This window comes from Phascolarctobacterium faecium DSM 14760, from assembly GCF_003269275.1.
Classification (GTDB): domain Bacteria; phylum Bacillota; class Negativicutes; order Acidaminococcales; family Acidaminococcaceae; genus Phascolarctobacterium; species Phascolarctobacterium faecium.
Genome location: NZ_QLTS01000001.1, coordinates 576,714 through 632,141, shown reverse-complemented (window position 1 = coordinate 632,141; position 55,428 = coordinate 576,714). Strand labels below are relative to the sequence as shown.

At 41.8% G+C, this 55,428-nt stretch carries 72 protein-coding genes and 1 other annotated feature (2 of these 73 running past the window's edge); of the genes, 68 read left to right on the top strand and 4 right to left on the bottom strand.

The genetic code is table 11. From position 1 onward, the window contains the following. The 4 genes from C8D73_RS03100 to C8D73_RS03085 all read left to right on the top strand — a co-directional run. Positions 1-657, top strand: partial view of a transporter substrate-binding domain-containing protein gene (locus C8D73_RS03100; protein ID WP_021717055.1) — the 3' portion only. It extends 183 nt beyond the left edge of the window; 657 of the gene's 840 nt are visible here — the last part of the coding sequence; the start codon falls outside the window, past its left edge; it ends in the stop codon at positions 655-657. Between the two features lie 156 nt (positions 658-813). Further along, the gene (locus C8D73_RS03095; RefSeq protein ID WP_044491505.1) at positions 814-1,617 is read left to right on the top strand and encodes an amino acid ABC transporter permease; all 804 of its coding nucleotides are present in this window, start codon (positions 814-816) and stop codon (positions 1,615-1,617) included. After that, positions 1,617-2,378: an amino acid ABC transporter ATP-binding protein gene (locus C8D73_RS03090; protein ID WP_021717053.1), complete on the top strand. Its 762-nt coding sequence runs from the start codon at positions 1,617-1,619 to the stop codon at positions 2,376-2,378. Before C8D73_RS03095 ends, C8D73_RS03090 begins: the two co-directional genes overlap by 1 nt. A gap of 75 nt (positions 2,379-2,453) precedes the next feature. Further along, positions 2,454-4,019: a DUF4127 family protein gene (locus tag C8D73_RS03085; protein WP_113077262.1), complete on the top strand. Its 1,566-nt coding sequence runs from the start codon at positions 2,454-2,456 to the stop codon at positions 4,017-4,019. 166 nt (positions 4,020-4,185) lie between these two features. On the opposite strand, the gene C8D73_RS11525 is transcribed toward C8D73_RS03085, so the two are convergent. Together C8D73_RS11525 and C8D73_RS03075 are read right to left on the bottom strand one after the other, a co-directional pair. After that, a complete protein-coding gene (locus C8D73_RS11525) occupies positions 4,186-4,278 on the bottom strand; it encodes an IS3 family transposase (RefSeq protein WP_113077261.1) in 93 nt (30 codons plus the stop codon). A gap of 74 nt (positions 4,279-4,352) precedes the next feature. Continuing rightward, on the bottom strand, positions 4,353-4,607 hold the full coding sequence (locus C8D73_RS03075) for a hypothetical protein (RefSeq protein ID WP_113077260.1): 255 nt from the start codon (positions 4,605-4,607) through the stop codon (positions 4,353-4,355). A 248-nt stretch (positions 4,608-4,855) separates the two neighbouring features. On the opposite strand from C8D73_RS03075, the gene C8D73_RS03070 reads away from it, so the two are divergent. The 51 genes from C8D73_RS03070 to C8D73_RS02820 all read left to right on the top strand — a co-directional run bounded on the left by C8D73_RS03070 (position 4,856) and on the right by C8D73_RS02820 (position 41,314). Continuing rightward, on the top strand, positions 4,856-5,638 hold the full coding sequence (locus C8D73_RS03070) for a hypothetical protein (protein WP_113077259.1): 783 nt from the start codon (positions 4,856-4,858) through the stop codon (positions 5,636-5,638). Then, positions 5,626-6,915 (top strand): glycosyltransferase family 2 protein, encoded by a 1,290-nt coding sequence (locus tag C8D73_RS03065; protein WP_211305770.1) that lies wholly within the window; start codon positions 5,626-5,628, stop codon positions 6,913-6,915. The genes C8D73_RS03070 and C8D73_RS03065 overlap by 13 nt, the downstream gene beginning before the upstream one ends. Then, complete coding sequence (locus tag C8D73_RS03060) at positions 6,912-7,934, top strand: LbetaH domain-containing protein (protein ID WP_021716913.1); 1,023 nt, start codon at positions 6,912-6,914, stop codon at positions 7,932-7,934. Before C8D73_RS03065 ends, C8D73_RS03060 begins: the two co-directional genes overlap by 4 nt. After that, positions 7,931-9,769 carry a polysaccharide deacetylase family protein gene (locus tag C8D73_RS03055; RefSeq protein WP_113077258.1) on the top strand — a complete coding sequence of 613 codons (1,839 nt, stop codon included), beginning with the start codon at positions 7,931-7,933 and terminating at the stop codon, positions 9,767-9,769. The genes C8D73_RS03060 and C8D73_RS03055 overlap by 4 nt, the downstream gene beginning before the upstream one ends. Further along, positions 9,729-10,634 carry a hypothetical protein gene (locus tag C8D73_RS03050; RefSeq protein ID WP_113077257.1) on the top strand — a complete coding sequence of 302 codons (906 nt, stop codon included), beginning with the start codon at positions 9,729-9,731 and terminating at the stop codon, positions 10,632-10,634. Before C8D73_RS03055 ends, C8D73_RS03050 begins: the two co-directional genes overlap by 41 nt. Continuing rightward, on the top strand, positions 10,631-12,358 hold the full coding sequence (locus tag C8D73_RS03045) for a hypothetical protein (RefSeq protein ID WP_113077256.1): 1,728 nt from the start codon (positions 10,631-10,633) through the stop codon (positions 12,356-12,358). Before C8D73_RS03050 ends, C8D73_RS03045 begins: the two co-directional genes overlap by 4 nt. 362 nt (positions 12,359-12,720) lie before the next feature. Then, positions 12,721-12,972, top strand: a complete 252-nt coding sequence (locus tag C8D73_RS03040; protein ID WP_021716909.1) for a ribosomal L7Ae/L30e/S12e/Gadd45 family protein — start codon at positions 12,721-12,723, stop codon at positions 12,970-12,972. A 72-nt stretch (positions 12,973-13,044) separates the two neighbouring features. Then, the gene (rpsL, locus tag C8D73_RS03035; protein ID WP_021716908.1) at positions 13,045-13,428 is read left to right on the top strand and encodes a 30S ribosomal protein S12; all 384 of its coding nucleotides are present in this window, start codon (positions 13,045-13,047) and stop codon (positions 13,426-13,428) included. A 44-nt stretch (positions 13,429-13,472) separates the two neighbouring features. Further along, complete coding sequence (gene rpsG, locus C8D73_RS03030; protein WP_021716907.1) at positions 13,473-13,943, top strand: 30S ribosomal protein S7; 471 nt, start codon at positions 13,473-13,475, stop codon at positions 13,941-13,943. Between the two features lie 33 nt (positions 13,944-13,976). Further along, positions 13,977-16,061 (top strand): elongation factor G, encoded by a 2,085-nt coding sequence (gene fusA, locus C8D73_RS03025; protein ID WP_021716906.1) that lies wholly within the window; start codon positions 13,977-13,979, stop codon positions 16,059-16,061. A gap of 36 nt (positions 16,062-16,097) precedes the next feature. After that, positions 16,098-17,285 carry an elongation factor Tu gene (gene tuf / locus C8D73_RS03020; protein WP_113077255.1) on the top strand — a complete coding sequence of 396 codons (1,188 nt, stop codon included), beginning with the start codon at positions 16,098-16,100 and terminating at the stop codon, positions 17,283-17,285. Positions 17,286-17,450: 165 nt separating this feature from the next. Beyond that, complete coding sequence (gene rpsJ, locus C8D73_RS03015) at positions 17,451-17,762, top strand: 30S ribosomal protein S10 (RefSeq protein WP_021718969.1); 312 nt, start codon at positions 17,451-17,453, stop codon at positions 17,760-17,762. Between the two features lie 15 nt (positions 17,763-17,777). After that, positions 17,778-18,419, top strand: a complete 642-nt coding sequence (rplC, locus tag C8D73_RS03010; protein WP_113077254.1) for a 50S ribosomal protein L3 — start codon at positions 17,778-17,780, stop codon at positions 18,417-18,419. 32 nt (positions 18,420-18,451) lie between these two features. Then, positions 18,452-19,081, top strand: coding sequence for a 50S ribosomal protein L4 (gene rplD, locus C8D73_RS03005; RefSeq protein ID WP_113077253.1), 630 nt, complete (start codon positions 18,452-18,454; stop codon positions 19,079-19,081). Continuing rightward, positions 19,081-19,371: a 50S ribosomal protein L23 gene (rplW, locus tag C8D73_RS03000; RefSeq protein ID WP_021718966.1), complete on the top strand. Its 291-nt coding sequence runs from the start codon at positions 19,081-19,083 to the stop codon at positions 19,369-19,371. The genes rplD and rplW overlap by 1 nt, the downstream gene beginning before the upstream one ends. 26 nt (positions 19,372-19,397) lie before the next feature. Further along, entirely contained in the window at positions 19,398-20,228 is an 831-nt protein-coding gene (gene rplB / locus C8D73_RS02995; protein WP_021718965.1) for a 50S ribosomal protein L2, read from the top strand. A 30-nt stretch (positions 20,229-20,258) separates the two neighbouring features. Beyond that, complete coding sequence (gene rpsS / locus C8D73_RS02990) at positions 20,259-20,534, top strand: 30S ribosomal protein S19 (RefSeq protein WP_021718964.1); 276 nt, start codon at positions 20,259-20,261, stop codon at positions 20,532-20,534. 21 nt (positions 20,535-20,555) lie between these two features. After that, a complete protein-coding gene (gene rplV, locus C8D73_RS02985; protein WP_021718963.1) occupies positions 20,556-20,888 on the top strand; it encodes a 50S ribosomal protein L22 in 333 nt (110 codons plus the stop codon). Between the two features lie 27 nt (positions 20,889-20,915). Then, on the top strand, positions 20,916-21,584 hold the full coding sequence (gene rpsC, locus C8D73_RS02980) for a 30S ribosomal protein S3 (protein WP_113077252.1): 669 nt from the start codon (positions 20,916-20,918) through the stop codon (positions 21,582-21,584). A gap of 4 nt (positions 21,585-21,588) precedes the next feature. Next, entirely contained in the window at positions 21,589-22,041 is a 453-nt protein-coding gene (gene rplP, locus C8D73_RS02975; RefSeq protein ID WP_021718961.1) for a 50S ribosomal protein L16, read from the top strand. Further along, the gene (gene rpmC, locus C8D73_RS02970; protein ID WP_021718960.1) at positions 22,041-22,235 is read left to right on the top strand and encodes a 50S ribosomal protein L29; all 195 of its coding nucleotides are present in this window, start codon (positions 22,041-22,043) and stop codon (positions 22,233-22,235) included. The genes rplP and rpmC overlap by 1 nt, the downstream gene beginning before the upstream one ends. 34 nt (positions 22,236-22,269) lie before the next feature. Further along, complete coding sequence (rpsQ, locus tag C8D73_RS02965) at positions 22,270-22,530, top strand: 30S ribosomal protein S17 (RefSeq protein WP_021718959.1); 261 nt, start codon at positions 22,270-22,272, stop codon at positions 22,528-22,530. A 40-nt stretch (positions 22,531-22,570) separates the two neighbouring features. Further along, positions 22,571-22,939, top strand: a complete 369-nt coding sequence (gene rplN / locus C8D73_RS02960) for a 50S ribosomal protein L14 (RefSeq protein WP_021718958.1) — start codon at positions 22,571-22,573, stop codon at positions 22,937-22,939. 36 nt (positions 22,940-22,975) lie between these two features. Beyond that, on the top strand, positions 22,976-23,305 hold the full coding sequence (gene rplX, locus C8D73_RS02955) for a 50S ribosomal protein L24 (RefSeq protein WP_021718957.1): 330 nt from the start codon (positions 22,976-22,978) through the stop codon (positions 23,303-23,305). 26 nt (positions 23,306-23,331) lie between these two features. Beyond that, positions 23,332-23,877: a 50S ribosomal protein L5 gene (gene rplE / locus C8D73_RS02950; RefSeq protein ID WP_021718956.1), complete on the top strand. Its 546-nt coding sequence runs from the start codon at positions 23,332-23,334 to the stop codon at positions 23,875-23,877. Positions 23,878-23,893: 16 nt separating this feature from the next. Then, on the top strand, positions 23,894-24,079 hold the full coding sequence (locus C8D73_RS02945; protein ID WP_044492131.1) for a type Z 30S ribosomal protein S14: 186 nt from the start codon (positions 23,894-23,896) through the stop codon (positions 24,077-24,079). A 31-nt stretch (positions 24,080-24,110) separates the two neighbouring features. Then, on the top strand, positions 24,111-24,509 hold the full coding sequence (gene rpsH, locus C8D73_RS02940; protein WP_021718955.1) for a 30S ribosomal protein S8: 399 nt from the start codon (positions 24,111-24,113) through the stop codon (positions 24,507-24,509). A gap of 27 nt (positions 24,510-24,536) precedes the next feature. After that, positions 24,537-25,085 carry a 50S ribosomal protein L6 gene (gene rplF / locus C8D73_RS02935; protein ID WP_021718954.1) on the top strand — a complete coding sequence of 183 codons (549 nt, stop codon included), beginning with the start codon at positions 24,537-24,539 and terminating at the stop codon, positions 25,083-25,085. Between the two features lie 25 nt (positions 25,086-25,110). Beyond that, entirely contained in the window at positions 25,111-25,473 is a 363-nt protein-coding gene (gene rplR / locus C8D73_RS02930) for a 50S ribosomal protein L18 (protein WP_021718953.1), read from the top strand. 17 nt (positions 25,474-25,490) lie between these two features. Further along, positions 25,491-25,991 carry a 30S ribosomal protein S5 gene (gene rpsE, locus C8D73_RS02925; protein ID WP_021718952.1) on the top strand — a complete coding sequence of 167 codons (501 nt, stop codon included), beginning with the start codon at positions 25,491-25,493 and terminating at the stop codon, positions 25,989-25,991. 12 nt (positions 25,992-26,003) lie between these two features. Next, the gene (gene rpmD, locus C8D73_RS02920; protein ID WP_021718951.1) at positions 26,004-26,189 is read left to right on the top strand and encodes a 50S ribosomal protein L30; all 186 of its coding nucleotides are present in this window, start codon (positions 26,004-26,006) and stop codon (positions 26,187-26,189) included. A gap of 20 nt (positions 26,190-26,209) precedes the next feature. Then, positions 26,210-26,650, top strand: a complete 441-nt coding sequence (gene rplO / locus C8D73_RS02915; protein ID WP_021718950.1) for a 50S ribosomal protein L15 — start codon at positions 26,210-26,212, stop codon at positions 26,648-26,650. Then, on the top strand, positions 26,651-27,907 hold the full coding sequence (gene secY / locus C8D73_RS02910; protein WP_113077251.1) for a preprotein translocase subunit SecY: 1,257 nt from the start codon (positions 26,651-26,653) through the stop codon (positions 27,905-27,907). Positions 27,908-27,920: 13 nt separating this feature from the next. Continuing rightward, entirely contained in the window at positions 27,921-28,571 is a 651-nt protein-coding gene (locus tag C8D73_RS02905) for an adenylate kinase (protein WP_021718948.1), read from the top strand. 14 nt (positions 28,572-28,585) lie between these two features. Next, the gene (gene infA / locus C8D73_RS02900; RefSeq protein WP_021718947.1) at positions 28,586-28,804 is read left to right on the top strand and encodes a translation initiation factor IF-1; all 219 of its coding nucleotides are present in this window, start codon (positions 28,586-28,588) and stop codon (positions 28,802-28,804) included. A 29-nt stretch (positions 28,805-28,833) separates the two neighbouring features. Further along, positions 28,834-28,947 carry a 50S ribosomal protein L36 gene (rpmJ, locus tag C8D73_RS02895; RefSeq protein WP_004092858.1) on the top strand — a complete coding sequence of 38 codons (114 nt, stop codon included), beginning with the start codon at positions 28,834-28,836 and terminating at the stop codon, positions 28,945-28,947. An 18-nt stretch (positions 28,948-28,965) separates the two neighbouring features. After that, positions 28,966-29,334 carry a 30S ribosomal protein S13 gene (rpsM, locus tag C8D73_RS02890; protein ID WP_021718946.1) on the top strand — a complete coding sequence of 123 codons (369 nt, stop codon included), beginning with the start codon at positions 28,966-28,968 and terminating at the stop codon, positions 29,332-29,334. A gap of 22 nt (positions 29,335-29,356) precedes the next feature. Continuing rightward, positions 29,357-29,749: a 30S ribosomal protein S11 gene (gene rpsK / locus C8D73_RS02885; RefSeq protein ID WP_021718945.1), complete on the top strand. Its 393-nt coding sequence runs from the start codon at positions 29,357-29,359 to the stop codon at positions 29,747-29,749. Positions 29,750-29,772: 23 nt separating this feature from the next. Further along, the gene (rpsD, locus tag C8D73_RS02880; protein WP_021718944.1) at positions 29,773-30,399 is read left to right on the top strand and encodes a 30S ribosomal protein S4; all 627 of its coding nucleotides are present in this window, start codon (positions 29,773-29,775) and stop codon (positions 30,397-30,399) included. Between the two features lie 68 nt (positions 30,400-30,467). Beyond that, the gene (locus tag C8D73_RS02875) at positions 30,468-31,436 is read left to right on the top strand and encodes a DNA-directed RNA polymerase subunit alpha (protein WP_113077250.1); all 969 of its coding nucleotides are present in this window, start codon (positions 30,468-30,470) and stop codon (positions 31,434-31,436) included. A gap of 18 nt (positions 31,437-31,454) precedes the next feature. Next, a complete protein-coding gene (rplQ, locus tag C8D73_RS02870) occupies positions 31,455-31,793 on the top strand; it encodes a 50S ribosomal protein L17 (protein ID WP_021718942.1) in 339 nt (112 codons plus the stop codon). A gap of 166 nt (positions 31,794-31,959) precedes the next feature. Then, entirely contained in the window at positions 31,960-33,336 is a 1,377-nt protein-coding gene (locus C8D73_RS02865) for an MATE family efflux transporter (RefSeq protein ID WP_113077249.1), read from the top strand. Between the two features lie 33 nt (positions 33,337-33,369). Then, positions 33,370-33,795, top strand: coding sequence for a VOC family protein (locus C8D73_RS02860; RefSeq protein ID WP_113077248.1), 426 nt, complete (start codon positions 33,370-33,372; stop codon positions 33,793-33,795). 255 nt (positions 33,796-34,050) lie between these two features. Beyond that, positions 34,051-34,884 (top strand): energy-coupling factor transporter ATPase, encoded by an 834-nt coding sequence (locus tag C8D73_RS02855; protein WP_021718939.1) that lies wholly within the window; start codon positions 34,051-34,053, stop codon positions 34,882-34,884. After that, positions 34,875-35,732, top strand: a complete 858-nt coding sequence (locus C8D73_RS02850) for an energy-coupling factor transporter ATPase (RefSeq protein ID WP_021718938.1) — start codon at positions 34,875-34,877, stop codon at positions 35,730-35,732. Before C8D73_RS02855 ends, C8D73_RS02850 begins: the two co-directional genes overlap by 10 nt. After that, a complete protein-coding gene (locus C8D73_RS02845; RefSeq protein ID WP_021718937.1) occupies positions 35,733-36,551 on the top strand; it encodes an energy-coupling factor transporter transmembrane component T family protein in 819 nt (272 codons plus the stop codon). Next, a complete protein-coding gene (truA, locus tag C8D73_RS02840) occupies positions 36,539-37,315 on the top strand; it encodes a tRNA pseudouridine(38-40) synthase TruA (protein WP_113077247.1) in 777 nt (258 codons plus the stop codon). The genes C8D73_RS02845 and truA overlap by 13 nt, the downstream gene beginning before the upstream one ends. A 134-nt stretch (positions 37,316-37,449) precedes the next feature. After that, a complete protein-coding gene (gene rplM / locus C8D73_RS02835; RefSeq protein ID WP_021718935.1) occupies positions 37,450-37,887 on the top strand; it encodes a 50S ribosomal protein L13 in 438 nt (145 codons plus the stop codon). Between the two features lie 19 nt (positions 37,888-37,906). Further along, positions 37,907-38,299 (top strand): 30S ribosomal protein S9, encoded by a 393-nt coding sequence (rpsI, locus tag C8D73_RS02830; RefSeq protein WP_021718934.1) that lies wholly within the window; start codon positions 37,907-37,909, stop codon positions 38,297-38,299. A 255-nt stretch (positions 38,300-38,554) separates the two neighbouring features. Further along, positions 38,555-38,784: a binding site (T-box leader), on the top strand. A gap of 87 nt (positions 38,785-38,871) precedes the next feature. Next, positions 38,872-40,554 (top strand): 2-isopropylmalate synthase, encoded by a 1,683-nt coding sequence (gene leuA, locus C8D73_RS02825; RefSeq protein WP_113077246.1) that lies wholly within the window; start codon positions 38,872-38,874, stop codon positions 40,552-40,554. A gap of 277 nt (positions 40,555-40,831) precedes the next feature. Continuing rightward, on the top strand, positions 40,832-41,314 hold the full coding sequence (locus tag C8D73_RS02820; RefSeq protein ID WP_113077245.1) for a hypothetical protein: 483 nt from the start codon (positions 40,832-40,834) through the stop codon (positions 41,312-41,314). Between the two features lie 98 nt (positions 41,315-41,412). Here C8D73_RS02820 and C8D73_RS02815 read toward each other — a convergent pair whose 3' ends face one another. Then, positions 41,413-41,985 carry an ECF transporter S component gene (locus C8D73_RS02815; RefSeq protein ID WP_021718931.1) on the bottom strand — a complete coding sequence of 191 codons (573 nt, stop codon included), beginning with the start codon at positions 41,983-41,985 and terminating at the stop codon, positions 41,413-41,415. Between the two features lie 395 nt (positions 41,986-42,380). Here C8D73_RS02815 and C8D73_RS02810 point away from each other — a divergent pair, with 395 nt between their 5' ends. From C8D73_RS02810 to C8D73_RS02765, 10 genes are all read left to right on the top strand, one after another. After that, positions 42,381-42,587 carry a heavy-metal-associated domain-containing protein gene (locus C8D73_RS02810; protein ID WP_113077244.1) on the top strand — a complete coding sequence of 69 codons (207 nt, stop codon included), beginning with the start codon at positions 42,381-42,383 and terminating at the stop codon, positions 42,585-42,587. A 5-nt stretch (positions 42,588-42,592) separates the two neighbouring features. Further along, positions 42,593-44,821: a heavy metal translocating P-type ATPase gene (locus tag C8D73_RS02805; protein ID WP_113077243.1), complete on the top strand. Its 2,229-nt coding sequence runs from the start codon at positions 42,593-42,595 to the stop codon at positions 44,819-44,821. A gap of 300 nt (positions 44,822-45,121) precedes the next feature. Next, positions 45,122-45,361 carry a hypothetical protein gene (locus tag C8D73_RS02800; RefSeq protein ID WP_113077242.1) on the top strand — a complete coding sequence of 80 codons (240 nt, stop codon included), beginning with the start codon at positions 45,122-45,124 and terminating at the stop codon, positions 45,359-45,361. Positions 45,362-45,387: 26 nt separating this feature from the next. Then, positions 45,388-45,576, top strand: a complete 189-nt coding sequence (locus C8D73_RS02795) for a helix-turn-helix domain-containing protein (RefSeq protein WP_306541623.1) — start codon at positions 45,388-45,390, stop codon at positions 45,574-45,576. Between the two features lie 18 nt (positions 45,577-45,594). Beyond that, positions 45,595-46,038, top strand: coding sequence for a DUF2589 domain-containing protein (locus C8D73_RS02790; protein ID WP_021718926.1), 444 nt, complete (start codon positions 45,595-45,597; stop codon positions 46,036-46,038). Between the two features lie 28 nt (positions 46,039-46,066). Beyond that, the gene (locus C8D73_RS02785) at positions 46,067-46,708 is read left to right on the top strand and encodes a DUF2589 domain-containing protein (protein WP_113077241.1); all 642 of its coding nucleotides are present in this window, start codon (positions 46,067-46,069) and stop codon (positions 46,706-46,708) included. Positions 46,709-46,733: 25 nt separating this feature from the next. Next, entirely contained in the window at positions 46,734-47,000 is a 267-nt protein-coding gene (locus tag C8D73_RS02780) for a hypothetical protein (RefSeq protein ID WP_021718924.1), read from the top strand. Then, on the top strand, positions 46,985-48,286 hold the full coding sequence (locus tag C8D73_RS02775; protein ID WP_113077240.1) for a patatin-like phospholipase family protein: 1,302 nt from the start codon (positions 46,985-46,987) through the stop codon (positions 48,284-48,286). The genes C8D73_RS02780 and C8D73_RS02775 overlap by 16 nt, the downstream gene beginning before the upstream one ends. Positions 48,287-48,298: 12 nt before the next feature. After that, positions 48,299-49,297: a ComEC/Rec2 family competence protein gene (locus C8D73_RS02770; RefSeq protein WP_021718922.1), complete on the top strand. Its 999-nt coding sequence runs from the start codon at positions 48,299-48,301 to the stop codon at positions 49,295-49,297. Positions 49,298-49,313: 16 nt separating this feature from the next. Then, entirely contained in the window at positions 49,314-49,838 is a 525-nt protein-coding gene (locus C8D73_RS02765) for a peptidoglycan recognition protein family protein (RefSeq protein WP_113077239.1), read from the top strand. 47 nt (positions 49,839-49,885) lie between these two features. Here C8D73_RS02765 and C8D73_RS02760 read toward each other — a convergent pair whose 3' ends face one another. Continuing rightward, positions 49,886-50,941 (bottom strand): hypothetical protein, encoded by a 1,056-nt coding sequence (locus C8D73_RS02760; protein WP_113077238.1) that lies wholly within the window; start codon positions 50,939-50,941, stop codon positions 49,886-49,888. A 634-nt stretch (positions 50,942-51,575) separates the two neighbouring features. On the opposite strand from C8D73_RS02760, the gene C8D73_RS02755 reads away from it, so the two are divergent. The 3 genes in view from C8D73_RS02755 to C8D73_RS02745 are tightly spaced (at most 9 nt apart) and all read left to right on the top strand, a layout consistent with a single transcriptional unit that may run on beyond the window. Beyond that, entirely contained in the window at positions 51,576-52,826 is a 1,251-nt protein-coding gene (locus C8D73_RS02755) for a DNA adenine methylase (RefSeq protein WP_113077237.1), read from the top strand. After that, positions 52,823-53,794, top strand: a complete 972-nt coding sequence (locus C8D73_RS02750) for a DNA adenine methylase (RefSeq protein WP_211305769.1) — start codon at positions 52,823-52,825, stop codon at positions 53,792-53,794. The genes C8D73_RS02755 and C8D73_RS02750 overlap by 4 nt, the downstream gene beginning before the upstream one ends. A gap of 9 nt (positions 53,795-53,803) precedes the next feature. Continuing rightward, a protein-coding gene (locus tag C8D73_RS02745; RefSeq protein WP_211305768.1) for an AlwI family type II restriction endonuclease crosses the window boundary here: on the top strand, positions 53,804-55,428 show its 5' portion. 166 nt of this gene lie beyond the right edge of the window; only the first 1,625 of its 1,791 coding nucleotides appear in the window; it begins with the start codon at positions 53,804-53,806; its stop codon lies beyond the right edge, outside the window.

Sequence of the window (55,428 nt, the reverse complement as noted above, 5' to 3'; positions counted from 1 at the left end):
GCAGGCAGCAATGAGTATGCTTATGGTTACGACGTAATGATGGCTAAGAAGCTGGCTGATTCTATGGGTGCTGATCTGGAAATCCATAAAATCGAATGGGATGGTCTGGCTCCAGCAGTTGTCAGCGGTAAGATTGACGCCGCTATTGCAGGCATGTCTATTACCTCTAAACGTAAAGAAACTGTAGATTTTACAAAACCATATTACTATGCAACGGTAGTTGCTCTGGTAAAAAAAGATTCCGAGCAGGCTAAGGCTCAAAGCGTCGCTGATTTAAAAGGTTCCGTAGCAACTTCTCAGCTTAATACAATCTGGTATGACCAGATTGATCAAGTTCCCGATGTAAAAAAATTGCCGGCTATTGATACGGTACCTGGTATGATTGTTGCATTGACTTCCGGAAAATGCAATCTGATCGTTACTGATATCCCTACTGCAAAAGCTGCCGCTTTTGCTAATCCGGAATTGACTGTCTTGAACTTTGAAGAAGGAAAAGGCTTCAAAACTTCTCGTGAAGATGTTGAAATTGGTATCGCTGTGAAAAAAGGCAATACAGAGCTTGTTAAGGCAATGGATGCTGTTTTGGAAAAAATGACTGCTGCTGATTTTGATAAAATGATGGACGAAGCTATTAAAAAACAACCTTTAGCTCAATAATAGTTACCGGTTATGCCTAAAGGGACGGCAATTATGCCGTCCCTTATTTTCCTTTTTTACCGTATTATTCTTTTGCGAATTAAGGGATATCTGTGCTATAATAAATAACAGTGTTTTATCAATTAATTATGTTAGGTGGAGGAACTTATGACAACAATGCCTGAGTCATTTTTTGGATGGGTGACTTTTTTACTGCATCAATATGGTGATGTTCTGTTAAAAGGCGCTTGTGTGACCTTACTTTTGGCTATTGTCGGCACTCTGATCGGTTGCGTAATCGGTCTTGTTGTAGGTATTATCCAGACTATTCCCGAGGATCCAAAGGCAAGTGCTGCCAAAAAGGCTCTTGTAAAAGTGACTCAATTGGTCTTGAATGCTTATGTAGAACTTTTCCGAGGTACGCCGATGATCGTACAGGCTATGGTAGTATATTATGGTGCTATGAGTATGTTTAACATTGATATGTCACCAATGTTTGCCGGTTTTTTAGTTGTGTCTATCAATACGGGCGCATATATGGCGGAAACTGTACGCGGCGGTATTGAATCGATCGATCCGGGTCAGCGCGAAGCTGCTGTGGCTATCGGCATGGATCATTTTCAGACGATGCGCTGTGTAATTCTGCCGCAGGCCCTGCGTAATATCATGCCTCAGATCGGTAATAATCTGATCATCAATATTAAGGATACATCGGTTTTGAATGTAATTTCTGTCACAGAGCTGTATTTTGCTTCAAAATCGGCAGCAGGCGTATATTACAGGTACTTTGAAATATTTTTCATTACCTGCGTTATTTATTTTATTATGACTTTTACCGCTTCAAGACTTTTGCGCTGGTGGGAAGGGAAAATGGATGGACCTAAGGATTATCAACTGGTGTCTTTTGATCCCATGCAGGATCCATGTGGTCATTTTCCTGTTAATGTGGCCGGTAAAAAGAGAAAGGACGGTAATTATTAATGACTGCTGAACAAAGTAAAGAATTGTTATTATCCGTCCAAGGGTTGAAAAAGAATTTTGGAGAACGTGAGATATTAAAAGGTATTGATTTTGATGTGCACAAGGGTGATGTAGTTTGTGTTATTGGACCTTCAGGCAGTGGTAAATCAACATTAATCCGTTGCGTCAATTATTTGGAACAACCAACTGACGGAGTTATCAGCTACCGCGGTGAAAATGTTTTGGAATGTTTTAAGAATCTTCCCTTATACCGTACTAAAGTAGGCATGGTTTTTCAACAGTTTAATTTGTTTAACAATATGACTGTTTTGGAAAATTGTGTTGTAGGTCAGGTTAAGGTACTGGGGAAAAAGTCTGAAGAAGCAAAAGCAATTGCCATGAAATATCTGGAACATGTTGGTATGGCAAGCTATATCAATGCAAAGCCGCATCAGCTTTCCGGAGGTCAGAAGCAGCGTGTGGCTATTGCCAGAGCTTTGGCTTTGGAGCCGGAAATATTGTTGATGGATGAACCAACTTCTGCTCTTGATCCTGAGATGGTTGGCGAAGTTTTAGCAGTTATGCGGGAACTGGCGGAAGAAGGGTTGACGATGGTTATCGTTACACATGAAATGGCATTTGCCCGCGATGTTTCCAGCCGAGTTATTTTTATCGATCAGGGTGTGATTGCTGAAGACGGCAGCCCAAATGTTATTTTTACTGCACCTCAGAATCAGCGTACTAAGGATTTCCTGAGTCGGTTCAGTTTAACACGTTGTTAGCAGGAAAAAGCCCTTCTGTGTAGAAATTACATGGGAGGGATTTTTTATTGAAAAAGTTTGGGAAGGATTATCTGTATGAAAAAAATTTATTTTATTTTAACATTATTGGTAATATACTTTTTACCATTTTCAGTTACAGAAGCAAGTATGGGAAGGAATACTCTCTTGTTTGTTCCGCTGGACAACAGGCCGGTTTGTTTGGACTATGCAGTAGAAACCATGAAAGCAGCTGGATGGAATGTGGAAACGCCGCCTTTGGAGTATATCGCCGGCAATGATCATAGCGGTAATCCTGATAAGTTATATGAATGGCTGGCTGCACGTTCGGCAACCGCCAACGCGATCGTTATTTCTTCTGATGCTCTGATCTATGGCGGGCTGGTTGATTCAAGGACACATCAACTGCCTCAGGATATTTTAACGTCGCGGGCTGAGAGGTTATTAAATTTGAAGTCTTTGGGCGGAGATCCTTTGGTTTATGTATTTACGACGATAATGCGTTCTCCCAAAGCCAGCAGTGCTCCTGTTGAACCTGCCTATTATGCCGAATGGGGACCAAAGCTTTTTAGAATGGGTGTGTTGGAAGATAAACTGGATTTAAAAGAAATAAGCAGAAAAGAACGTAAAGAACTGAGTGGTTTGAAAGTAGAAATACCCCAGGCTGTTCAAGAAGACAGAGCACGGCGACGCAGTTTGAATATAGCTACTACAGAGCTTTTACTGCATGGTGTGGAAAGTGGCAATTTTGACTATCTCTTGATTGGGCGTGATGATACTGCGCCATACTCACAGGCTCATAAAGAAGCACGTAAAATGGATATTCTTGTAAGGGAACTTCCTAAAGAGAAAATTCGTTTTTTCTCTGGGGCTGATCAGCTGGGTTTGCTTTTATTAAGCCGTGCTGCCAGCAGGGTAAGTTATGAAATTCCGATGGTTTATGTAGATTTCGCCGAAGGAAAAGGCGGAGAGACTATACCTGCTTATGAAGATGATGAAATAGCATTCAGTGCCGCAGAACATATACATGCTGCTGGCGGCTGGCCTACTGCTAATTTAGCACGTGCGGATTTGGTATTAGCTGTTAATACTCCTTTTGATGGGGTAACAGTAGAAGCTTCTAACCCGAAAAATACAGGTACAATAACGGAACATACAGAGAAATTTGTTGCTGATGTCAAGAGGTATTTAAAGCAGGGAAAAGCAGTTGCAGTTGCTGATATTGCTTATGGAAACGGTGCAGACAACGCCTTGGTCAGAAAACTGTTTGAAGAAGAAGTGGCAGAAAAGCTTGCTGCTTACGGTGGTTGGAATACTGCTGGAAATACTTTGGGATTTGCTTTGGGGCAAGGATTACTGTCAAAAAGTATGGATACGGCTGATCTTCAATCTTTGCTGGAAATAAGATATCTCGATGATTGGGCTTATCAGGCTAATGTGCGTAATAAAACTTATGTAGAATTAATTTGGCCTAATTACTGGCCTAATAGTGGACTTAATACGCAGCAGGTGCAAGAGGCCGAAGCCGTTATTACTAAAGATATTTTAGAGATAGCGGAACCTGTTTTGGGCGCTAAAGTAAGCAGTTATAATTTCACTTTACCGTGGAAGCGGATGTTTGAAGTGGAAGTAAGCAAAAAATAATATAAATAATAAAACTCATCGACAATACTGAACTGGTAGACTGTTACCGTGTTAACAGACAAATAAAAAAAGCCACTTGTCGTAGAATAACAGTGATAAATTATGCGGCCTTGCTCCGGATTTTATACAGAGTGAGGCCGTTTTTCATATTTATATGCTCAAAATTCTAAAACTGGACATATTCGATCATCACTTGCTCCACTTCTATCCGACAGGTAAATTTCATGTGATGTAGGCACTCTGTTTTCAGTGTCCCCAAAAATTTTCCATTGCTGCATTGTCATACAGGAATCCAGGTCTGGAGATTGACGTATGAATGTTGTATTATTGAATTTATTCTTGTAAGGTGTATTGCGACCTCTGGTCGCTGTGGAGGTTAAGTCCATTAGCGGCTGTTTCTTTTTGGCTTGCTTCCCAGATGCTATATGTTATCAGCGAAATCATCATATTATTGCCAATGTGATAGAATAATACTATTTTTCCGCACAGGTCAACGACGGCGTACACATATATCATATCTTTGGCTGTGGTAATATAAGTAAGTATTTCTTCACTAGGATTTTCAACTTTTGTATATTTCCCGGACATGACAACACCTCTTGCTGTAGTTTCTTTTCTACAGCAAGAGGTGTTTTTACTGTCAGTTTTCGGGGGATTTCCCCAATTTTGTTTGCAGGGCTTATTTGTGTTGATCATAAAAAAACATATTATGCGTTAGTATAATAATTGTGCACAGCATGAATACTATTGCGTAGTGGGGGGTATTGATATATAATAAAATAAAAGAATTTAAATTAATACAAATAATAATTTGGAAATAACAAAAGGAATAAAATATGAAAAAAGAAATACTGAAAAAACAAATACAATATAGCAGAACATATAGATATATTGAAATGGATAAAATAAATGTATTCTTAGGTGTTTTTCTTAGTATAATACCGCTATGTTTATTAGTATTATTTTATTATCCTCAAATTACTTTATTTATATCACAGTTCACAATGAAAGTTCTGAGCCCTATATTCCATGAAAATGTACTAGCAATAGAAAGTTCTGATTTTTTAAAGTGGTTTGGGCCAGTATATTATCTTTCCTTGCCTGGTCGGTTTCCATCGATAGTATTTATTTGGCTGAATTTGCTTATAACCTTGATTTCTTTGTTTTTACTGTCTTCAGTAGTTAAAACAAGGCCTTTGACTATTTTTTTGTCGATCAGTTTGTGGGTACATGTTTGTTCTGCTATCTTTTTTACGTTTATACCCGAGTATTTCCCGTATGATGCAACCGAGTATTCGAGCCTTTATATTAAGCAGCAGGTAGGAATTTACTTCTTTGTGCCGATTATTATTGGTATTGCGGTTTGCATGCTGCCGATAAACTTTGTTAAGTCTTGGATAACAATTGCTTTTTGTGCTGTTTATTCTTTTATCTTTGGCATTGTTCGTTATATCACTTTTATGTTCATTTTATCTAAAGTATCACTTATGTATATGGCGTCGCTGTTCTTTTCTTTCGGACCATTTATAGATTTTTTGTATTTAGTTTGCATTTATAGTTTTCTTGCCAGCAGTACCGCAGATAAATTAAAACGTAATAAGGGGGTATGGCGATGGTAATGACTCCGTATGTGATCGCTTTTTTAAAATTTTATTTCATCTTTACTGTCATCGTAATGATTTTATTCGCCATCCGTCATTTTATTTTTACCTTTAATAGAATGTATTGTGAACAAAAGCTGTATTATCAGGATATTATTGATTCTGATCTTCCATTTATAACAGTATTGATACCAATGCATAATGAAGAAAAAGTCGCGCATGGTGTTTTAGATGCGCTTTTAGAAAGTAATTATCCAGTAGAGAAATTTGAAGTTATCCCAATCAATGATTTTTCGGAGGATGGGACGAAAGAAATACTAGAAGATTATGCAGTTCGTTATGGGAATATTCATCCTTTACACCGTAACAGTGGAGAAAGAGGAAAACCTGCAGCCTTAAATCGAGCAATGGAAATGGCACAGGGGGAGATCATAGTTGTTTTTGATGCTGATTATTTACCGGGGAAAGGCTTATTGGAAAATTTATCGACGGCTTTTCTTGACCCAGAAGTAGGTGCCGTTATGGGGCGGGTTGTGCCTGTGAACACGAAAGCCAATTTTTTAACCAGATTGCTGGATTTAGAACGTTCCGGCGGTTATCAGGTTGATCAGCAGGCTCGTTACAACTTAAATCTTATCCCTCAGTATGGAGGAACTGTAGGGGGCTATCGAAAAGATTTAATGATGGGTACTGACGGTTTCAATACAAAGATCTTAGCAGAGGATACGGAGCTTACATACAGGCTTTTTTGCTCTGGCTGGAAAGTATTGTATGCTAATAGTGCTGAATGTTATGAAGAGGCTCCTGAAGCGTGGCATATAAGAGCCCGTCAGATCGCCAGATGGTCGCGTGGACATAATGAAGTAATGTTTCGCTATGTATGGAAACTGGTAAAAAGCAAGTATTTAAGTTTTTGGCAAAAACTTGATGGAATGTTTTTGTTATTCATTTATATGATGCCAGTCATTCTATTTTTTGGATTAATTGACTCTATTTTACTATTCTTTTTAGATGAGATGGATATTTTAGAGGGATGGTGGGTATTGTTGTTTTTAGGCGCTTATAATACATTTGGAAATTTTGCACCATTTTACCAGGTCGGGACTGCAAATGTTATTGACGGATCTAGAGAGAGAATATTATTGCTACCTTATCTGGCTTTTAATTTTTATTTTTATCTCTGGTTTATAACTAAAGGATTTTTTAATGCGTTAGTAGATGTTTTGACTAGGCGCGAGGCTAAATGGCAAAAGACAGAACGTTTTAGAAAAGAAAAACCGGGTGGATTTACATGATGCTTGTAATTTTTTGCTGCTTGTTATTTTTAATAATGATAGTATATCCTTTCTGGCCTGGATATAAAGAAATGAAACGAGGACAGGATAACGATAATCTTTATATAAAAAAAGATTATGTTAAAGATCCGCGTTATTTTGGTTTGTCCTTTAGAAATTTGTTGGAACCTTTTTTAGGACAGATCAGGGAATTATCAGCAGGGCAGACTTTAGAAATAGATTTATCTAAAAAAGAACTGATAATATTAGGACAAGCAGATAAGCCGCAAGCTTTTGTTGAAGATAGGATCACAATTTTTTCTGAAGATATCATTTTACCGCCTAAATCGACATCTTCAAAAGAAATTTATGCATTTAAAAAATTAGAAGCAGGAGAAATGTGCGAATTACGGGCTGTTGCGATTGATTCTGATGGTTATCTTCATCAAGGTGTAAAAATTATTCGTTGGATTGATACAAAGGGGTGCCTTGTAGTAGAGAGTAATTGTGACCTTGGTATAAGTGCAAGCAGCGAAACTAAATTGGTGTTAAAAGGAAATAACTGTATTTTTAAACGATTATTTGCCCCAAGCATTGAAATTGGAGGAACTGAAGAATTTGTTAAAGATTATGATAGCAGTGAGCTACAAAAATATCCTGAGTACAATGATGTAGATTATGATATAGAAAAAATAAGGGAAAATTCAGTTTTTATTAATAATATTGTTACACATAAAAAATTCGTCGTCCACAATTCAGCAACGATTATTGGAAGTGTAAAAGCATATAAAAATATGTGTTTAGAAGAGAATGTAAAAATTTGGGGTAACGTATTTTGCGAAAGGGATCTTGTAATAGGAAACTGCTGCCGAATAACTGGCACGGTTTTTGTGCAGGGATGTCTGAAGGTAGGGAACAATGTAGTGTTGGGTGAAAAAGGAAAAATTAAGTCTGTAATAGTAAGAAAAAATATTGTGTTTGGAAGAGGGATCGTGATACATGGGTTTGTCCTTACTGAGGGAGTTGGAAAAACTATATGAAAAAGATTTATGTGTTTGTTCTAATAATATTTTTAGCAATTTCAGTTTATTCTTTTTATGCTTATAATAATGAAAAAGATATAGAACAGGATAAAGAAATAACAGTAATCCTGGCGGTAAATAGTAATATCGTCAAAACCGATAGTAAGGTATTAAAAGGCTATGAAAGTGTGCTGCAGGAAGAAGGCGTCGCCTATAGAATAATTGATGTGTACAACTTGCAGCATTTACAACCTGCTGAAATTTTAAAAAATAGCCCAGCTGTTATTTTTCCAGACAGGGTCGCTGAGAATCTGCCGCAAGAAATTGCAATGTGGTTGCATGACTACTTGGAACAAGGTGGTTACAGCTTAATTGTGTATGATGCTGGAAGCCTTAATAAAAGAGAAAAGCATTTGGGAAATGCTGTTTTTAGCAGTCTACTTGGTTTTAATTATTCCACTTTTAAAGAAGATAGGCGGCAGGCATTCCATCATGGTTATCTGGAGTTTCTGACAGAAGAGAAACGCGATTTTTTTCAAATTCCTTTGGGAAAAACCGTTGATGGAGTTACTTTGAGTGGTTATCATTATGGAAAGTTATCATATTCTATGCGCAATATTGAAGTGCAGCATGCGCTTCGTGATGAAGATATATACGCATGGGCAGTAGTTGAGGATGGCCGCAAAATACCAGGTATAGTTAAACGTAATATAGGAAAGGGAAGTTTGTTTTATGTCAATTTACCTTTGGGGGCTATGAAGATTGATGCTGATGATTTGCCGTTGCGAGCTGTTCTTAGAACTGTCTTGTTTAATTTTGCTAAAGTTCCACATGTACTTAATGTTCCGGATGGTAAAGGTGGTATTGTTATAAATTGGCATATCGACTCTAACGTAGAATGGTTTTTCTTGCCAAGAATGATCAGAGAGGGGTTGCTAAGAAAGAATATTCCGATGTCATTTCATATTACTGCCGGTGATTTCAGAGATAATCCTGGGGATGAAATGGGGTTTATGGTAACAGAATATCCGGGCAGAGATATAGCATTGCAGCTTATTCCATATGGGCGGATCGGATCACATGGCGGCTGGGCCCATAACTGGTATGGATATGGCGTTGAAGCGGGGCGCTTGCATGATGCTGATATTGATAAATACATAAGTATGAACAATGAAGCTATAGAGAGCGTTACCAAAAAGAAGGTGACTGAGTATTCAGCACCTATTGGAGTTTTTCCTCAGCCTTATAACACTAAAGCTTTGGATAGTATGGGCGTAGAAGTTTATTATTATACAGGAGATTCTGGTAGCAGTATTAATAGAACTTTCTATAATGGCGAGATGGTATCAGAGAAGGTTTTGGCCTTTCCGATTGTCCCGTCAGGCCTTTATGCCTCACTGGGTGAGATGCATGAGTTGGGACACTATGATAATGAAAAAGTATTAACATGGTTAAAATCTATTCCTGACTACGGGCGTAATAATAGAACCTTACGATTATTTTATTCGCATCCTTATGATTTAGATGTCTATGAAGAAACTTTTTTTGAGTTTTTAGATTATCTGGATGAGGAAGAGCAAAAAGGTTCGGTTGCTGTTATGACGATGACTGATGCTGCCAGATTTTTGCAAAAGATGCTGAAAACGAAATACTCCTTTAAAAATGATACTGGGTTAACAGTTGCCCTGAGTAATCCTGATGGACTGGAAGATATAACAATAGCGGTGCCTAAAAAAGGATTGAGTGTCGAAAAGAGCCCCTATCTTAAGCTGGAGGAAGATAATAACTATTATTATCTAACGGTAAAAAATTATGATAAGAAAGAATTGGAAATACATTTTGCTCGTATGTAGCGTATTTGTTCTATCAGGTTTAAATGTTGCATTTGCATATGATAACAGTAACCATCCTGTCAGAATTATTGCTTCGCGTTATAGAACGATGCCATATGAAGTGTTTATAACTCCTTATGAGGTTGGCCTATATGCCTTAGATGATTTAGATAATACTGATCATCGAAAGGATGTAAAAGCTTTTTTGGAATGGTATCTGAAACGTATTAATAATAATGATAAAAATGGTATGAGCGGAACTATTTATGATGTTATTTTGTATGGAGATAAGGAGAAAGTCTTACCACAATATGATTCGATAGATGGTTATTCGGGGTTGTTTTTAGTATTGTTGAACAAATACTGTGAGCAGACTGGTGATATAAGTTTGATTAAGAAATACTGGCAACAAATAGAAGATATGGCATACACAATTTCCTATTTGCAGCAAGTGGATGGACTAACTATTGCTATGCCAGACTACCCGGTGAAATATTTGATGGATAATTGTGAAGCTTATGGCGGGATTAACAGTTTTTTATATTTGGCGCAAAAGGCAGACAAAAAAATAAACTATGAATATTATCAAAACATTGCCGATAATATTAAAAATGCTATTTTCAATGTTTTACTGAATACATCAACAGGCGATTTTAGCTGGAGTGATGAAGCTGATGGTAGAATATCAAATTGGGGAATTTTTTATCCTGATTCTTATGCGCAGATATTTTTGATTTATTATGATGTTTTAGACGAGTATGGTAAGTCGGTTATTTGGGATAAGTTTTTAGAACGCTATCCAAGTGTAACATGGAAAAACCTACCTTCAGAACAAGCTGTTTTTTGCAGATTAGTAAAAAAGAAGATGGGGATGGATGCGAAATGAAAAATAAGTTAATAGTTTCGACTTCAACTGCTTTTTGCGGACTTATTGCGGCTAATGTTTGCTGGGCTGGTGTAACGTTGCCAAGTAATGTTAGAGATGTTGCAGATATGCTTCAGTATTCGGCACAGGAGCAGCAGAAGAAAGCCTTTGCGACCGCAGAAACAAAAGCAGGCGTTGAAAAAATAGAGCAGGAAATAGCTGCGCTAGAAAATACTGACGTGGAAGTAGAGGTTTATAATAACACTTTGAGGCAGCAACTGCATAGTTTGCGTAAACAGTTGGCCAATGCAAACTTTGAGCATAATAGAAAAGAGAACAGGTTACAGGAGATACAACAACGGAAAACGGACATCGAAAGCAAAAATTATGAGTTGAATAAAATCGTTGAAGTTTATGGGGAAGGCCGCAAAGGTTATTTTGCCTACCAAGATATAATTTATAATGACGGTATATATGAAGGGTTGGTCCATAAAGAAGAACTGCTGAGTAGTGAGCTTAATGATTTAGATACTACGATAGTGGCTCTTAACCAGACGATAGACGCTTTAATATTAAAAATGAATAATGAAAATATAGCGGAAGACCCTGCGTTGGAAGAAGCTGATAAAGAGGCCCGATTAGAAGTGCTGAAACATGATTTGGAGTATGTGCAGAATTTATTAAAAGAGTATGAGCGTGGTTATGACATAGCTGATCGTAAGAGCAGCAGTTTTGGTACAGAAAGCAAATATTATTCTTGGCGTGATGATAAAGGAAATAAAGGACATCAATTTTATCAGCCTTTCTATTATAATATTGTGGCCAGGCCTTGGGAGTATGGGTTAGCAACCGGATTTATCAGCTCTGATAATAGGAGCAATGATAATGGTAAGGTAAATTGTCTGACTGATACTACATTAAATGTTGCGTTTCATAAAAAAGCTAAAAAGAATGATGTAATGGTTTTTTCTTTAGCGGTAAATCTGCCAACAGGTAAAGATGCGTTGCATGAATTTGATCCTGTTATGGATGAAGATCTGGTTGAGAAAGCACGTTTTGGAGAAGGATTAAATTTTACACCGGCTATTTGGTATTATTATAATCGTGACGATAAAAACACCTTTATTTTCGGAACTTATTACACTTTAGGAGGTAGATACGACCTCACGCCCAGTATGTGGGTAGAACCGGGAAATGCTTGGGTTAAGGAAATGCGTTGGCAACACTTGAACAAAAAATTTCAATTTTTAGCAGGGCTTTCCCATACTTCTTATGAAAGAACCCGAGAAAATACTTTGGAATATACTTCTGGCCATCAATTTAAGCCGGAGTTGACCTTCAATTATGCGCCTGATAATACTCAGTTTTTTACTGCGTACTATTGGCATACTCAAGAAGATCCTTTGCGTTACGCTACTTTTGATCGAATGAACGAAACTAGACGTGGCAGGAATTATGGATTGCAGTGGTCAAAGGATATCCCAGATAACAGACGGATACGTTTGTTGGTAGATTGGCTAAATAGCAGCGGTGAAAACTATGATCCGTTGACGAATATTTCAACTAATCAACGCAGAAAGACGACTTTCGGGATTGGTTTTGATCAATATTTTAAAGAGCGCTCAGAGAAACTGTCGTTGGACATTGAAACGTTCAGAATGAAGGATGGCGCTGTAACTGGTACTAGCAGTGATAATAACTATCGTGGTTTTAATGTGTATTTAAGTTATTTGAAGTATATGTGAGTGGTATAGAACGCTAATAAATACTTAAATTAACCTCAAATTTGAAAAAATTTGAGGTTTTTCGTTTTCTTTTGGTAGTGGGTAATAAAATTTTAGAAAAACCAGGAAATATTAGATGAAAAATATCCGCCGAAAGCGTAAATAGTTACAATAAAAGTTTACAAAAACAAAAGAAAACATGTAAAACATATTACAAAGTTACGCAAAAGAAACGCTAGGGTCCGTGTAATACAAAAAACACGGTTTAATGCGGGTTTGCGCTTGTAAAAAAATCAAGAAAAAGTATTGACACAGCCAAGTGGCAGTGTTACAATATGTAAGTATCTCGGGATAGCTATGCGCTTTTACAAGGAGGGTTTGTGATGACAGTAGAGTTGTTAAAGCAAGCAACGAAGCGAGTTGTCGGGAACAAGCAAACCGCTAAAGCGATTCAAAAAGGCACTGCAAAGACGGTTTATATAGCTGATGACGCAGATGTCCGGGTTGTGCAGCCACTGCTTGATGCCTGCGCTGAAGCTCGGGTGAATGTAGAAAAAGTAGCGACAATGCAAGAACTTGGTAAAGCCTGCGGAATCCATGTCGGTGCAGCGACAGCCGCGATACTCAAAGGTTGATAGGGATCTGGAAGCTTTGCTGAAGGATTTTTATAATCATTAAAATCTATTTATTCGGAAGGAGGTGCCGATATGCCTACAATTAATCAATTGGTTCGCAAAGGCAGAGAAGTTTTGACTGTAAAATCCACTGCCCCGGCATTGAAAGAATGCCCGCAAAAACGTGGAGTTTGCACTAGGGTTTACACTACAACCCCTAAAAAGCCTAACTCTGCTCTTCGTAAAGTAGCTCGTGTACGTTTGACTAACGGTATCGAAGTTACTGCTTACATCCCTGGTATCGGCCACAATCTGCAGGAACATAGCGTTGTCCTGATTAGAGGCGGAAGAGTTAAAGATCTTCCTGGTGTGCGTTACCATATCATTCGTGGTGCACTTGACACTGCAGGCGTTGCTAACCGCAATCAAGCCCGTTCTAAATACGGTGCTAAACGTGCTAAAGCAGCTAAAAAGTAATCAAGTCTACACAACGAATTGATAATCCATAAGGAGGGAAACACATGCCGAGAAAAGGCCCTGTAACAAAAAGAGACGTTTTGCCGGATCCTGTATACGGTTCAAAACTTTTGACAAGATTTATTAATAAGATTATGCTTGACGGTAAAAAAGGCGTTGCTGAACGCATTGTATATGATGCTTTCGATCTGGTTCGTGCTAAAACTGGTAAGGATCCTCTCGAAGTATTCGATGCAGCTATGAAAAACGTTATGCCGCTTTTAGAAGTACGTGCTCGCCGCGTTGGTGGTGCTAACTACCAGGTTCCGGTTGAAGTCCGTGCAGACCGTAAGACCACCCTTGGTATTCGCTGGCTGGTCAACTACTCCCGTTTGCGTGGTGAAAGAACCATGTGCGAACGTGTTGCTGGTGAGATCATGGACGCAGCAAACGCTACCGGCGCTGCTGTGAAAAAACGCGAAGATACCCACAAGATGGCTGAAGCAAACAAAGCGTTTGCACATTACCGCTGGTAATGGCCCGATCCCTATAACGAGGAGGATAAAAAAGTGGGCAGACAATTTCCGCTTGAAAAAACAAGAAACATCGGCATCATGGCTCATATTGATGCTGGTAAAACTACTACGACTGAACGTATTCTGTTCTACACCGGTAGGGTTCATAAAATCGGTGAGACCCATGATGGCGGCGCTACCATGGACTGGATGGTTCAAGAGCAGGAACGTGGTATTACTATTACTTCTGCTGCTACCACCTGTCAATGGGATGGACACCGCATCAACATCATTGATACGCCAGGTCACGTTGACTTCACTGTAGAAGTTGAACGTTCTCTGCGTGTACTTGATGGTTCTGTTGCAGTATTCTGCGCTAAAGGCGGCGTTGAACCTCAGTCTGAAACAGTATGGCGTCAGGCTGACAAATATGGCGTACCGCGTATGGCATATGTAAATAAAATGGATATTACCGGCGCTGACTTCTACAATGTAGTACAAATGATGAAAGATCGTTTGAATGCCAATGCTGTACCTATCCAATTACCGATTGGTTTCGAAGATACCTTCCAGGGTATGGTCGATCTGATCAAAATGAAAGCTATCGTTTACAGCGACGCTCTGGGTAAAGAAGAAGAATTTGTTGATATTCCGGCCGATATGGTTGAAAAAGCCAACGAATACCGTCAAGCTTTAATGGAAGCTGTAGCTGAAAGCGATGACGAGCTGATGATGAAATATCTGGAAGGCGAAGAGCTGACGGAAGAAGAAGTTATGGCTGGTATCCGCAAACAAACTATTGCTTGCAAAATGACTCCTGTCTGCTGCGGTTCTTCTTACAAAAACAAAGGCGTACAGCCTTTGCTGGATGCTGTTGTAGCGTTCATGCCTGCTCCTACTGATATTCCTCATATCAAAGGCGTAAATCCTGAAACCGGCGAAGAAGACGAACGTCCGTCGTGCGACAGCGAGCCGTTCTCTGCACTGGCTTTCAAAATTATGACTGACCCGTTTGTTGGTAAACTTGCTTTCTTCCGTGTGTACTCCGGTACTCTCGGCTCCGGTTCTTACGTTTACAACTCTACCAAAGGTAAGAGAGAGCGTATTGGCCGTATCCTGCAAATGCATGCCAACCATCGTGAAGAAATCGACATGGTTTATTCCGGTGATATTGCAGCAGCAGTAGGTTTGAAAGATACCACTACCGGCGATACTCTCTGCGACGAAAAAGCTCCGATCATTCTGGAATCCATGGTATTCCCTGATCCGGTAATCTCCGTTGCGGTTGAACCTAAAACTAAAGCTGACCAGGAAAAGATGGGCATTGCCCTTCAAAAACTGGCAGAAGAAGATCCGACTTTCCGTGTTCATACTGATCCGGAAACAGCACAAACCATCATTTCTGGCATGGGCGAGTTGCATTTGGACATTATTGTTGACCGTTTGCTGCGTGAATTCAAAGTAGGCTGTACTGTTGGTAATCCGCAGGTTGCTTATCGTGAAACTATCCGCAAATCTGTTAAGTCCGAAGGTAAATTTGTACGTCAGTCCGGTGGTAAAGGCCAATATGGTCACTGCTGGTTGGAAATTTCACCTCGTGAAGCAGGTGAAGGCTTCTTGTTTGAGAACAAAGTTGTTGGCGGTGCTATTCCGAAAGAATACATCGGACCGATCGAAAACGGTGTTAAGGAAGCTATGGAAAACGGCGTAGTTGCCGGTTACCCAATGGTTGATATCAAAGTTACCGTTTATGATGGTTCTTACCATGAAGTCGATTCTTCTGAAATGGCCTTCAAAATTGCAGGTTCTATGGGCTTCCGTTCTGGCGCTACTAAAGCCGACCCGGTTATCCTTGAACCTTATATGAAAGTAGAAGTTACTGTTCCTGAGGACTACATGGGCGATGTTATCGGCGATTTGAACTCTCGCCGTGGTCGTATCGAAGGTATGGAAGCTCGCAATGGCGCTCAAGTTATCAACGCATTTGTTCCGCTTTCCGAAATGTTTGGTTATGCTACCGACCTGCGTTCTAAAACTCAAGGCCGAGGCAACTACTCTATGGAAGTTGACCATTACGAAGATGTACCGAGAAACATTGCCGAGGCTATCATTGCCAAAAACAAAGGCACTCAAGCCTAATATAAAGTAAAACCTAATTTAAGGGAGGAAAAATAAATGGCAAAGCAAAAATATGAAAGAACAAAACCGCATGCTAATATCGGCACCATCGGTCACGTAGACCATGGTAAAACAACCCTGACCGCAGCAATCACCAAAGTATTGGCTTCTAAAGGCGGCGCAGAATTCATGGATTACTCCATGATCGATAAAGCACCTGAAGAAAGAGAACGCGGAATCACCATCAACACTTCCCACGTAGAATATGAAACAGCAACCCGCCACTATGCACACGTAGACTGCCCGGGCCATGCCGACTATGTAAAAAACATGATCACCGGCGCAGCACAAATGGACGGAGCGATCCTCGTAGTATCCGCAGCAGACGGCCCGATGCCGCAAACTCGTGAGCACATCCTTCTTGCTCGTCAAGTAGGCGTACCTGCAATGGTAGTGTTCCTGAATAAAGCAGATATGGTAGACGATCCGGAACTGATCGAATTAGTAGAAATGGAAGTACGTGAACTGCTCTCCAGCTACGACTTCCCCGGCGACGACATTCCTGTAGTAGTAGGGTCTGCACTGAAAGCACTTGAAGGCGACGCAGCATACGAAGCAAAAATCATGGAACTGATGGACGCAGTAGACGCATACATTCCTATTCCGGAACGCGCAACTGACAAACCGTTCCTGATGCCTGTAGAAGACGTATTCACAATTACCGGCCGTGGCACAGTAGCAACAGGCCGTGTAGAACGTGGTATCATCAAAGTAGGCGACAATATTGAGATCGTAGGAATGACAGAAGAGAAAAAAGCAACAGTAGTAACGGGCGTAGAAATGTTCCGTAAATTACTGGACGAAGCAGTAGCAGGAGACAACATCGGCTGCCTGCTGCGTGGTGTAGACCGTAAAGATATCGAACGCGGTCAAGTACTTGCAAAACCCGGCAGCATCCATCCGCACACAAAATTCAAAGCAGAAGTATATGTACTGACGAAAGAAGAAGGCGGCCGTCATACACCGTTCTTCAACGGCTATCGTCCGCAGTTCTATTTCAGAACAACAGACGTAACCGGCGTAACTGAATTACCGGAAGGTATTGAGATGGTAATGCCTGGCGATAACGTAACCATGGACGTAGAGCTGATCACTCCGATCGCAATCGAGCCTGGTCTGCGTTTTGCAATTCGCGAAGGCGGCCGTACTGTTGGCGCTGGCGTTGTTGCTGCTATCAACGAATAATCTTTAATTAGATCCCGAATGAGGGGCTAATAAAAGCCCCTCATTTACTTATGTTTATTTGCATGGCCCTGCGATGATGTGAGAGGTTGCTTGCCTGCTAGACAGGGAGATTTTCACGGAGTATGTCCGTTCTTAGAAACTGGGCGATTAGGAGGAAAAAATTTAATGTCAAAATCACAGAAAATCAGAATACGCTTAAAAGCGTATGATCACAAAGCGCTTGATCAAAGTGCTGCAAAAATTGTAGAAACTGCGAAACGTACCGGAGCTCAGGTTTCCGGCCCTATTCCGCTTCCTACTGAAAAAAATATCTATACGATTCTGCGTTCCCCTCATGTAAACAAGGATTCTCGTGAACAATTCGAGATGCGTACCCACAAAAGACTTGTAGACATTCTGGAACCGACTGCGAAGACCGTTGATGCGTTGATGCGTCTTGACCTTCCTGCCGGCGTAGATATCGAGATTAAACTGTAAGGAGGAGGTGCAATAATGGCTAAAGGAATCTTAGGCAAGAAAATTGGTATGACCCAAATTTTTGAAGCTGACGGCAGATTGATCCCTGTTACTGTTGTAGAAGCAGGACCTTGTGTTGTTGTTCAAAATAAAACCGAAGAAACAGACGGTTATAATGCTGTTCAACTTGGCTTTGGTGAAGTTAAAGAAAAACATATGACCAGACCAATGAAAGGCCATTTTGACAAAGCCGGCGTAACTCCGGTTAAATTTGTCAAAGAATTGCGGTTGTCTGCTCCTTCTGAATATACAGTCGGCCAACAAATCACTGCTGACATTTTTGCTGCTGGAGAACTGATTGATGCAACCGGTATTTCCCGCGGTAAAGGCTTTGCAGGCACTATTAAGCGCCACAATTTCGCTCGTGGTCCTATGAAGCACGGTTCCAAATCCCATCGTGAACCTGGTTCCATGGGTCCTATGCATTCCGGTCCTGGCGGTAGAGTTATCAAAGGCAAAAAATTGCCTGGCCGTATGGGTAATGCACAAGTAACTGTTCAACGTTTGACTGTTGCTAAAGTTGATGTTGAACGTAATCTTATTTTGGTCAAAGGCTCCATTCCTGGTGCCGCTGGTTCTTTTGTTGTAATCAAAGAAACAGTAAAACCTAATAAATAAGAGCGTAAGCGAAAGAAAGGAGGATGCTTCTAATGCCGAAGTTATCAGTATATAACATCTCCGGTCAAGCTACCGGTGAAGAAATAGAATTGAATGATCTCGTGTTTGGCGTTGAATTTAATGAAGCTGTTGTACATCAAGCAATTGTTATGCAACAGGCTGCTGAACGTCAAGGCACTTCTGCTACCAAAACCCGCGGTATGGTTCGCGGCGGCGGTCGTAAACCGTGGAGACAAAAAGGCACCGGCCGCGCTCGCAGCGGTTCTACCCGTTCTCCGATTTGGGTAGGTGGTGGTACCACTTTTGGTCCCCAACCTCGCAGTTATGCGAAAAAAATGCCCCGTAAAGCTCGTCGTTTGGCAATTCGTTGTGCATTGTCTGCAAAAGTTGCTGCCGGTGAACTTATCGTTGTTGAGGGCTTGAGCTTTGATGCTCCTAAAACTAAAAATGTTGTAACTATGCTGTCTGCTTTTGATGCAGCTGATAAAAAGGCTTTACTCATCACTGACGGTTCTAATGAAAATGTTGAGCTGTCTTCACGCAACATTCCGAAAGTCACTGCACTTTCCAACGGTTGCCTGAACTGCTTTGATCTGCTTCATAACAATAAAGTGTTCTTAGCAAAAGACGCTGTAGCTAAAATTGAGGAGGTGCTCGCATAATGGCTGCTAACCCTCGCGATATTTTACTCCGTCCGATCATTACTGAAAAAACTTCCGTAATGCTTCAAGACAACAAATACACTTTCCAAGTTCCTTTGACTGCCAACAAAGTGGAAATCCGCCAGGCAGTTGAACAAATTTTCAAAGTAAAAGTGTTAAACGTAAATACTGTACGCGTATTTGGCAAAACCAAACGAATGGGTAAATACGTTGGCAAACGTTCCGATTATAAGAAAGCAATCGTGAAACTTGCTGAAGGCAATACGATTCCCCTTTTCGAAGGAATGTAATTTGACGTAATAAGGAGGCAAATTAAATGGCTATTAAAAGCTTTAATCCGTATTCTCCTTCGAGGCGCTTCATTACAGTGTCTACCTTCGAAGAGATTACAACTGATAAGCCTTACCGTCCGCTGGTTGAAAAACTGCAAAAACATGCAGGTCGTAATAACACCGGCAAAATGACTGTTCGTCATCAAGGTGGCGGTAATAAAAGACAATATCGTATCATCGATTTTAAACGCAATAAAGACGGTGTTCCGGCTCGTGTTGCTACCATCGAATACGATCCTAACCGTAATGCACGTATCGCTTTAGTAAACTATGCTGATGGCGAAAAACGTTATATCCTCGCTCCTTTAGACCTTAAAGTAGGCGATGTTATCGAAAGCGGACCTGATGCTGATATCAAAATCGGCAACTGCCTGCCTTTGAAAAATATGCCGCTTGGTACTATGGTTCACAATGTTGAGCTTAAAATTGGCAAAGGCGGTCAAATTGCCCGCGGTGCTGGTACTTCTGCTCAGTTGATGGCTAAAGAAGGCGATTATGCTCTGCTTCGTCTCCCTTCCGGTGAGATCCGTAAAGTGCATATCAACTGCCGCGCCACTATTGGACAAGTTGGCAATATCGACGCTGAAAATATCTGCATCGGTAAAGCAGGCCGTTCTCGTTGGCTCGGTATTCGCCCGGCTAACCGCGGTGTTGTAATGAACCCGAATGACCATCCGCATGGTGGTGGTGAAGGTCATTCTCCTGTTGGCCGTAAACGTCCTGTTACTCCTTGGGGTAAATGTGCATTTGGTACTCGTACCCGCAAAGAGAAAAAAGCTTCTAGCAAATTAATCGTAAAACGTAGAACGAAATAATTATAAGGATAGAGAAAGGAGGCTAACCTAGTGTCCAGATCAATCAAAAAAGGACCGTATGTCCATGCAAGTCTTCAAAAGAAGATTGAAGCGTTGAACGCTTCTAACGATAAAAAAGTCGTAAAAACATGGTCTCGCAGCTCCACTATTCTTCCGGATTTCTTGGGCCATACTATTGCTGTTCATGATGGACGTAAACATGTGCCTGTATTTATCACTGAAGATATGGTAGGCCACAAACTAGGAGAATTTGCTCCTACGCGTACTTATAAAGGCCATGCCGATAAGAGTACATCTTTAAAATAAGGGGAAAGGGGGCAAAATAACATGGAAGCAAAAGCTATTGCAAGATATGTTCGCATCGCGCCGCGCAAGTTGCGTATCGTGATTGATCTTATCCGCGGCAAAGCTGTGGGTGAAGCATTCGCGATCCTCAAACATACCCCTAAGGTTGGTTCTGAGGTTATCGAAAAAGTACTGCGCAGTGCAGTTGCAAACGCTGAACATAACTATGATATGAATGTGGATAATCTGATCGTATCTTCCTGCTTTATAGATCAAGGTCCGACCATGAAAAGAATCCATCCGCGTTCCCGTGGGCAAGCGTTCAAAATCTTAAAACGTTCTAGCCACGTAACAGTTGCTGTTAAAGAAAAATAATATCCCGGAAAAAGGAGGGAAAAGATAGTGGGTCAAAAAGTTAATCCGCATGGTCTCCGCGTAGGTATTATCAAAGATTGGGATTCCAAATGGTATGCTGACAAAGACTATGAGAAATTCTTATTAGAAGATATTAAAATTCGTGAATTCATTAAAGAAAAACTGTTCTTGTCCGGTATCTCTAAAGTAGAAATCGAACGCGCTTCGAATAGAGCCCGCATCTCTATCCATACTGCTAAACCTGGTATGGTAATCGGTCGTCAGGGCAGCAACATTGAATTGCTGAAAAACGACTTGAAAAAAATGACCGACAGCGTAATTGATATCAACATCGTTGAGGTAAAAACCCCGGATATGGACGCAACTTTGGTTGCAGAGAACATTGCATCTCAATTGGAACGCCGTATCGCTTTCCGCCGTGCAATGAAACAATGTGTTGGCCGTACCATGCGCATGGGCGCTAAAGGTATTAAAGTTCAGGTTGGCGGTCGTCTGGGCGGTGCTGAAATCGCTCGCAGCAAAAGCTATCGTGAAGGCAGCATTCCTCTGCATACTCTGCGTGCTGATATTGATTATGGCACAGCAGAAGCTCATACCACTTATGGCCGTATCGGCGTAAAGGTATGGATTTACAAAGGTGAAGTCCTTCCTGAAAGCAAAGAAGTAGCGCAAGCTGCTCCGGTGAAGGAGGCATAAACTAATGTTATTACCGAAGAGAGTTAAACATCGTAAACAACATAGAGGCCGTATGACTGGTCGTGCAATGCGCGGTAACAAAATCGCTCATGGCGAGTATGGCTTGGTAGCATTGGAACCCGCATGGATCACCAATCGTCAAATCGAAGCAGCTCGTATCGCAATGACACGTTATATTAAACGTGGCGGTCAAGTATGGATTCAAATTTTCCCGGACAAACCGATCACTGCAAAACCGGCTGAAACTCGTATGGGTAGTGGTAAAGGTTCACCTGAATATTGGGTAGCAGTAGTTAAACCCGGTCGTGTTATGTTCGAAATGAACGGAGTTAGCGAAGAGATCGCTAAAGAAGCTATGCGTCTTGCTAGCCACAAATTGCCTATTAAATGTAAATTTGTGACCCGCGCACAGCAAGAAGCCGAAGCTGCCGCACAAGAAAAGGGTGGTGAAGCTTAATGAAAACAACAGAAATTCGTGAAATGTCTGCTTCCGAGTTAGACAGCAAATTGGCTGGTTTGAAAGAAGAACTCTTCAACCTGCGTTTTCAAATGGCAACCGGACAATGTGAGAATCCGATGAAAATTCGCGAAGTCAAAAAGTCTATTGCCCGCATCAAGACCATTCAGCGTCAACGCGAGTTAAATGCCTGAGTGTGTTTGAAGTATGAAGAAGGAGGAAACAGTCGTGACCGAAGAAAGAAACGCACGTGTTACCCGTATCGGTAAAGTAGTAAGCGACAAAATGCAGAAAACTGTTGTAGTTGCTATTGAGCGTTTTGTTCAACATCCGCTTTACAAAAAAGGTGTAAAACATACTATCAAATTCAAAGCTCATGATGAAAATAACGAAGCGCATATTGGCGACGTAGTTCAAATTATGCAAACTCGTCCGCTTTCCAAAGATAAATGCTGGCGTGTTATTGAAATTTTAGAGCGTGCAAAATAAGATATTGCCGATCGGATAAATTGGCAAGGGAGGGAAAACCATGATACAACAACAAACCATTCTTAATGTTGGTGACAATACTGGCGCTAAGAAAGTTATGTGCATTCGCGTATTGGGCGGTTCTTACCGTAAATATGCTAACATTGGTGACGTTATCGTATGCGCTGTTAAAGATGCATCACCCGGTGGCGTTGTAAAAAAAGGTGACGTAGTAAAAGCAGTTGTTGTTCGTTCTGCAAAGGGCGTTCGTCGTCCGGACGGTTCTTATATCCGCTTCGACGAAAACGCAGCAGTTGTAATTAAAGATGATAAGAGCCCGCGCGGCACCCGTATTTTCGGGCCTGTTGCTCGTGAACTTCGCGATAAAGATTTCATGAAAATCATTTCTCTGGCACCGGAAGTGCTGTAAGAAATCTGATAATGCACATAAGGAGGTGTTCCTGAAATGACTGCAGCAATCAAAATGCATGTAAAAAAAGGCGATACCGTTTTGGTTTTGTCCGGCAAAGATAAAGGCAAAGAAGGAAAGATCATTGAAGCTCTGCCTAAAAAAGCTAAAGTAGTCGTTGAAGGCGTAAATAAAGTAAAACGCCATACAAAACCGTCTCAGGCTAATCCCCAAGGCGGCATCATTACTAAAGAAGCTGCTATTGCTTCTTCCAAAGTAATGTTAGTATGCCCGGCTTGTAAAAAAGCTACTCGTATTAAAAAGACCGCAGTTTCCGGCAGCTTCGTAAGAACCTGCAAAAAATGCGGCGAAGTAATTGATAAATAAGATTCCGGGAAAGGAGGAAATTTTGAATGGCAAAAACAAGATTGCAAGAAAAGTATTTGTCCGAAGCTGTTAAAGGCATGATGGATAAATTCAACTATAAAAATGTTATGGAAATCCCTAAAATCGAAAAAGTTGTCATCAATATGGGTATCGGTGAAGCTGTAGCTAACAGCAAGGCATTAGATTCTGCTGTTGCAGATCTGACTTTGATCGCTGGTCAAAGACCAGTCATCACTAAAGCTAAAAAATCCATTGCAGCTTTTAAATTGCGTCAAGGGATGCCGATCGGTACCAAAGTTACCCTGCGCGGTGACCGCATGTATTACTTCCTTGATAAGTTGATGAACATTGCTCTTCCGCGTGTACGCGATTTTCGCGGCGTAAATCCCACCGCTTTTGACGGCCGTGGCAACTACGCATTGGGCATGAAAGAACAATTGATTTTCCCGGAAATTGAATATGATAAGATCGATAAAGTCCGTGGAATGGATATCATCATTGTTACTACCGCTAAGACTGACGAGGAAGCCAGAGAATTACTCAGACTCCTCGGAATGCCGTTCAGCGCATAAGTGAGGAGGGAATACCTTGGCTAAAAAAGCCCTGATTGAAAAATGGAAAAATGAGCCGAAATTTGAAGTTCGCCGTTATAATCGCTGCAAGGTTTGCGGCAGACCACATGGCTATATGCGTAAATTCGGTCTCTGCCGTATCTGCTTCCGTGAATACAGCTACCAAGGCGCTATTCCGGGAGTAACCAAAGCTAGCTGGTAAAACAGCAAATTAGGAAGGAGGGTATTTAAGTATGGTAATGACTGACCCGATTGCCGATATGCTTACCCGTATTCGTAACGCAAACTCGGTTCATCACGATAAAGTTGAAATCCCCGGCTCCAAAATCAAAGTAGCTATTGCTGAGATTTTGAAAGCTGAAGGTTTCATTAAAGATTTTGAAGTAATTGCCGATAGCAAACAAAATGTTATCCGCGTCAGCCTGAAATACGGTGCTAATAAGGAAAAAGTTATTTCCGGTATCAAACGTATTTCTAAGCCCGGCTTGAGAGTATACTCTCAAAAAGATCAGCTGCCCAGAGTCCTCGGTGGTCTCGGTATCGCAGTGATCTCCACTTCTCAAGGCCTGATGACCGATAAAGCTGCCCGTAAGGCTGGTCTCGGTGGAGAAGTGCTGGCATACGTCTGGTAATACTTGAAAGATAGGAGGTGCTCATAAGTGTCTAGAATTGGTAAACAACCAATTACTGTACCCGCTAACGTTACAGTTACTATTGAAAATAATTTGGTTACCGTTAAAGGTCCCAAAGGCGAATTATCTCGCCAAATCAATAAAGATATGAAATTGACTCTGGAAAACGGCGTACTGACTGTTGAACGTCCGAGTGATGAAAAAACTCATCGTTCCATGCACGGTCTTTCCCGTACTCTGATCAACAACATGGTTGTCGGTGTAACCACCGGTTTCAGCAAATCTTTAGAAATTGCCGGTGTCGGCTATCGTGCCGCTAAACAAGGCAATAACATCAACTTTACTCTCGGGTTCTCTCATCCGGTAGTAAAAGAGCCGCCTGCAGGTATTACTTTTGAAGTTCCGGCTCCTAACAAAATCGTTGTCAGCGGCGCAGACAAAGAAAAAGTCGGCGCAGTTGCAGCTGAAATCCGCACTCTGCGTCCGCCTGAACCCTATAAAGGCAAAGGTATTCGTTATGAAGGCGAATACGTTCGTCGTAAGATGGGTAAAGCTGGCGCTAAAGGCAAGAAGTAATTTCTAAAAGAAGGGAGTGAAACTCTTGCTTAACAGAGTTGATAAAAATGAGAAACGTCAAAAACGTCATCTCCGTTCTCGTCAATATATTATCGGTACGGCAGAAAAACCTCGTTTGAATGTATATCGTTCCTTGTCCAATATTTATGCACAAGTGATTAACGATGTAACAGGCGAAACGATTGTTGCTGCCAGCACTGTTGAGAAAGACTTGAAAGCTAACTACGGCGGCAATACTGAAGCTGCTAAAGCAGTTGGCAAGGCTATTGCTGAAAAAGCTTTGGCTAAAGGAATTAAAGAAGTTGTATTTGATCGTGGCGGTTACCTGTACACCGGTCGTGTTGCTGCACTGGCAGACGCGGCTCGTGAAGCTGGACTGCAATTCTAATAGAAGGAGGAATAAAAGTGGCGAATTTCGAAAAACAAGAAAGCGACTTAAAAGAGAAAGTCGTATTCATCAACCGCGTTGCAAAGGTTGTTAAAGGCGGACGTCGTTTCTCCTTCTCCGCACTCGTTGTAGTTGGTGACGAAAACGGTCATGTTGGTATGGGCCTTGGTAAAGCTGCCGAAGTTCCGGAAGCTATCCGCAAAGGCGTTGAAGATGCTAAAAAGAACCTGATTACTGTTCCTATGGTTGGCACTTCCATTCCTCATGAAATCATTGGTGTGTTCGGCGCAGGCCGTGTGTTCTTGAAACCGGCTGCAGAAGGTACCGGCGTTATTGCCGGCGGCCCTGTTCGTGCCGTACTTGAATTGGCAGGCGTACGTGATATCTTGACCAAATGTCAAGGTTCTAATAACCCTAACAATGTTGTTCGTGCAACTTTGGAAGGTTTAAAATCCCTGAAAAGTGCTGAAGCTGTTGCAGCTCTGCGCGGAAAAACCGTACAAGAATTACTTGGCTAAGGAGGTAGCATGATGGAACAAGTTAAAATCACGCTGACCCGTAGCTTGATCGGTTACCCGCAGGATCAACGCGCAACCGTAAAGGCTCTGGGCTTAGGAAAAATCAATTCTACTGTTGTTAAAAACGACACCCCGACTATTCGCGGTATGATTCACAAAGTTGAACATCTTGTGAAAGTTGAAAAAGTTGAAGCTTAAAACAAGGAGGTGTGCTACAGATGAATTTGCATGAATTATCTCCCGCTCCGGGATCTAAAAGAGCCTCCGTTCGCGTTGGCCGTGGTCTCGGTTCCGGACTTGGTAAAACATCTGGCAAAGGTCAAAAAGGACAAAAATCCCGCTCCGGCGGCGTAAAACGTCCTGGTTTTGAAGGTGGTCAAAAACCTTTGTATCTGCGTTTGCCTAAACGTGGATTCTATAATAGATTTGGCATGAATTATGTCGAAATCAATGTTGGTAGTCTCAATTGCTTTGAAGACGGCACAGTAGTTGAACCTGTAATGCTGATCGAACACGGAATGATCAAAAACATTCGTGATGGTGTTCGTATCCTCGGCAACGGCGAGCTTACTAAAAAGCTCACGGTTCAAGCTATGGGTTTCAGCAAATCTGCTGAAGAAAAAATTATTGCTGCCGGCGGAAAAGTAGAGGTGATCTAAGTGTTCGCAGCCCTCGCTAATATTTTCAGAATTACGGAACTCAGGCAAAAAGTTGTATTTACTCTCGCCATGTTCATCGTTTTTCGGGCTGGAACACATATCCCTGTTCCTGGCGTTAACGTAGCCATGATCGAGCAGCTTTTCCAAAGCGGTAATTTGTTTGGCCTGCTTGATATGTTCTCCGGCGGCGCCTTGAGCAAATTCTCAATTTTTGCTATGAGTATTACTCCATATATCAATGCGTCCATTATCCTTCAATTATTAAAGGTCGTTGTTCCTACATTAGAACAATGGTCCAAAGAAGGTGTGGAAGGTCAGAAAAAGGTTACTCAGCTGACTCGCGGCGGTACAGTTCTGCTTGGTTTTATCCAGGCTTTAGGTATGGCTTATGGTCTGAGATCAGCAATCAATAACCCCGGAATCATGTCGATTCTGTTGATTGCGATCAGTTTAACTGCTGGTACGGTATTTTTGATGTGGATCGGTGAACAGATTACGTCTAAAGGTATTGGTAACGGTATCTCACTGATCATCTTTGCTGGTATCGTTTCCAGACTTCCTGATGGAATGCATGTTATTTTCCAATATCTGCAAGCCGGCACGGTTAACATTCTGAACGTGATTTTGTTCGCGGTGATAGCTTTGGCGATGATTGTCTTTGTTGTAGCGATCTCTCAAGGTATTCGCAAAATCCCGGTTCAATATGCAAAACGTGTTGTTGGCCGTAAAATGTACGGTGGTCACACCAGCTACATTCCTTTAAAGGTCAACCAGGCAGGCGTAATTCCGATCATCTTTGCATCCTCCGTGCTGATGTTTCCGGTTACGATTGGCCAGTTTGTAGACATTCCTTGGGTAAAAACTGTTGCAGGCTGGTTTGCATGGGGTACTCCTCTTCAAACTACTTTGTATGTATTGATGATTTTATTCTTCACTTACTTCTATACCGCAGTAAGCGTGAATATAGCTGAAATGTCGGATAATATCAAAAAATATGGCGGTTTTATTCCCGGACTGCGTCCTGGCAAACCGACAACTGATTACTTGGATAAAATCATGTCCAGAATCACTCTGGCCGGCGCAATCTTTCTCGCATTGATTGCTCTGATGCCGAATGTTGTTGGTTGGATCACCGGTATAGAGGGTATCTATTTCGGTGGTACGGCCCTTTTGATCGTAGTCGGTGTTGCATTGGATACAATGAAACAAGTAGAGTCTTTGGTTTTGATGCGTCATTACCAGGGCTTTATGAAATAGGAGGAAGATTAGAATGTATATTCTTTTGATGGGACCTCCGGGTGCCGGTAAAGGCACTCAAGCAGAAAAACTCATTGCTGAATACAAAATTCCGCATATCTCTACTGGTGATATGTTCCGTGCAGCTGTTAAGCAAGGCACAGAATTAGGTAAAGAGGCAAAAAGATACATGGACGCCGGCGGCCTCGTGCCCGACGTCGTTACCATCGGTATTGTTCGGGAAGGCTTAGCCAAACCTGAATGTGCCAATGGCTTTATCTTGGATGGATTTCCAAGAACCGAAGAGCAGGCTGTTGCCCTCGACGGCATTTTAACTGATCTGGGCATTAAATTGACCGGTGTGGTTAATATCGTAGTTCCTGACGCTGAGCTTGTAGGCAGGGTCACCGGCAGACGTATCTGCAAGGCCTGCGGCGCTACATATCATGTAGAATACAATCCCAGTAAGGTGGAAGGTATGTGCGATAAATGCGGCGGCGCGTTGTATCAACGTGACGACGATAAAGAAGAAACTGTAAAAAATCGTTTGCATGCATATCATTCGCAAACGGAACCGTTGATCGAGTACTACAAAAAACAAGGCGTATATCATGAAATCGATGGCCTGCAGGAAATCGGCAAAGTTTACGCTGATGTTAAAGCTAGTCTCGGGGCGCTGAAGTAAGGAGGTAAAACGCTGTGTCCAAACAAGACGTAATTGAAGTTGAAGGCACAATCTTAGAATCCCTACCGAACGCCATGTTCCAAGTTAAATTGGAAAACGGTCATGTGATTCTGGCACACATATCCGGTAAGATACGTATGAACTTCATCAAAATTTTGCCTGGCGATAGGGTTACTGTCGAGCTTACTCCGTACGATTTAAGTCGTGGAAGAATTACTTATCGGTTCAAATAACCAAAGACAGGCAAGAGGAGGTTTAAAATATGAAAGTCAGACCGTCTGTTAAACCAATATGTGAAAAATGCAAAGTCATTAAACGCAAAGGCCATGTAATGGTAATTTGCGAAAACCCGAAACATAAACAAAAACAAGGCTAAGAAGGAGGTGCAGCGTTAATGGCACGTATTGCTGGTGTCGATTTACCTAGAGACAAACGTATTGAATACGCACTGCCGTACATTTATGGCATCGGTCTTACCCTGTCTCGTGAGATCCTGAGCAAAACCGGTATCAACCCTGATACCCGCGTTCGCGATCTGACAGAGGAAGAAGTTGCAAAACTTCGTGAAACTATCGATGGTGATTATAAAGTAGAAGGTGACCTCCGCCGTGAGGAATCCCTCAATATAAAACGCCTGATTGAAATTGGTAGCTATCGCGGCCGCAGACATCGTATGGGCTTGCCCGTTCGTGGTCAAAATACCAAAAACAATGCTCGTACTCGCAAAGGTCCGAAACGTACTATTGCAGGTAAGAAGAAATAATCAGTGAGGGAGGGATAAACGAGTGGCTGGTAAAAAAGTTGTTCGCAACAAAAAGAAAGTAAGTAAAAATATCGAAAGTGGCGTAGCTCATATTCGTTCCACTTTCAATAATACTATCGTTACTATTGCCGATATGAACGGTAATGTACTCAGCTGGGCATCTGCCGGCGGCTTAGGCTTCCGCGGTTCCCGTAAAAGCACTCCGTTTGCTGCTCAGATGGCTGCTGAAGAAGCAACTAAAGCTGCAATGGAACATGGCTTGAAACAAGTTGAAGTATTCGTTAAAGGCCCCGGCGCTGGTCGTGAAGCAGCTATTCGTGCTCTTCAGGCTGCAGGTCTCGAAGTTAACTCCATTAAAGACGTTACTCCGATTCCTCACAACGGCTGCCGTCCGCCGAAACGTAGAAGAGTTTAATTTATTGGAGGTGTACCCGCTAAATGGCAAGATATACTGAGGCTGTATGCCGTCAATGCCGTCGTGAAGGCGCAAAACTGTTTCTTAAAGGTGACAGATGCTACAGCGACAAATGCGCTTTTGCTGTTCGCTCCTATGCTCCTGGTCAGCATGGTCAAGCACGCAAAAAAGTATCTGAGTACGGTATTCAGTTACGTGAAAAACAAAAAGCACGCCGTATTTACGGTATGTTAGAACGTCAATTCCATAATACCTTCGTTAAAGCCGAAAAACAAAAAGGTATTACAGGTGAAAACCTGCTCGTTCTTCTGGAAAGAAGAATGGACAATGTAGTTTACCGTCTTGGCCTGGCCGATAGCCGCAGCCAAGCTCGTCAATTGGTAACTCATGGTCATATCGCTGTTAACGGCAAACGTCTTGATATCGCTTCCGCTTTGGTAAAAGCCGGCGACGTTATCAGCGTTATGGAAAACAGCCGTGGTAAAGAATACTTCAAAGGTATGGCTGAAACCCTGGCTTCCAAAACTACTCCTGCTTGGCTCGTTCTCGATGCTCAAAGCTTGAGCGGTAAAGTTGATCGTTTCCCGACCCGTGAGGAAATCGATGTTCCTATCGAAGAACATCTCATCGTTGAGTTGTACTCTAAATAATTAGTTGAACATCTGCCACCCAACATTAGGCGTATTGTGGTAATACGCACGAGAAGGAGGCTTTCCGCATGATCGAAATAGAAAAACCTAAAATGGTCACCGCTGAGATCAGCGATGACGGCCGTTATGGCAAATTTGTATGGGAACCGTTGGAAAGAGGATACGGTATCACGCTGGGCAACAGCCTTCGCAGAGTATTGCTTTCTTCTTTACCCGGTGCTGCGGTTACAGCTGTTAAAATTGACGGCGTGCTGCACGAATTCTCTACAATTCCAGGCGTAAGAGAAGATGTTGCGGATATTATCCTCAACATCAAGGCTCTTTGCCTTAAAGTGAGCAGTGAAGAACCAAAAACTTTACGTATCGAATGCAGCGGTGAGCAAGAAGTTACTGCAGCAGACATCCTTGTTGATGCCGACGTAGAGATTTTGAATCCTGAGCTGCATATTGCTACCTTGGACAAAGATGCGAAACTCAATATGGAGATTGCCATCGACAAGGGGCTGGGCTATGTTCCTGCTGATAAGAACAAACGCCCTGATCAACCGATTGGTATGATTCCTGTGGATTCCATTTATTCTCCGATTACGAGAGTAAAATTTGGCGTTACCGATACTCGTGTTGGTAACGTTACCAATTATGACAAGCTGACTTTGGAAGTTTGGACAGACGGAAGCGTTGAGCCGGACGAAGCAATCAGCATGGCATCCAGTATCATGATTGATTACCTGAAGTTGTTCCAAACCGGTACCGCTGCTTCCAGCAGTATGGTCACCGTAGTTGGCAGTTCTGAGACCGCTCCGGTCGAGGAGCCTGTCCAAGCAGGTCCTGGTTCCGTTTCCATCGACGATCTTGATTTGTCCGTACGTTCCAACAACTGCTTGAGACGTGCAGGCATCAATACTGTTGATGAACTGGTTCAAAAGACCGAAGAAGACATGATGAAAGTACGTAACTTAGGTCGTAAATCCCTCGTTGAGGTTAAGAAAAAATTAGCCGATTTGGGACTGGCTTTACGCAATAGTGACGAAGAATAAGAAGGGGGTCGGAAACGAATGGCATACAGAAAACTGGGCCGTAATTCCAGCAACCGTAAAGCTTTGTTTCGCAGCATTTTGAGCTCCTTCATCAAACACGAGAGAATTGAAACTACTGTGACTAAAGCTAAGGAAGTTAGCAGCCATGTAGCCAAATTGATTACTTTGGCAAAACAAGGCGACTTGCATGCCCGTCGTCAAGTTCTTGCAGTTCTCGTCGATGAAGAAGCTACCAGAAAGCTTTTTGATGAAATCGCTCCGAAATATGCAGAAAGACAAGGCGGCTTTACTCGTATTTACAGAGTAGGTCCTCGTCGCGGTGACGCTGCTGAAATGGCAATTATCGAGCTTGTTTAAGAATAAGCATGAAAACCAGGAACTTTTGTTCCTGGTTTTTTTATTATTGTTAGTGGGAAATTCCCAAAGGGACACAGTTAATTCACAAGTGGCATTAGCAATACAGGATAAAAAAGATGTATAATAATTATATGAGAAAAAGTTAGAAATATGTGAGGAATAATTTATGAAGGTAAATGAAGAAAATCCACTTGGAAGTGAAAAAATAAGCAGACTTTTACATGATTTTGCTTTACCAAGTATTATAGCTATGCTGGTAGGAGCCTTATATAATATTGTTGATCAGTTTTTTATCGGGCGCAGCGTTGGGATGTACGGTAATGCGGCTACTAATGTCGCTTTGCCGTTAACTACGGTATGTACTGCGTTAGGGCTGCTTTTTGGCGTTGGCGGTGCGTCTAATTTCAATTTGAAACTTGGGGCAGGTAAACGCGAGGAAGCGGCTAAATATATTGGTAATGCCATAACGCTGCTTGTTGGCAGTGGTGTGGTGCTGGCGGTATTTGTACTGGTATTTTTAAAACCTTTGATGATCGCTTTTGGCGCAACAGATATTGTTTTAAAGTATGCGCTTATTTTTGCGGGAATCAATTGTCTGGGTTTCCCGTTTTTGATTTTGGGGACGGGGGGAAGCACTTTAGTGCGCGCTGACGGCAGTCCTAAGTATTCAATGATTTGTATGCTGACCGGCGCTTTTATCAATCTGATTCTCAATCCGCTGTTTGTTTTTGTAATGGATTGGGGTATTGCCGGCTCAGCATCTGCAACTGTTATCGGGCAAGTTGTGTCGGGGCTTATGGTCGCTGGATATTTAAGAAAGTTCAAGACTTTGCCGTTGTCTAAAAACGATTTGCTGCCGAACTGGGAACGTTCCCGTTTGATCTCGGCACTTGGCGCTGCCAGCTGTTTTAATCAATTTGCGATTATGGTAGTGCAAATAACATTAAACAATACTTTGACTCATTATGGCGCAGATTCAATATACGGCAGTGAGATACCTCTGGCCTGTTCAGGGATCATTACGAAAGTAAATATGATTTATTTTTCAATCATTATTGGGTTGTCACAGGGGCTGCAGCCAATAGTCAGTTTTAATTACGGCGCAAAAAAATACGGACGTGTTATAGAAACTTACCGCTTAACGCTGCTGATAGGAACGGTAGTATCCATTATTGCTTTTGCCTGTTTTCAGCTTTTCCCGCGGCAGATCATTGGTTTCTTCGGTGAAGGATCAGAAGCTTATTATCAATTTGCGGAGGAATATTTCAGAATTTATTTGTTCTTCACCTTTTTAGATTGTATCCAGCCGATTTCTTCCAATTTTTTTACGTCCATTGGTAAAGCAACTAAAGGTATCATTCTTTCCCTGACCAGGCAGATTATTTTTTTACTGCCTCTGATTGTCATACTACCTTTGTTTTATGGTATTAACGGCGTTATGTATGCAGGTATGACAGCGGATTTTGCGGCTGCTGTCCTGGCCGCATATTTAGGCTGGCGTGAAGTACAGCTGATGCGCAGCTGGATGAAAGCTGATAAATAATAAGAAAATCATCTTTTATTGGAAGGATTAAAAATGGAGAAAGAATTGAAAATCAAAATGTATTCTTTCACACTGGATTGCATAAACCCTTATGCGTTGGCTAAATTCTATGCAGAGCTGCTAAATTGGGAAATCCCTTTTTATGATGAGAACTGGGCCTGTATAGGAGCACCTGGAATGTCCCAGGGAGCTTATCCGGGAATACTTTTTCAGCGAAATCCAGAGTACTGTCCGCCTGTGTGGCCGGAAGAACCGGGAGTACAGCAGCAGATGGCGCATTTGGACTTTGCAGTCAATGATTTGGAAGAAGCGGTTCAGCATGCGATTAACTGCGGAGCAACAATGGCAGCTGAACAGTTTTCTAAAGAATGGCGTGTGATGTTTGATCCTGCTGGGCATCCTTTTTGTCTGTGCCGTATGAAAGCAATTTTTGAAAGCGAAAAATTTGCTTTACTATAGAATTGAAAGATACTTCTGAGAAATTCTTTTTATACATATGGATATCAGTATTAATTTATGGAAGCTGCGGTAAAGTAAAAATAGCCTTGTTTCAAATGTTGCAGCTGCAAATTAGAGAATAAGAAAGTTTGAAAATAAGATCCGGACTGTTCCGGGTCTTATTTTTGTAAAGTTAACCAAGTATGCTGGAAGCGGTTGACGTACCTGGGCTGGAATAATATAATATAAAGGTACTGAATTAAGCGGAGGTTTGCCATGCAAACTATAATTGAAGTAAAAAATTTAACACATGTTTATACAGACAGTGAAAATAAAGAAATAAAGGCTTTGGATGGGATCAATTTAGAAATAAGACAAGGTGAATTTGTTGCTGTTATTGGTGCCAATGGCAGTGGTAAAAGTACTTTAGCGCGTCATTTTAACGCTTTGCAGAGGCCAAGTGAAGGTGTGTGCCTGATCGAGGGTATGGATACTACGGTAGAAGAAAATCTTTGGGATATTCGCCAGCATGTGGGGATGGTGTTTCAAAATCCTGATAATCAGATCGTGGCAGCAATTGTCGAGGAAGACGTTGCCTTTGGACCGGAAAATATAGGGGTGCCGACGGCAGAAATAAGAACAAGAGTGGATGCTGCGCTGGCGGCAGTAGGTATGAGTGATTATGCCAAGCATGCTCCGCATCTGCTTTCCGGCGGTCAAAAACAGCGCGTGGCGATCGCAGGTGTTTTAGCATTGGAACCCAAGTGTATTGTTTTAGATGAACCGACGGCTATGCTCGATCCACAGGGACGCAAAGAAATAGTAACCACTGTCAAAAAATTGAACCGGGAAAAAGGCATTACCGTGGTTTATATAACTCATTATATGGAAGAGGCGCTGCAGGCTGACCGAATCATTGTTATGGGAGAGGGCAAGCTCAAAATGCAGGGGACGCCGAAAGAGGTGTTCAGTCATGTACGAGAGTTATATGCTTTAGGATTAGAAGCGCCTTTAGCTGCTAAAATTGCCGATGATTTGCGGCAAAGCGGTCTGAATTTACAGCAGGGAATTATTACAAATGAGGAGTTGGCTGAAAGCATATGCCGATAACATTAGAAAACGTAGAATTTACATATATGGCTAAAACACCCTACGAACGCAAAGCGCTGCAAGGTGTTTCGCTGACTGTGGACAAAGGAGAGTTTGTGGCTGTGATCGGGCATACCGGCAGCGGAAAATCGACTTTAGTGCAGCATCTGAATGGTCTTTTAAAACCGTCGGCAGGTAAAGTAACGATTGATGGACTGGATATCAGCGGCAAAGGTGAAGCCGTAAAAAAAGCAAGACACCAGGTTGGTATGGTTTTCCAATATCCTGAACATCAGATTTTTGCTGAAACTGTTTTTGAGGATATTGCATTTGGACCGCGGAATAAGGGGATGCAGGAGAATGAGGTTAAGCAGCAGGTCCAAGACGCGATGAGATTTGTGGGTTTGGATTTTGAAACCTTTGCCAGCCGGTCTCCGTTTCAGCTTTCCGGAGGACAAATGCGCCGCGTGGCGATTGCCGGGGTAATAGCAATGGATCCTGATTATCTGATTTTAGACGAACCTTCTGCCGGACTTGATCCGCGTTCACGTGATGCTGTTTTTGCAGAAATCATGGCTTTGTATAAAAAACGCCGGATGGCTGTGATTTTAGTTACGCACAGTATGGAAGAAGCAGCCCGTTACAGTAACCGGCTGCTGGTTATTTCCGGTGGACGCGTCATTTTAGACGGAAGTCCTGCTGAAATTTATCAAAATCATAAAAATGAACTTTTGGCGGTAAGCATGGACGTACCGCAGCTTTTTAAACTCAGTGATGAACTGCGTGCACGCGGGATGGAAATCCAGGCGGATACCATGACTGCGGAAGCACTGGAAGCGCAGATCAAAACAGCAAAGGGGTTGAAATAAATGCTGACTGACATTGCGCTTGGACAATATTACCCGGGAAATTCTCTGATTCATAAGTTGGACCCGCGGACGAAGATACTGATAACATTATTTTTCATTGTCGCTATTTTTCTGGCCTCAGGAGCCGTATCTTATGGAATACTTTGGGGTTTCGTATTTTTGATTATTCTTTTATCACGTCTGCCGCTGATGCTGGTTCTAAAATCAATAAAGCCGCTGTGGATCATCATTGTTCTGACAATGGTAATACATATGTTTACAGGGCAGGGTGAAAATGTAATTTTTTCCTGGAAATTTTTTAAAGTAACGCAGGAAGGTCTGGAAATGGGCCTGAAAATGTCGATGCGTCTGATTCTGCTGCTGCTGATTTCTTCGATACTGACATTTACGACTTCACCAATAGTTTTGACTGACGGGATAGAGGCTCTGCTGCGCCCATTTAAACGTTTTGGCGTACCAGCGCATGAGCTGGCAATGATGATGACGATCGCCTTACGGTTTATACCTACGCTGCTTGAGGAAACAGACAGGATTATGAAGGCACAGACCGCGCGCGGGGCTGATTTTTCCAGCGGCAATCTGATGCAGAGAGCCAAAAATATGCTGCCGCTTTTGATACCTCTTTTTATCAGTGCGTTCAGACGTGCCGATGATCTGGCGGTAGCAATGGAAGCACGTTGTTATCGCGGTGGAGAAGGACGCAGCCGTATGCACGAGCTCGTTTATTATGGACGTGACTATGCGGCATTAGCGACAGTGTTTGTTTTGATTGGTCTGATGGCGTTTATTCGCTGGGGGAACGCGTTATGCGTACTCTGAAATTAACAGTGGCTTATGACGGCACTAATTACCATGGTTTTCAGAAGCAGACTAATGCTCTTACAGTGCAGCAGGTGCTTGAAGAGAAACTATCCTTGCTCTGCGGCGAAAAAATCGTTACAGCCGGTTCTGGACGTACTGATACGGGTGTGCATGCACGGGGGCAGGTAGTGTCGCTGACAACCAGCGGTAGTATTCCATTGGAGAATCTTTTAAAGGCCTGTGCAGGAATCCTGCCGAAGGATATCGTGCTTTGGCAGGCTGAGGAAGCTGACGAAGGCTTTCATGCCAGATACAGCGCTTGTTGGAAACGTTATTGTTATCGCATAGTGCAGAATAAACATGCGGACCCTTTCCTGCGTAACTATGTCTGGCAAATGCGGGAATATCTGCGGCTTGAAGCGATGCAGGAGGCAGCACAGCTGCTTTTGGGAACACATGATTTTTCGTTTTTCCGTTCGGCCGGCAGTGTGCAAAGTTCGCCTGTTAAAACGATTTACCGCGCTGAATGGCTGCCAAAAGAGCAGGGAGAACTGGAATTCTGCATTGAAGGTAATGGATTTTTATATCATATGGTGCGTAATATCGTCTGGCATCTGGTAGAAGTCGGCAAAGGCACTAAAAGTATTGCTGCATTTAAAAGTGAATTTGCAGCAGGCAAGCGTCATTTTAAGGTTGCCCCGGCGCCTCCTCAGGGACTTTATTTAGATTATGTTGGTTATATACCGCATTTTCTGGCAGATATTGAAAAAATCAGAAAATAATCCTGATTTTACTTGACAAAAAATGTCAAGATGGTTACAATATACATACGTGATTTTACGCCTATCTCCACTAGCCCCGGAGAGAAACGATAAAATTACATCGAACAGGAAATACTTTAGGGAGGGACATAAGGATGAAATCTTTTATGGCTAATCCGTCCAATATCGAACGTAAATGGTTCGTTGTTGACGCAGCTGATAAAACTCTTGGCCGCATGGCAGCCGAAGTTGCAAAAATCCTTCGTGGCAAACACAAACCGACTTTTACTCCGCATATGGATACCGGAGATCATGTAATCGTAATCAATGCTGACAAAGTAGTTTTGACCGGTAAAAAACTGGTTCAAAAAGTTTACTTCCGTCATTCCGGTTACCTTGGCGGCGACAGCTACACAAAAGCTGGCGATATGCTCGCTAAGAACCCGGTAAAAATGGTAGAACTCGCAGTTAAAGGTATGATTCCTAAAAATCGCCTTGGCAGCCAGATCTACACTAAACTGCATGTATATGCTGGTCCTGAACACCCGCATGCAGCTCAAAAACCTGAAACTTTAGAAATCAACGTAAGATAATCCGGAGGAGGAAACGTAAATGGCAGTAGTTACTTATAGTGCGACTGGTCGTCGCAAATCTTCAGTTGCTCGCGTTCGCCTGGTTCCGGGTGAAGGTAAAATCGTTATTAACGGCCGTGAGCTGACCAATTATTTTGGTCTGAAAACATTGGAACTCATCGTTAACCAACCGCTTGAAATTACTGAAACCAAAGGCAAATACGACGTACTCGTAAATGTTATTGGCGGCGGTATTTCCGGTCAGGCAGGTGCGATCCGTCATGGTATCGCTCGTGCTTTGCTCGACGTTGACGCTGAATATCGTCCGGCTTTGAAAAAAGCTGGCTTCCTGACTCGCGATCCGCGCGAAAAAGAACGTCGTAAATACGGTCTTAAAAAAGCGCGTAAAGCAAGCCAGTTCTCGAAACGTTAATCATTGGGAACAGAAGTTCAAAACCCGCACAATTTGTGCGGGTTTTCTTTTTGTCAATATGAAAAGACTCCTTTGAATTAACTAAACAGGATTAAAAAAATAAATACTGTTGTTATAATATGCAGTAAAAGTATGCTTTTTATTTAGTTTATGTAATCATTTTAATAAAGATGACGTTTTAGAGTCGTATTTTTTCTCTTGACAAGTATCAGGCAAGTAGGTATAATAATTTTTAACAATTCAAAAATTTTCACCTCAAAGACTGTGAAGGGAACAAGATAAAACTGGCAGGCCTAAGAGAGTCGACGGTTGGTGCAAGTCGATGGCAAAAGTTTTATGTATAGCTCATCCCGGAGTTGTCTGCTTGATATGTAGAGCAGAACGTGTGGCAACGTTAAACGCCTGGGCCTTGTTTGAGGCTGAGAGGGCTGCTTGGCAGCTGAATTAGGGTGGTACCGCGTGGAGAACAGTTCCTCGCCCCTATGCATTTATCGTAGGGAGCGGGGATTTTTTATTTCCGCTTCCGAAGTTGGGCCGCTGCGCCGGCATAAACAGATTGGAGGCAAATATTTATGAAACAAGCAAGTAAACAGTATATTCCTTTTCAGCCGCTCCAGTGGCCGAATCGCCAATGGCCGAATAAAACTATTACCAAGGCGCCGATTTGGTGCAGTGTTGACCTGCGCGACGGGAATCAGGCTTTGGTTACGCCGATGCAGCTGGAAGAAAAGCTGCTGATGTTGAAGACTCTGGTAGATATTGGCTTTAAAGAAATAGAAGTTGGTTTTCCGTCTGCATCTGAAACCGAATATGAGATCCTGCGCACTTTGATCGAAGGGCATCATATTCCCGATGATGTAACGATTCAGGTACTGGTACAGGCGCGTCCGGAACTGATCAAAAAAACTTTTGAAGCAGTTAAAGGCGCTAAAAACGTTATCGTACATTTTTATAATTCTACCTCTACCTTACAGAGGAAGGTCGTATTTAAAGAAGATATGCCAGGCATTATCAAGATCGCAGTGGAGGGTGCAAAACTTATCCGTCAGCTGACGGAGGAAGAAATTGCCAGCAGCGGTATGAATATTCGGTATGAATATTCTCCTGAAAGCTTTACCGGTACTGAGATCGATTTTGCTATTGAAATATGCGAGGCGGTAATGGAAACCCTGGGGGCAACGAATGAGAACCCGATCATTCTGAATCTGCCTTCAACAGTGGAAATGTCAACGCCGAACACATATGCGGATCAGATCGAATATTTCTGTACTAAGATGAAAAACAGGGAAGCTGCTATTATCAGCATTCATCCGCATAATGACCGCGGGACAGGTGTTGCTGCGGCTGAACTTGCCCTGCTGGGCGGAGCAGACCGCATCGAAGGAACATTGTTTGGCAACGGCGAGCGCACTGGCAATCTTGATATTGTGACAGTTGCTTTGAATATGTATACTCAGGGCGTTGATCCGGAGCTTGATTTTTCCAATATTCTGGCGGTCAAAAAAATTTATGAGGCCTGTACCAAGATGAAGGTGCCCGAGCGTCAGCCTTATGCGGGTGAATTGGCGTTTACCGCGTTCTCCGGTTCGCATCAGGATGCTATACGTAAGGGTTACGAATATATGGCGGAAAGCGATACTCCTTATTGGGAAGTACCGTATCTTCCGATCAATCCTGCTGATCTGAGCCGTGAATACGAACCTGTTATCCGTATCAACAGCCAATCCGGTAAAGGCGGCGCAGCTTTTGTGCTGCAGCATGCTGTCGGTTACAGGCTGCCGAAGGAAATGCATCCTGAATTTGGCAATATTGTGAAGGCTGCTTCCGATGCTTTTGGTGATGAATTGAAGGAAGAACAGATCGTTGACTTGTTTAACCGTGAATATGTAGAGTTTGATGGTAAATACAAACTGGCTTCCCACAGCTTCCTGGAACAACGGGAGTTGGATGGCACTACACATACTCGTTTTGAAGGTAAAATCGATGTTTGTGGTGATATGAAAGAAGTTGCCGGTGTCGGCAACGGCCCGATAGATTCATTCTTCCAGGCGCTGGCAGGAATCGGCGTAGAGGGCTATGAATTTGTTAATTATCACGAACATGCTATTTCCCGCGGTTCTGACGCGAAGGGTATTTGTTACATAGAACTGAAGATTCCCGGTAATGGACATATCTTTGGTGTTGGTATCGACAGTAATATCAACGTAGCTGCGCTTTTGGGTATCCTATGCGCTATTAACAGAGCTGAGAAATAATCAGAGCGGTGTAAAAATCAGATAAAAAATATTAAGACAGGCGTAGTTTGGTTATCTTGCAGATAAAGGCACAGTACTGATAAAGTACTGTGCCTTTTGTCGTAAATTTCGTGTAAAAGTGAAAGGAGGCAGGCAGGAGCTTTGCCGCAAAGCTAGAAATAAACAGCAGCAATAGCAGAGAAAATTACGGATCAATAACAGGAAGAAGGGGAGAAAGTGTAAATTGCCAAGTCTGTAATGATAGTAAAAATCTGTCGTAAAGAAGGATGAAAATTTTATGGCTAAAAATAAAGTGATCCTGGGGCATCTGTCTGGCAGTGCTGTTTTCTTAAATCCAGTTTGTATGATCGTAACGAAGATGCATTTTAAAGAACCTGATGAAGGAATTATCATCAGCAAAGAAACAATTCATACGTGGGAATTTGTAACTGATGAAGCTATCAAAGATGCTTTTGCAGGAAAGTCTGATTGTGCACTTGAAGGGATGACAGAAGAATATGGTCAGGAGCTCATGGGGGCAGTGTTAAAACCTCCTAAAGCATCTGTGTATCAGCTGGCCGTTCAATTTGAGAATGGGGAATACAGTTTGCTTGAGTTGGATGGATATTATGCTAAAGCGTTTATTGATGCTTCAGCTAAAGAAAAAGCAGCTTTATGTGAGCCTGCTCAGAGCAGGGAGAAGAAGATTTCCTGCATGAAAAAAGTTGTCGCAGGCTGTATTTCGTTAGTTTCCCTTGCAGGACTGCTGTTATTGCTGTAAATGATAGATTAAAATAAAACAATGATTATTAAAAATGAAGGCCGCTGCTTTTAACAAGCAGCGGCCTTCATTTTTTTAGGGGTATTGTGAATGTAAGGTTAAACAAATTTATAGCTTTTCAGGATACTATGCTGCACTGCTTTATACAGGAAAACTGCTAAAATAACAGAGGGCACAGCGCTTACCGCCATGGAAACAGCACAGTTAATTGCAGATAGATAGGCTATCTGGTGCGGAAGTCCTAAAACGAAGACTTTAAAGCCATAGCGAATCAGCGGTTCGGTAATAACATTGACCAGGCAGCCGAAAACAGCCGCTATAGTTACGATCTTAGTCGCTTTTTTGTCATCTGCCGCAGCCAGATTAAAAACTTTATGAGCAATAAAGGCTACCGCCAGTCCCAATAGAAATTTGGCTAAAAAAGTCGGCGGTGCTGATGTGGTATAACCGGCTAAAATGTCTGCCAGTGACAGACCTATTGCACCTGTAAGCGCTCCGTATTTTGCCCCCAGAATCAGAGCAGACAGGAGGATAAAAGCATGACCGATATAAATTTTGCCGGTCATACCGCCACCCATGGGGATCTCGATCCGCAGATAAGTAAAACAAACGAAAGCCAAAGCTGCAAACATACCTGCCAGTGTCAGCCTTGTAATATTGTCATTACGCATAAAAAACACCCTCTTCAGTTAAATCTACAAAATATAGTATAAAACAAAACTGGTTTGTGTAAAATAGACAGAAGTTGAAAAATAAAGCAGGACAGTTAGAAAAAGCAGGTAAATGTGGTAATAATGCGGCAGTCAGAAAAATAATTCACAAAGGTTTTGCAGAAAAATATATATGAATAACGACTCATATGTTATAATAGATTTAAGGAATGAATTGCTGCCTGCTGCGTATAATTTCAAGCTTCTGTAAGGTAGAGTTATTATTTGACAAAGCCTGTACAGGTTGTTAAGATTGAGTTATAAGATGTAGAGGGGCAGTTTTTGCTAACCTTAAAATTTAAGCTGTCGATTTTACTGGCAGCACTGGATCAAATTCCGAAATGGAGGCATAAATTATGGAAAAATCGAGTATGTATATTTTTGGTATGTCGTGCGCAGGTTGTGTTGCCAGTGTAAAAATGGCATTGGAGGATGTACCGGGCGTAAAACACGCAGCAGTAGACCTGGAGCAGTGCATGGCAGTTGTAGAATATGAAGCCCCGGCTACAGTGGAGCAGTTGGAAATGGCAGTAAAAGAAGCTGGTTTCACTGTTGAAAAATAAAGCTTATGAAAACAGTAACTATTAAAATTTCAGGAATGCATTGTGCTGCCTGTTCTAATGGCGTGGAACGTTCTTTAAAGAAGGTTCCAGGTGTCGACAGAGCGGAAGTCAATCTGGCGACTCAGTCGGCGTTGGTGCGTTATGATGAAAATCAGGCGACGATAGAGCAGCTGGAAGCAGCTGTGACCAGAATGAGCTTTGGTGTCGTCCATGATGCGCCGGGCGAAGAATCGACAGCTGAACAGAGGGCGGAACAGGATGCCCTTGATTTAAAGAAACGTTTGAAAGTGGCGGCTTTCTTTTTTGTGCCGCTGTTATATTTGGCGATGGCGCCGATGGTGCCGGGTAAATTTTTGCCTGTACCGATAGATCCGGATCAGATGAGTGATGTCTATGCTTTTGTACAGTTGTTGTTAACGCTGCCGATATTGTATGCCGGCGGTCCGTTTTTCAAAAATGGTATCATCAGCTTGAAAAATGGTGTTCCGTCGATGGATACACTGGTTGCTTTAGGTACGGGGGCTGCGTTTATTTACAGCAGCTATTCAACATACGAAGTTCTGGCAAGAATAAATCCGCATGCTGTCCATAGTCTTTATTTTGAGTCTGCCGGTGCTATTTTGACCTTTGTTTTATGTGGTAAGTTTTTAGAACTGCGTGCGAAAGGTGAAGCTGGACACGCTATCAGCAGCCTGCTTAACCTGGCGCCGAAGACAGGCTTTATCTGGAAGGACGGCGGAGAAGTAGAGATTCCGCGTGAAGCGATACTGACTGGTGATATAGTTATCGTCCACCCAGGCAATCAGGTACCGGTCGACGGGGTGATCACAGACGGACATGCCAGTGTTGACGAATCGATGCTGACCGGTGAAAGTATGCCTGTAGGTAAAAGTGTCGGCGAAAATGTTTTTGCGGCTACAGTAGTTACCGACGGGTATCTGCGTTTTAAAGCTGAAAAAGTCGGTAAGGATACGATGCTGTCGCAGATCATGCAGATGGTAGAAGCGGCTCAGGGATCGAAAGCGCCGATTGCCAAAACGGCTGATAAAATTGCGGCGGTTTTTGTGCCGGTAGTGCTGGTGATAGCTTTAGTCGCCGGCTTGAGCTGGTGGTTTGCCGGCTCTGGCAGTAAGTTTGCCATGCAGGTCTTTGTTGCCGTACTTGTTATTGCATGCCCATGCGCTTTGGGACTGGCGACACCGGCGGCAATCATGGTCGCTGTAGGTAAGGGTGCTGAAAAAGGCGTGCTGTTCAAAAATGCAGAAGCTTTAGAAACAGCCCATAATGTAACAATGGCGGTTTTTGATAAAACCGGTACGATTACGAAGGGCAAACCGATAGTAACAGACGTTATCGGCTGGAACGGAGCCAAAGAAGAAGCGATAACAAGGCTGGCGGCGGCAATTGAACAAGGTTCAGCTCATCCGCTGGCAGTAGCTGTCAAAGAACGGGCCGCAGGGATGGAACTGCCGACCTGTACAGATTTTAGAACTACGGTAGGCGGCGGTATCGCTGCCCGTTGTGAAAATACCAACGTACGGTTGGGAAATTTGTCCTTTGTACAGCCTGTGGCAATGATTCCTCCGAATGCCATAGAACTTGGCGAAAAATTAGCGTCAGTTGGTAAAACGATCGTTTATCTGACGATCGGCCGTAATTTATGCGGTATTTTTGCTATCGCTGATACGCTGAAGGAAGAAACCCAGGAAGCAATGCAGAAGCTGCACGAGCTGAATATCCGTACCGTTATCCTGACCGGCGATAATAAACGTGCTGCTGCTTATATTGCACAGCAGGCAGGCGTGGACGAAGTAGTTGCTGAGCTGATGCCTGGTCATAAGGCCGAGCTGATCAAAAGCTTCCAGCAGGGTGGGGAGATCGTCGCCATGGTTGGCGACGGTATCAACGACGCACCGGCTTTGGCGCAGGCTGATCTGGGCATTGCCGTTGGCGGCGGGACTGATGTGGCGATAGAATCGGCGCAGGTCGTGCTGGTCAACGGAGATATTCGTAATATCAGTACTACCCTGCGTTTAAGTAAGGCTACGATCCGCAACGTTAAAGAAAATCTGTTCTGGGCTTTTGGCTACAATATTATTGGTATACCTGTAGCCGCAGGCGTGCTGCACATTTTCGGCGGACCTCTGCTTGACCCGATGATCGCTGCGGCTGCAATGTCGCTGAGCTCGGTTTCGGTAGTAAGCAATGCCCTGCGTTTAAAACGCTTTAAGTAATCTAAATAAATTTGAAGTAATAAAGTGAATATTGATACATGTATTTTTGCATGCTGCGGCCTGTAAAAATATAGAAAAAGGCGAAAGCCCCGTTTACATTTTTGTAAGCGGGGCTTTTTTATTTGTCCTTTCTAAGTACTAGGATACAGCTGCGAGGACTTATGAAAGGATAAAAAGCAAAAATAAAAATGTTTCACAATTTAAAAATTCGTAAAACATTAAAATAATAAAGTATTTCTTATAATATTCCACCATTGTGGATAAAGATAATAGTAATGTAAAGCCAGGGAGGTGAAAGCTATGGAACTTGATGATGAAAAACTGAGCTTCTCCAAAAAGGTTGTCGGAACGGTGACCTGGTTATTTGTCGGCATCATAATGTTTTCGGCCGGCACTTGGTTAATATACAGAGAAATACCGGACAGGCTGATAGATTATGTTGACGGTCCGTTTTCTGTTATCATCAGCGGTTATTTTGCCAAAGTCGGTATGGAAAACTTTTTGAAGCTGCGGGGAGGAGCTAAAGAAAAAGGCACCTAGAAAGGGGGGCTGGCTTATGATTTGTTATTATCTGTTTCCAGGTCCGCACTGAGAAACGTATGACGCAAAAGCATTTATCTAAATTATCAGGTATCAGTACAAGTATGATCAGTGCGATCGAATTAGGCGAACGGCATCCGACTGTTCCGGTTCTTGACGCTTTGGCAAGAGCGCTGCAGGTTAAGGTGACCGATCTTTACAGCCGTAAATTTTGATTATGAGGAGGAGCCGTGATGGCGAAAAAGCAATACTTTGAGAATTTGTTGGGAGCGATGCAGGAATCAATTTTAAAAGCGCACAGTATGATCGAAAATCAGCACTTGAATGTTATGAAACGTTATTTTGACGAGTCGCAGAAACCGCTGACTTTTGATATCCAATATCCTCGTATCAATCCTGACACAGGCGAACTGGAATATGTACTGGTGCAGGTGCCGAAAATTGCGCTGGTACCGATGAATTCTCTGAAGCTGAAGGAGATGAAGCTGAAGTTTAAGGTAAAGCTGAGCAGCTGGGATGATGGTAAAAGCAATGACAGCGGTCTGCTGGCAAATATTTTGTCTTCCAACAAAACGGATACCGATAATTTTGTCGATGTAGAATTGCTGTTTGAGTCTAACGATCCTCCTGAAGCAGTTATGAAAATCAATGATCAGATGGTGAAAATACTGCCCTGATAAAGTACAAACAGAAAGGATGTAGTTAATTATGGCATTAGTAAAAATGGCGGAAGAATTCGGCGGTTTGCCAATGGAGTCTTTGATCGGCGGTCCGCTGCAGGCTGCCTGTGACGCACAGACGATGCTGGCCGGCGCAACGGCTCGCTTTATTGAAGAGGTCGGCCTGGTTAAGGAAGGCGATAAACAGGTCGTACGTACCGTAGGGTTCAGCTTTACACGCAGCGCTAACGGCGATGACGGCAATGGTCCCGCTTCTGAAAAAGTGGAAATGAATATCCCGCTTTTGGCGATGGTCAAAGTTCCGTCTCTGTCGATCGATCTGGTAGATATTACCTTCGATATGGAAGTAAAATCTTCGGAAACTCAGTCGGAAATCGACGATAAAAAAGGCGAGCTGGAAGCAGAGATGGGTTTGCAGATCGGTCCTTTCAGTATGAAAGCCAAAGTTAAGGGATCTATCTCCAGCCATAAGGAAAATACCCGTAAGAGTGATAATTCCGCAAAATATCATGTGCAGGTCCGCGCTACTCAGGGCGAGATGCCGGAAGGTCTGTCCCGTGTTTTGGATATCCTCAATACGGCGATCAACCCAACAAGTATCCAGAAAACTGCGGCAGCAGGAGCACAGGGGCAAGAACATTATACAGCTGATAATGACGTTGCCTGATGAGGTGTAAAGGCAGGTAACTATGATGACGAAACCATTTGATGTAAGTGCGGTGGGCTATGTAAAACGTGTTGTTATCGGCAATACCGATCCAGAAAAAACAGTAAATGAGGAAGACATTGAAAAGCAGCGTCAGCTGCTAAACCGCTGTCTGTCAGATTCTCCGCGCGGACGGATCATCGGACAGGAGAAGAATTTCTATTTGCTGAATATCGGTGAGCATCAGGTGGTGATGCAGTACATAGTTTACCATGTTGGTTTTGCCAGAAGGCCGGTATGGCTGGAAGATTAAGAAAGCCGCCTGTTATGGGCGGCTTTTTTCAAAGGAGGGAAAATGAAGTGGAAATAGATAATAAGATCAATCTGGGTTTCAGCGGCGGCGGTTTCAGAGCTACGTTTTACTGTCTTGGGGCTTACCGCAGATTAGTAGAGCTGGGACTTGAAAAACATGTCAGCGAAATAACCTCTGTGTCCGGCGGCAGTATTGCTGCAGGTGCTGTCATCAGCGCTTTGGCAGAAGGTGATTTCAGCAGTTTGCTTGATTTTGACAGGCGGGTGACAACGAAACTGATCAATCTGGGGCAGTGCAATTTCCGCAGGCGTATCATGACAAAAGCATCCTGGCTCGCTTATCTGCTGCCATATCTGCCCAAGCTGCAGCAGTTGGCTCTGGCGGCTGCTTTAAGGCCGAAGATGAGTAAAGCTTTTCCACAGGTGTTAGACGAAGAACTGTTTGAAGGCAGAAAAATGAAGCAGGCAGAGGCAGCGACAGAATGGAGCTGCAATGCTACCTGTATCAATACCTTAAAAAGATTCAGGTTTAAAAGTAGTGATATTTACGGTTATCTGCTGGGGCGCAGCAGTGATATCGACGATATCCCCATTGCTTTTGCCGTTGCGGCTTCGGCTGCTTATCCGGTAGGCTTCGCACCTTTGGAACTGGATGTAGAGGCAAGAGAATTCAGGGATCTTTACGGTACGGGAACGCAGAAACCGGAAAATCCGGCCAAGCTCTATCTGACTGATGGCGGCGTTTATGATAATCTGGGCAGTGAAAGTATGCTGAAATCGCCTGTTCCATTACTGATGCTGGATGCATCCGGTGCAAGCCAACCTTTGTGGGATAATTCACACATGAGCAAGTTGGAGCTTGCCAACCGTACTTTGGCAGTAGGGCTGGATCAGGTCGTGTATCTGCGCCGCCGGCTGCTTTTTGAGGTGAAACAGCATCAGCAGCTTATTTTAGGTCGTGGGCTAGGAAAGATTATAGAATATTGGCGCGAGCGTGGAACCAGGGGAATGAATATGGAACAGCTATTGCAGGTGGAACAGCTGTGTGCTGCACTGAGGACCGATATGGACGGCTTCCACGATGTCGAGATAGAGTATCTGATGTGGCTGGGAGCGGTAAAAATAGATTATGCTTTAAGATTGCTGCTGCCCGGCAATGAACAGCTGCAGCAAAGCAAAATGCCGGAGCTGCCAGATTATGACGCAGGTTTTGCAACAGCAGTGCTGGAGCGCGGTGGTAAAATGAGTATTTTTAAGCCGCTGCATCACGATCTGCATTTAAATTAAGGAGCGGAACATATGAAGAAGACTTCATTTTTAGCGATACTTTTGGCTGCGCTGGTGCTTGCAGCCGGCGTTGTTACTAAAGACAGCGAGCTGATAAAAAGTTATGTGCCGGTTTTGCTGGAGCAGTTACAGACGATGGATACTGCAGTACCCGAAGAAATGCCGCCAAAAGCGGAGGCAAAAACACAGGAAGCTGTGAAAACTGCTGACGATATCCTTGCCGTTACAGCTTTGGATATTGGACAGGGAGACAGTATCCTGGTACAAATGCAGGGGAAAAATATCCTGATCGACAGCGGCGACCGCAGCGAAGCTGCCAGGCTGCTGACCAAGCTGGAAGAAAATCATGTCGAGCAGATCGATATGCTGATCGCTACACATCCGCATGCCGACCATATCGGCGGTATGAAAGCGGTGCTGAACAGGTTTCCGGTAAAACATGTTTATGACAGCGGTCAGAATTATAAAACTAAAATGTATAACGACTTTCGTTTGCAGATAGAAAAGGAACAGATTCCTTTTGAAGTACTGCGCGGCGGTCAGGAAGTTCCGGTCAATGAAATGGTGAAGCTGAAGGTCCTGAGTCCGCAGACGCTGTATAAGGGGACTCCTTCTGACACCAATAACAACAGTCTGGTGCTGCGGTTGGAGTATAAAGATTTTGCAATGCTGCTGACCGGGGATATTCAGGCCGAAGTAGAACGTGATCTGCTGCAAACTGACCCTGAGGCACTGCAGGCGCAGGTTTTAAAAGTGGCGCATCACGGCAGTAAAACATCATCGATCAATGAATTTTTAGCTGCTGTCAAACCGAAAATAGCGGTCATCAGCAGCGGCGAAGGTAATAAATATAAGCATCCCAGCCCGGAAGTGGTACAAAGACTGTACAATTTACAGGCCGATGTTTTCAATACGGCTTTATGCGGCGATATTATTATAAAAAGCAATGGCAAAACCTGTGATATAACTGTTGAGAAGTTTTATGATGAGCAGCAGGCGCAGGCAGCCTGAGACGGAGGGATAGAAAATGCGTGAAATAACATTGCAGGAATTGGCGGCGCTGGCTGAAAACGCAAAGGGTGAGATCAGAAGGATTTATTTGCACTGGACGGCGGGGCATTATAACAATACTTATGACGACTATCACTTGAATATCACAGGTGATGGTACAGTGTGGAGCAGCTGCGGGAAACTGACAGAATATAAAGAGCATACCTGGCATCGTAACAGCGGCGCAGTTGCGGTAAGCATCTGCTGCTGCGCCGACGCGGTGGCTTATGCCGATGGCGGTGTGGACTTTGGCAGCGTGCCGCCTACACGGCAACAGTTAGAAACCTTGGCGCGGGTAGTAGCGGTTTTGTGCCGGGGACTGGATTTGCCGATCGACGATAATTATGTTATGACTCATGCAGAAGCGGCTGACCTTGATGATTATGGGCCGGCAACGACTTTTGAAAGATGGGATCTGTGGAAGCTGGCATCTGCCGACGGAACTTTGCAAGATGGCGGTGCTTTGATCCGCAGCAAAGCGAAAGCCTGCTGTCAGTGGTAATAAAAAAGCCGTAACGCTGTTGGATCGGCGTTACGGCTTTCAGGTTTTTATTTAGTTGCTGCTTTAACAGGCAGCTGCGTTAAAAGTTCGATTGTAGAGCCGTCGGCAAAGGACAGACTGCTTAGAGAAGCCTTCCAAGTCACTTTGCTGAAATCGCTGTTCATAACCTTGGCATCATCAGTCAGAAAAGGGTTCAGCTCCCAGTTGAATTTATAAACTGCGGTCTGTTTGGCGGCAAGGTCTTTGCTGCTGGCAAAATTACCACTGTAAAATAATTCATTATCAGCGTTGTAAAGCTCCAGAACACCGGTAAAATACTGCAACTCCCTCATCGCGTTGTTAGTCAGCTGAATATCTGCTTCTAACAGGCGTATAACGCCGGAATAAGGAGCCGAAGTTATAAAGATTTTTTGCGGAGAAACGGCAACAGCGTCGCCGATCTGCTTTTGTACAGGAGCGTTAAGTTCAGCCAGTTTGTTTTGTAAGGCCTGATCACGTTCATTGATCAAAGTTTTCAGATTGTTGATCTTGGTTATCTGCCAGGTATCGTCAGTAAGCTGCTGCATAGCAAGTTCTACTAAAAAATGTTTGTCTAATTCGCTGTCGAAAACTTTGATGGTTACGACAGCGACACTGCCATTTTTCTGAATCTTTTCCACACCCTGATACTGCATAGAATTGACGCCTGTCTTGTTTTTCAGATTATTGACAATATCAGTGCCGTTGTTTTGCAGCATCGGCGAGTCAGCATCACTTGGATCTGCTTCTTCCATAGTACCGCCGTTGACGTATTGTCTGGTCTGGTCGATCAGGATCGGGACGGCAACACCTTTGATATTCTGTACTAACGCAGCCAGAATCGGGCTTGACAGGCGTTCGTTACCAAAAGAGGCAACAACGACATCGTCATAAGCACTGCTGTAAAGTGTTTCCATATCGACGTGCTTTTCAAAAGCCGCAAAATCGTGCTTTTGTACTGCGCTGCCAATAAGGCCCAGCGAATACTGCGGCGTTTTGACCCAGTAGGCAAAGTACCATGCCACTGCGGCGGCTATTGCGATAACGGCAAACAGCAGCAGGTATTTTAATTTTTTTGTTTGCATAAGTGCATCCCCTCAAAAACTTTAAATTTATTATAATGCCTATTATACTACGACTTTGAAAGGATGCAACTTTTTTAGTCAACAATATAAATAAATTTTGTTTTAAAACTTAACAAGATAATAAAAAAGCTCAGACGTTGGAAAAGTAGTGTTGCTTATCATGAGATAGGATCTTGTTTATAGTAGAGAAAATTAATATAATAAGTTGAAAAATATGGTTGAAAGAAATTATAATACAGAAGCATTTGTATAGTATTTACGAGATATAACAATAATATAGGAAAATACAGAGAAGTATGTTAGTATAGGGTGTCAGTGAGATTGGAGATTATATATAATTGAAACAGTATAGAAATATGCAGGTGAATGAAATCAAATGAATAAAGGATTTAGGAAAAGATATTCCCAGCTTAAAATGTATTATAAAGTTAGTTGCTAAGACGATATGTTAATATAGATACTACATAATAACGATCATATATCATACAAAAATAGATTCGAATTAGATGATTGATAAAGATGTATAAATGGTTGCATCATCATAGTGAGTTTAAAATCATCCATCAAATACGCCGATTTTTATTAATTAAGATGGTAAATATATGTTATAATATTAAAATACGAGGTGAAAGAGATGATATTAGAAACGTACTTGAAGCAAAATAATACTAATATTAGGAAAGTTCATTTGATTTCAGGTATTCCTGAAACGACAGTTAGAAGGATGAATAAACGTGATATAGATAAGTGGAATATTGAATATTTTGATGCTATTGCAAAGTCTGTAGGAAAAAGTAGATTCGCAGTAATGAAAGAACTCGAAGATTTGGAAACTAGATTGAAAGATAAATATAATGTTGTTTTTTCTAATCTTTGTGGGCGATATAATCTCGAAAACCGCCGTTATATTGGTAATAAAAGCAAATTGATGAACTGGATTTCTGGTTTGATGGACGAATATACCCAGGGCGATTCATTTTTTGATGTATTTGCAGGAACTGGTGTAGTTTCTAAAGCGATGTTGCCAAAGTATAGAAAGTTTATTATAAATGACTTTCTATATTCAAACAACATAATTTTTAAAGCTTTTTTTGGAATGCAAAAATATGATGAAGATAAAGTATTAAACTATCAACGAAATTTCCAAAAAATATGTACAAATTCAATGGATGATGATTATTTTGTTGAAAATTTCGGTGGTAAGTTTTTCAGCGAATATGATGCAAGAATTATTGGTGAGATTAGAACTCGAATTGAGAATTCAGATGACTTAAATGAACGTGAGCGGTCAATTTTGATTGCTTCGCTTATATATTCGTCCGATAAAATTGCAAACACAGTTGGACATTATGATGCTTATAGAAAAAAAGTGGATATTAGTGATAGATTTATTTTTGAACTTATTAATCCGTTAGTTGTGTCTGGAAAAGATATTAAGATATTTAGAGACGACGCAAATGTACTTGTACGTAAAGTATCAGCAGATGTAGCTTTTGTTGATCCACCATACAACTCTAGACAGTATTCGCGTTTTTATCATGTTTTAGAAGGAATTGTAAAGTGGGATAAACCTAAATTAGAGGGTGTTGCTATGAAACCACCAGTTGAAAATATGAGTGAGTATTCAAAAACTAATGCTCCAATGATATTTGACGATTTGATTAAGAACTTGAATGTAAGATACATAGTTGTTACTTATAATAATACATACAAACCAAAGAGTAGCAGTTCAAAAAACAAAATTACACATGAGGAAATTATTAAGTCACTAAATAATGTAGGAAGTACTCAAAGTTTTGAACGCTCATTTCAGTTTTTTAATGCTGGAAAAACTAATCTCAAAGATCACAAAGAATTCGTTTTTATTACAGAGGTAGGAAAATGATGCAACCTGTATTATTTGTTGCTGAGGTATATGATGTTGAGTCACAAAAGAAAAAAAAGAAATCAATACGATCTCCTTTGTTTTATGTTGGTGATAAATACAAGCTAATGCCTCAACTAAAAAAGCTATTTCCTAACGACATTGATACGTATTATGATGTTTTTTGTGGTGGAGGGAGCGCGTCAATTAATGTTAATGCAAAAAAAATTGTGATGAATGATGTGGATGAGAAAATAATTGAGTTGCATGAGCATCTTCAAATCGCTTCAAAAGATATTGATTACTTTATTGAAAAAATGTATAACTTGATTAAAAAATATGGACTAAGTCTTTCTGAAAAAGGTACGACTACTGAAATAGAAGAACTAAAAAAAATATATATTAAAACATATTTTTCAAATTATAATAAAGATGCATATTTGAGACTTAGAAATGATTATAACAAAGATCAGTCAAATATTGATTTTCTATATTTGCTGCTGGTTTATGGTTTTAATCATATGATTCGATTCAATAGGCAAGGAAAGTTTAATTTGCCAGTTGGTAATGTTGATTGGAATAAAAATGTTACTGCGGCACTGAAAAATTATTCGTCATGGTATAACAACAATGAGGTAACTTTATCATCAGGAATGGACTTTGAAAAATTTGTTGAATCTATTGAATTAACTTCAAATGATTTTCTATATTTTGATCCACCATATCTTATTACTTTCAGCGACTATAATAAGCTTTGGAGTGAAAAAGATGAACGACGTCTATATAGCGTGTTAGATAGACTAGACCGGAAAGGAATAAAGTGGGGACTGTCTAATATGTTATCTCACAAGGGAAAACAGAATGATATTTTATTTGAATGGTCAAAAAATTATAGAGAATACAAAATTGAAAGTAATTATATCTCAAGATTTGATAATACTATAAAAAAAGACAGTAAAGAAATATATGTAACCAATTATTATAATTGAGGTGTGAATATGGCAAAAAGGAGAAAACCTATTTCTTTTGATACGACTCTGCGTAATCCAAGTAGGATTCCACAGTTTATTTCTGTATTGAGTAAATTTGAAGGAAAAACAATTGATGATCAAGTAGCCTTAGAATTAGAAGGTGAGATAATTCGGCAGAAAATTTTTATCCCAACTAAAAATACATTAGGCAATTACGTGAAATATTACAATGATAAATTTTCTTTTTTAGCTGCTGATCAATCGTCTGATGCTAGCAAAAAAGTTGATAAATATTATAAAGAATGGGTAGATGGTGAGCCTGGAGAAATTGAGCTAGATAAGATAGTTTATTTGTTGAAAAATACGATTACGGCTCATAAAGATAAAGGTTGGAATGGAGGATGGGAATCTAGGATTCATACACAATTTAACTTTTTAAATGAGTTAGGCCTTGTTAGAGTAGTGAAGGGAGAAAAGGTGAAAATTTCTTCTAATGGTAAGCTAATGATTACTGATTATGTTAATGGATACCCCAAAGGAGAGTCTTTTGATGAAAGGTTTGAACAGTCTGCATTTTTAAACGCATTTGCGAAATATCAAATCAATAATCCTTATCGAAAAAACACTATTAAAGTAAATTTTTTTCCACTTGTACTAAATGTAATAAAATACTTAGATGAGAAATATAATAGACCTGGAATAGCGAAACAGGATTTACCATTCATAATTATGTGGGGTGATAATGATTATGAAACATTAGCTGAGTATATTTATGTTTTCCGTCAAAAATTTGGATACAATACTTCAAATGAATTAGTATATGAATATGCCATGAATTTAATGGATTCTTCTACTTCTAACAATAGTTTAGTTCCTGCTAGCAAATCCTTTATCTTATCAAAGAAAAATGATTATAAATTTGACAAGGTTATGGGTGAGACACCAGATGAAATTATACGTAAATTACGGCTTACAATGCTTATTTCCCTTCGAGGAGCTGGGCGGTTTATTGATATAAATAAAAACGAGCAAGAAAAGATTAATCATGTTCTTACAAATTATAGTTCAAACGTTAATTTTTGCGATAATGTCGATAAGTATTTTGAATTTATGGGAGCTATGGATAAAGTGCTTTTTTTTAGTCAAGTAGCTGTTGAAACTCAAGATGCTAAAGATGCAAAGGAAAGAGCGATTGAAAAATGGGCGGTAGAAAATGACTGGGAATTTTTAAAAAATGAAATGATAAATAGCGTTGAGAATCGACCGTCATCACATTTTATTTTGAAATATGTGAAAGAAACTGTAAGGCTAGAATTTCTATCTGCTATAGTTATCAAGAAAGCTCTTCCAAAATTAAAGGTAATAGCTAATTATAAAGCCGATGATCAAGGGATTCCATTTAACACTGCTTCAGGAGGGAAAAATAATCAAATTGGTGCTGATATTGATGTCTTTGAAGATACTATTCATGCAATTATGGAACCGACTATTTCAAAAACTCGTAGTTTTCAAGTTGAGCATGAATTGCCATCAATTAGAAACCATGTTTTAACTACAGCGAATAAAGACTTTAAAGATAAAAATGGATACAATGAATGGTTTTGTCTGTTTATAGCATCAAATATTTCAAGAGATGTTGGAGATCAGGTAGC

Excerpts from the sequence above, each read along its gene's own strand:
- C8D73_RS03090 (WP_021717053.1), top strand. The coding sequence starts at position 1,617 with ATGACTGCTGAACAAAGTAAAGAATTGTTATTATCCGTCCAAGGGTTG.
- truA (WP_113077247.1), top strand. The coding sequence starts at position 36,539 with ATGCGTACTCTGAAATTAACAGTGGCTTATGACGGCACTAATTACCAT.
- rpsJ (WP_021718969.1), top strand. The coding sequence starts at position 17,451 with ATGTCAAAATCACAGAAAATCAGAATACGCTTAAAAGCGTATGATCAC.
- C8D73_RS02790 (WP_021718926.1), top strand. The coding sequence starts at position 45,595 with ATGGCGAAAAAGCAATACTTTGAGAATTTGTTGGGAGCGATGCAGGAA.
- C8D73_RS02860 (WP_113077248.1), top strand. The coding sequence starts at position 33,370 with ATGGAGAAAGAATTGAAAATCAAAATGTATTCTTTCACACTGGATTGC.
- rplM (WP_021718935.1), top strand. The coding sequence starts at position 37,450 with ATGAAATCTTTTATGGCTAATCCGTCCAATATCGAACGTAAATGGTTC.
- rpsH (WP_021718955.1), top strand. The coding sequence starts at position 24,111 with ATGGTAATGACTGACCCGATTGCCGATATGCTTACCCGTATTCGTAAC.
- rplC (WP_113077254.1), top strand. The coding sequence starts at position 17,778 with ATGGCTAAAGGAATCTTAGGCAAGAAAATTGGTATGACCCAAATTTTT.
- C8D73_RS03050 (WP_113077257.1), top strand. The coding sequence starts at position 9,729 with ATGATAAGAAAGAATTGGAAATACATTTTGCTCGTATGTAGCGTATTT.
- rpmJ (WP_004092858.1), top strand. The coding sequence starts at position 28,834 with ATGAAAGTCAGACCGTCTGTTAAACCAATATGTGAAAAATGCAAAGTC.
- rpmD (WP_021718951.1), top strand. The coding sequence starts at position 26,004 with ATGGAACAAGTTAAAATCACGCTGACCCGTAGCTTGATCGGTTACCCG.
- C8D73_RS02765 (WP_113077239.1), top strand. The coding sequence starts at position 49,314 with ATGCGTGAAATAACATTGCAGGAATTGGCGGCGCTGGCTGAAAACGCA.
- C8D73_RS02875 (WP_113077250.1), top strand. The coding sequence starts at position 30,468 with ATGATCGAAATAGAAAAACCTAAAATGGTCACCGCTGAGATCAGCGAT.
- C8D73_RS03065 (WP_211305770.1), top strand. The coding sequence starts at position 5,626 with ATGGCGATGGTAATGACTCCGTATGTGATCGCTTTTTTAAAATTTTAT.
- C8D73_RS02775 (WP_113077240.1), top strand. The coding sequence starts at position 46,985 with ATGGCTGGAAGATTAAGAAAGCCGCCTGTTATGGGCGGCTTTTTTCAA.
- C8D73_RS02760 (WP_113077238.1), bottom strand. The coding sequence starts at position 50,941 with ATGCAAACAAAAAAATTAAAATACCTGCTGCTGTTTGCCGTTATCGCA.
- C8D73_RS03060 (WP_021716913.1), top strand. The coding sequence starts at position 6,912 with ATGATGCTTGTAATTTTTTGCTGCTTGTTATTTTTAATAATGATAGTA.
- rpsL (WP_021716908.1), top strand. The coding sequence starts at position 13,045 with ATGCCTACAATTAATCAATTGGTTCGCAAAGGCAGAGAAGTTTTGACT.
- rpsD (WP_021718944.1), top strand. The coding sequence starts at position 29,773 with ATGGCAAGATATACTGAGGCTGTATGCCGTCAATGCCGTCGTGAAGGC.
- leuA (WP_113077246.1), top strand. The coding sequence starts at position 38,872 with ATGAAACAAGCAAGTAAACAGTATATTCCTTTTCAGCCGCTCCAGTGG.
- rplV (WP_021718963.1), top strand. The coding sequence starts at position 20,556 with ATGGAAGCAAAAGCTATTGCAAGATATGTTCGCATCGCGCCGCGCAAG.
- rplP (WP_021718961.1), top strand. The coding sequence starts at position 21,589 with ATGTTATTACCGAAGAGAGTTAAACATCGTAAACAACATAGAGGCCGT.
- rplN (WP_021718958.1), top strand. The coding sequence starts at position 22,571 with ATGATACAACAACAAACCATTCTTAATGTTGGTGACAATACTGGCGCT.
- rplO (WP_021718950.1), top strand. The coding sequence starts at position 26,210 with ATGAATTTGCATGAATTATCTCCCGCTCCGGGATCTAAAAGAGCCTCC.
- rplX (WP_021718957.1), top strand. The coding sequence starts at position 22,976 with ATGACTGCAGCAATCAAAATGCATGTAAAAAAAGGCGATACCGTTTTG.
- C8D73_RS02750 (WP_211305769.1), top strand. The coding sequence starts at position 52,823 with ATGATGCAACCTGTATTATTTGTTGCTGAGGTATATGATGTTGAGTCA.
- rpmC (WP_021718960.1), top strand. The coding sequence starts at position 22,041 with ATGAAAACAACAGAAATTCGTGAAATGTCTGCTTCCGAGTTAGACAGC.
- rplD (WP_113077253.1), top strand. The coding sequence starts at position 18,452 with ATGCCGAAGTTATCAGTATATAACATCTCCGGTCAAGCTACCGGTGAA.
- C8D73_RS02820 (WP_113077245.1), top strand. The coding sequence starts at position 40,832 with ATGGCTAAAAATAAAGTGATCCTGGGGCATCTGTCTGGCAGTGCTGTT.
- C8D73_RS03095 (WP_044491505.1), top strand. The coding sequence starts at position 814 with ATGCCTGAGTCATTTTTTGGATGGGTGACTTTTTTACTGCATCAATAT.
- rplQ (WP_021718942.1), top strand. The coding sequence starts at position 31,455 with ATGGCATACAGAAAACTGGGCCGTAATTCCAGCAACCGTAAAGCTTTG.
- C8D73_RS03070 (WP_113077259.1), top strand. The coding sequence starts at position 4,856 with ATGAAAAAAGAAATACTGAAAAAACAAATACAATATAGCAGAACATAT.
- tuf (WP_113077255.1), top strand. The coding sequence starts at position 16,098 with ATGGCAAAGCAAAAATATGAAAGAACAAAACCGCATGCTAATATCGGC.
- C8D73_RS02770 (WP_021718922.1), top strand. The coding sequence starts at position 48,299 with ATGAAGAAGACTTCATTTTTAGCGATACTTTTGGCTGCGCTGGTGCTT.
- rplW (WP_021718966.1), top strand. The coding sequence starts at position 19,081 with ATGGCTGCTAACCCTCGCGATATTTTACTCCGTCCGATCATTACTGAA.
- C8D73_RS02815 (WP_021718931.1), bottom strand. The coding sequence starts at position 41,985 with ATGCGTAATGACAATATTACAAGGCTGACACTGGCAGGTATGTTTGCA.
- rpsM (WP_021718946.1), top strand. The coding sequence starts at position 28,966 with ATGGCACGTATTGCTGGTGTCGATTTACCTAGAGACAAACGTATTGAA.
- C8D73_RS02755 (WP_113077237.1), top strand. The coding sequence starts at position 51,576 with ATGATATTAGAAACGTACTTGAAGCAAAATAATACTAATATTAGGAAA.
- C8D73_RS02780 (WP_021718924.1), top strand. The coding sequence starts at position 46,734 with ATGACGAAACCATTTGATGTAAGTGCGGTGGGCTATGTAAAACGTGTT.
- C8D73_RS02810 (WP_113077244.1), top strand. The coding sequence starts at position 42,381 with ATGGAAAAATCGAGTATGTATATTTTTGGTATGTCGTGCGCAGGTTGT.
- C8D73_RS03075 (WP_113077260.1), bottom strand. The coding sequence starts at position 4,607 with ATGTCCGGGAAATATACAAAAGTTGAAAATCCTAGTGAAGAAATACTT.
- C8D73_RS02905 (WP_021718948.1), top strand. The coding sequence starts at position 27,921 with ATGTATATTCTTTTGATGGGACCTCCGGGTGCCGGTAAAGGCACTCAA.
- rplE (WP_021718956.1), top strand. The coding sequence starts at position 23,332 with ATGGCAAAAACAAGATTGCAAGAAAAGTATTTGTCCGAAGCTGTTAAA.
- rpsI (WP_021718934.1), top strand. The coding sequence starts at position 37,907 with ATGGCAGTAGTTACTTATAGTGCGACTGGTCGTCGCAAATCTTCAGTT.
- C8D73_RS03040 (WP_021716909.1), top strand. The coding sequence starts at position 12,721 with ATGACAGTAGAGTTGTTAAAGCAAGCAACGAAGCGAGTTGTCGGGAAC.
- C8D73_RS02805 (WP_113077243.1), top strand. The coding sequence starts at position 42,593 with ATGAAAACAGTAACTATTAAAATTTCAGGAATGCATTGTGCTGCCTGT.
- C8D73_RS03045 (WP_113077256.1), top strand. The coding sequence starts at position 10,631 with ATGAAAAATAAGTTAATAGTTTCGACTTCAACTGCTTTTTGCGGACTT.
- C8D73_RS02800 (WP_113077242.1), top strand. The coding sequence starts at position 45,122 with ATGGAACTTGATGATGAAAAACTGAGCTTCTCCAAAAAGGTTGTCGGA.
- C8D73_RS02865 (WP_113077249.1), top strand. The coding sequence starts at position 31,960 with ATGAAGGTAAATGAAGAAAATCCACTTGGAAGTGAAAAAATAAGCAGA.
- C8D73_RS02855 (WP_021718939.1), top strand. The coding sequence starts at position 34,051 with ATGCAAACTATAATTGAAGTAAAAAATTTAACACATGTTTATACAGAC.
- C8D73_RS02850 (WP_021718938.1), top strand. The coding sequence starts at position 34,875 with ATGCCGATAACATTAGAAAACGTAGAATTTACATATATGGCTAAAACA.
- C8D73_RS03055 (WP_113077258.1), top strand. The coding sequence starts at position 7,931 with ATGAAAAAGATTTATGTGTTTGTTCTAATAATATTTTTAGCAATTTCA.
- rpsG (WP_021716907.1), top strand. The coding sequence starts at position 13,473 with ATGCCGAGAAAAGGCCCTGTAACAAAAAGAGACGTTTTGCCGGATCCT.
- rplB (WP_021718965.1), top strand. The coding sequence starts at position 19,398 with ATGGCTATTAAAAGCTTTAATCCGTATTCTCCTTCGAGGCGCTTCATT.
- C8D73_RS02845 (WP_021718937.1), top strand. The coding sequence starts at position 35,733 with ATGCTGACTGACATTGCGCTTGGACAATATTACCCGGGAAATTCTCTG.
- C8D73_RS03085 (WP_113077262.1), top strand. The coding sequence starts at position 2,454 with ATGAAAAAAATTTATTTTATTTTAACATTATTGGTAATATACTTTTTA.